Origin of the sequence: Nocardioides carbamazepini, assembly GCF_024614185.1 — a bacterium.
In the GTDB taxonomy this organism is placed as follows: Bacteria; Actinomycetota; Actinomycetes; order Propionibacteriales; family Nocardioidaceae; genus Nocardioides; species Nocardioides carbamazepini.
This window is the reverse complement of the sequence record NZ_JAHTLF010000018.1, coordinates 56,558-114,228: the sequence shown is the minus strand read 5'-3', so window position 1 is coordinate 114,228 and position 57,671 is coordinate 56,558. Positions and strand designations below refer to the sequence as shown.

Here is a 57,671-nt window from a genome sequence, read left to right as displayed (position 1 = left end):
CCCGGCGCCTGACCGCCCCGTGGGGGCTGCGGTTCACCTACCGAATTCGTCATCGAGGCCGGTCGGTCGACGAATCCGGTAGGTGCACCGCTCAGATGCTGAAGTCTCCGGGCAGCCTTCCGGAGGTCCGGGCGTAGCGGACCGCCCACTCCGCGCCGTCGTGGGGACGGTGCGCGATCGTCGCGCGGCGCTCGTCGGCCCGGCCCTTGCGCAGCGCGGCCATCGCCGCCTCGCAGCCGGCCTCGGCGTCGACCACGCGGGCGTACAGGTTGACCACCAGCCTGCCGTCGCCGCCGCGCTTGCCACGGTCGTAGCCGTCGACGTAGCCCAGCCCGCGCTCGTCGAGCACCGCCGCCAGCCACTCCGTCGCGTGGTCGACCAGTCGCTCGTCGTACCTCTTGTCGCGGGTGGGGAACTGGACCACCACCCACGCGCGGAGGTCGTCGTCGACCTCCACGAACCCGTCGGCGAGGTAGGGCGCCGCGAGCTCTGCGGCGCTCGACGCGCCGGCTCCGAGACCGAGCTCGGTGACCCGGCCGGCCCGGCCGACGGTCCCGTCGCGGCGGACCCACTCCCCGGTCCCCTCACTCACCCAGATCTGGACGAACCGGTCCGGTTCGCCGTGCCTGACCAGCTGCACGACCTGCCCCCTCCCACTGCTTCCCGTGATCGCGCAACCGACGCTAGCGGGCGACCCGATGGCGGGTCCGAGCGATCCCGGTCACACCCCGAGCGAGCCCGCCCGATCCGTTCGGCCCGTCTTCGCCCGAATTCCTTGACAAAACCGGGGTCAATGTATGCAACATGTTGTTGCGCTAACAGCGTGCATGCCCCGCTTTCGATGAAGAGAACGGACCGAGGACCGATGACTGCGACTGCCGACGCCCCGATCGACACCACCCACGACACCGCGGCCCCCAGCGACCTGGCCGGCCTGAGCTACCAGGACACGCTGCGCGTGCTCTCCGAGGCGTCGGTCCACCAGCACTTCGACGCCTTCCTCGACATCGCCTGGGACAGCCCGGAGCTCGAGGTCGTCCCGGACGACCCGCGCTGGATCCTCCCCGAGGTCGACTCGCTCGGCGGCACCGACTGGTACCGGTCGCTGCCGAGGGAGCGCCAGATCGAGGTCGGCATGTACCGGATGGCCAATATCGCCAAGGTCGGCCTCCAGTTCGAGCAGCTCCTCATCGGCGGCGTCATGAACCACCTGATGACGATGCCCAACAACCGCGCGGAGTTCCGCTACTCCACCCACGAGGTCACCGAGGAGTGCCACCACACCCAGATGTTCCAGGAGGCGGTGAACCGGATCGGCGTCGACGTCCAGGGCGGCCCGACCTGGTTCCTCAAGATCGCCCCGTTCCTCGCCCTCGCCGGCCGCCCGATGCCCAACATCTTCTTCTTCGGGATCCTCGCCGGCGAGGAGCCGATCGACTACCTGCAGAAGTCGGTGCTCCGCTCGGGCCACGACATGCACCCGATCATCACCCGGGTCATGCAGATCCACGTGGCCGAGGAGGCCCGCCACATCGGCTTCGCGCACTCCTACCTGGTCGAGCGCTCGAAGGACTACGGCACGATCCAGCGCTTCGGTCTGTCGCTCGCGTTCCCGGTGATCATGCGGGTGCTGTGCGACGTGATCATGAAGCCCAGCAAGCAGATGCAGCAGGACCTCGGCATCCCCAAGAGCGTCATGCGCGAGGTCTACTGGAAGTCGGAGAGGTCCGAGAAGCTCCTGCGCGACACCTTCGGCGACGTCCGGATGCTCGCCGACGAGCTCGGCCTGATGAACCGGGTCTCGCGCCGCGTGTGGCGCGTCCTCGGGATCGACGGCCGCCCCTCGCGCTTCCGCAGCGAGCCCAAGTCCGCCGCCGTCTGAGCCAGACGCTGACATGGCCTATGTCGTCACGCAGTCGTGCTGCGCCGACGCCTCATGCGTCGTCGCCTGCCCGGTCAACTGCATCCATCCCGCACCCGGCGAGCCGGGCTTCGGCACCACCGAGATGGTGTACGTCGACCCGACCTCCTGCGTCGGCTGCGGCGCCTGCGCCACGGCCTGCCCGGTCGGCGCGATGGTTCCCGACGCGGCGCTGACGACGAAGCAGCTGCCCTTCCTCGACCTCAACGCGTCCTACTACGACGCCTTCCCCCACGCCGACCGGACGCCGGTCGCGCTGGTCCCCCAGCAGCGGCGGCTCACCCGCACCGGTCCGTTCCGGGTCGCTGTCGTCGGCGCCGGCCCGGCCGGTCTCTACACGGCCGACGAGCTGCTCAAGCACCCCGAGATCGGTGGCGTCGACGTCTACGACCGACTGCGCACGCCGTACGGACTGGTCCGGCACGGCGTGGCCCCCGACCACGCCTCGACCAAGCTGGTCACCCGGCTCTTCGAGGCGATCGAGCGGCAGCCGCGGTTCCGCTACTTCCTCGACGTCGAGATCGGCGCCCCCGACCACGCCGGTGCGGTGACGCTGGCCGACCTGCGCGCCCACTACGACGCCGTGGTCTACGCCGTCGGCGCCTCCGCCGACCGCGGTCTCGACATCCCGGGCGAGGAGCTCGCCGGCTCGGTCCCCGCGACCGCGCTGGTGGGCTGGTACAACGGCCATCCCGACCAGCAGGCGCTCGACGTACCGCTGGCCGCCGGGTCCAACCCTTCGGGGCGGGCGGTCGTCGTCGGCAACGGCAACGTCGCACTCGACGTCGCGCGCATCCTGGCCCGCCCGCTCGACGTCCTCGAGCGCACGGACCTGGCGCCCGGCCCGCTGGACCAACTGCGTGCCAGCGGGGTCCGCGAGGTCGTCGTCCTCGGCCGGCGCGGCCCGGCGCAGGCGGCGTTCACGATCCCCGAGCTGATCGGTCTCGCGGCGCTCGACGACGTCGACGTGGTCGTCGACGCCGATCCGGCGCTGCTCACCGGTGACGACCAGCGCAGCGTCCTGCTCCGCGAGCTCGCCGAGCGTCCGGGCCCGACCGACACCACCCGGCGCCGGATCGTGCTCAGCTTCGCGATCTCCCCGGTCGAGGTGCTCGGCGAGGACGGCCGCGTCACCGGCGTCCGGGTCGCACGGAACAAGCTGGTCGAGGACACCGATCCCCTCACCGGGACCACCAGCGTCCGCGCCGTCGCCACCGACGACGTCCGCACGATCGAGGCCGGCCTGGTGGTCCGCTCCGTCGGCCACCGCGGCACCCCGGTCGCCGGTCTGCCGTTCGACGAGCGGACCGCCACGGTGCCGCACCACCAGGGACGCGTGGAGCCCGGCCTCTACGTCGTCGGCTGGATCAAGCGCGGCCCGGTCGGCTTCATCGGCACCAACAAGACCGATGCCCAGGAGACCGTCGAGACGATCCTCGACGACCTCGACGCCGGCCTCCCGGCACCGAGCGGCACCGCCGCCTCGATCGCCGCGCTGGTCGCCACCCGCCACCCCCAGTCCGCCGACCTCGCCGCATGGCAGCGCCTCGACGCCGCCGAGCGCGAGCGAGGGGCGCGAGCGGGCCGCCCCCGGGCCAAGATCACCGACCTCTCCGAGCAGCGCTCGGTGTCGGCCGCCCCGGTCGTGACCCGGCGCCGCGGACTGCTTCGTCGTACGGTGTCGCTGACATCGTGACGCTACGAGGAGGTGTCGCCATGGGGACGGCGAAACGGGACCAGACCGACGGTCGCAAACGGCGCTGGCAGCAGCACAACGCCGACCGCCGGCAGGCCGTGATCGAGGCCGCCGTCACCGTGCTCGCGCGCGACCTCGAGCCCGGCGCCGAGCTGAGCGTGCAGCAGATCGCCGACGAGGCGTCCGTGCACCGCACCGTCCTCTACCGCTACTTCGAGGACCGCACCGACCTCGACGTGGCCATCCAGCAGGAGATCTGCAACCGCGCCGGCGAGCTGCTGCTCGCCGCGGTCACCCTGGAGGGCACGCCCCGCGACATCGTGCACCGGATCATCGCCGCGTACGTCGGGTGGGGCGCCGAGAACGTCGCGTTGATGCGGTTCGCCGAGCGCGACATCGCCGGCGCCGCCACCAAGCCGCTCGACGTCGCGATCGGCCAGATCGCCGAGCAGATCGAGCTCGTCATCGGCGGCTTCCTCGCCGTCCTCGACGCCGACGTCGAGGAGGACGACCGCGACGCGCTGACGCCGTGGGTCTTCCTGCTCGTCGGCGGCGTGATCGCCGCGGTGCGCAACTGGAGCTCTCGCGAGGAGCTGCGCCCGCCGGCACCACAGTTCACCCGGCTGCTCGCCGACGTGACCTGGCTGCAGATCGAAGGTCTCGCAGCCTCCCGCAGGATCGAGGTGCCCGACCTCCCGATCGAGCAGCTCCTCAACCTCAAGGAAGCCTGAATGAGCGACACCACTGACGCGACCACGGACCTCGACGTGCTGATCATCGGCGCCGGGCTGTCCGGCATCGACGCGGCCTACCACGTGAGCAAGGCGTTCCCCGGCAGGTCCTACGCCCTCCTCGAGATGCGCGACTCGCTCGGCGGCACGTGGGACCTGTTCCGCTACCCGGGCATCCGCTCCGACTCCGACATGCACACCCTCGGCTTCGGCTGGAAGCCGTGGAAGGGCAGCAAGGCGATCGTCGACGGCCCGGACATCCTCGCCTACCTCGAGGAGGCGGCGGCCGAGAACGGCATCGACCGGCACATCCGCTACCACCACAAGCTGGTGCACGCGGAGTTCTCCACCGAGGACGCCCGCTGGACGGTCACCGTCGAGCGCACCGACACCGGCGAGACCATCGAGCTCACGTCCAGCTTCCTGTGGTCGACGTCGGGCTACTACCGCTACGACGAGGGCTTCACCCCGGACTTCGCCGGCGTCGAGGAGTTCGCCGGCCAGGTCGTCCACCCCCAGCACTGGCCGGAGGACCTCGACTACCAGGGCAAGCGCGTCGTCGTCATCGGCTCCGGGGCCACCGCCGTGACGCTGATCCCCGCGCTGGCCGACTCCGGCGCCGGCCACGTCACGATGCTGCAGCGCACGCCGACGTACATCATCAGCCAGCCGACGTACGACAAGGTGTCGGCGCAGATGTACCGCACGCTGCCCGACAAGCTGGCGCAGAAGCTGGTGCGCACCCGCTACCTCACCAGCCGGATCGCGTTCTACGAGTTCTGCCAGGCGCGGCCGAAGGAGTCGCGCGCGCTGCTGCGCAAGCTGCTCGAGCGCCAGCTGCCCGAGGACGTCAGCTTCGACGAGCACTTCAAGCCGCCGTACGACCCGTGGGACCAGCGCCTGTGCGCCGTGCCCGGCGGGGACCTCTTCAAGGCGCTGCGCCACCACACCGTCGACATCGTGACGGACCGCATCGACCGGTTCACGCCGAACGGGATCCTGCTCGAGTCCGGCAAGGAGCTCGAGGCGGACATCGTCGTCACCGCCACCGGCCTGAACCTGCAGATCTTCGGCGGCGCGACCCTCGGCATCGACGGCACCAAGATCGCCCCCGCGGAGACCATGGCCTACAAGGGCCTGATGCTCAGCGAGATCCCGAACTTCGCCTTCATCATCGGCTACACCAACGCGTCCTGGACGCTCAAGGCCGACCTGGTGTGCGAGTACGTCGTCAAGGTGCTGCAGCACATGGACCGGACCGGCACCCGGATGGTCGTGCCGCGCCGCGACCCGGCGGTGGCCGAGGAGCCCTTCCTCGACTTCGAGGCGGGCTACGTCATGCGCTCCATCGAGTCGCTGCCGAAGCAGGGCGCGGTGTTCCCCTGGCGGCTGAAGATGAACTACTTCAAGGACGTGCTCGTCTTCCGCAAGCCGGTGGCGGACGAGACGCTGGAGTTCACCGCCTGACGAGACAGTGCTTCCGCATCCCGCACCGGTTGCATATCATTGATATAACAACGCGGCGCGAGAGGAGCAAGCATGTCGGACCTCGATACCGGGCCGAGCGTGGCCGAGGTGCGCCGACGAGCGGGACTGACCCAGCAGCAGCTGGCGGACCTGTCGGGCGTCGCCCAGCCCAACATCGCGGCCTACGAGAAGGGCACCCGTCGGCCGTCGGTGAAGATGATGCGACGCCTGGAGACGGCGGCTCGCCCTCGACCGTCCCTGGTGATCGCGCGGAACAGGGCGAAGATCGCCGAGATCGCCCAGCGTCACCAGGCACGCAGCGTGAAGGTGTTCGGATCGGTGGCGCGCGGCGAGGACCAGCCCGGCAGCGACATCGACCTGCTGATCGCCTTCGAGCCCGGGACATCGCTGTTCGAGCTCGTCGAGCTGGAGCAGGAGCTCGAGGAGCTGCTCGGTGTCGGCGTCGATGTCGTCAGCGAAGGTGGTCTGCGACCCGGACACGAGCAGATCCTGCGCGAGGCTCGGCCGCTGTGACTCACCGGTCCGGCGACGGATCCGGCGAGCTCGACCGCACCGCGACGACGCTGGCCGACTTCCTCGAGTTCGCCGCGCTCGGCGCTCGTCTCGTTGACCGCGGCAAGGATGCCTACGACAGCGACGAGATGTTGCGACTCGCGTCCGAGGCACTGCTCCACAAGATCGGCGAGGCCGTGATCCGGTTGGAGCGGGTCGATCCCGATCTGGTCGCCGCCCATCCCGAGGTCAGGTGGCGAGCCATGAAGGGGACGCGCAACCGCGTGGCTCACGACTACGGCGCGGTCGACTACGAGATCATCTGGGCGGCCCTCGCCGACCGTCTGCCCGAGGAGGCTGATCACGTGCGCCGGATCCTCGACGAGGGGTAGCCGAGCCCGATAGCCGAGTCTGATAGCGGTGTCGGAACGTCCTGCCTGGGAGGCGCTTCCTGCGGCAAGCCCAAGAGCAACCCGGTGGACTACGACACCGACCGGGGCGGCGCCAAGGACGGCCACGAGGTCGCCAAGCGGACCGACCCGACGCGCTACTGGTCCGGACCCAATAAGCCTTGACCCGGCGCAGATTGAACTGCCCCACCCGCCGACCCGTCGCAGATTGAACGCACGTCGATTCAATCTGCGCCGGGTCGGCGCATTCTCCGACTTGATCTGCGCCGGGTCGGTGCGACTCAGAGTTCAATCTGCGCCGGGTCGGTGGGTCACCAGGCGAGGTCGTGGACGAACTCGCTGAGCTGGGTGAGGTTGCGGCACTCGATCATCCGCACGATCTCGCCGTACGTCGGCGCGGCGGAGTCCCCCGTGCCCCAGTTGCGCTCGTGCTCGGGATTGAGCCAGAACGCCCGCTTCACCGAGCCGGTCAGCCGGCGCAGGGTGTCCTCGTGCAGGTCGCTGTAGTTGGAGCGGGCATCGCCCAGGATGAGCAGCGTGGTCTTCGGGGTGAGCGCGTCGAGGTGGGACTCCTCGAACTTCGTGAACGCCCGGCCGTAGTTGGTCCGCCCCCACAGCGCCGCGTGGCTGGCGCTCGCCGACAGGTCCGCCAGCACGTCCACCGGGTCGGCACCGGGGCGGAAGTGCCCGGTGACCTCGTGGACGTGGTCGATGAAGGTGAACGCCCGCATGCTCTGGAAGACCTCGCGCAGCGCGAACACGAAGAGCAGCGTGAACTGGGCGAAGTTCGCCACCGATCCGCTGACGTCGCAGAGCACGACCAGGTCGGTCCGGTGCGGGCGCTTGGGACGGTGGTGGGTGGTGATCGGGACCCCGCCGGTGGCGATGGAGGCCCGGACGGTACGACGGAAGTCCAGCGGAGCCGTGCGCGCGTGGCGGGAGTGCTGCTCCTTGGCGAGCCGGGTCGCGAGCCGGCGGGCGAGCGGGAAGATCTCCTTGCGCATCTCCTCGAGATCGGTGCGCCGGGCCGCCATGAACGCGAGCTTGTCGATGCTGGGGCGGATCGCGACGTCGGCGACGTGGTCGGGTCCCTTCTCCTCCGCGATCCGGCGGCGGGCGTCCTCCTCGACCATCGCCGTGAACGAGCCGATCCGGCGGTTGGCCCGGCGGCGGGCGTCCTCCTCGTCGGCGCCCTCGCCCATCAGTCCCGCGACCAGGCGGTCGACCAGCTCCTGCGGTGCGACCCGCTGGAGCGCGGTGTAGGCCGACCACGACGACAGGCCCGGTCCTCGTCCGGGCATCGCGCCGAAGACGCCGACCATCTCGGCCGCCATCCGGCGCAGCTCCGCCTCGTCGGGCTGCTGCGTCTCGAGGGCCTCGGCGAGGCGGTCGCGGAAGTCGACGAGTGCGGCCGCGTTGTCGCGGACCGCCCCGTCACCGGCGTCGCCGGGCCCGCCGGCACCATCGCCCTCGCCCGCGGCGGCGGCACCGTCCCCCACCATCGCCGGGAAGTAGACGTCGAAGAGCGCGTCGAAGGTCGTGCGCTGGGCCTGCTTCTTGACCATCGTCGCCGCGAAGACGTCGCGGACCGTCGCCCGGTCGCCCCAGCCCGGATCCTGCCGACGCAGGGCGCCGAGCGCGGCCAGCGAGTCGATGTCCTCGGCGAGCGACACGGACAGACCGGCCCCCCGCAGCGCCTCGACGAACGCCAGGTGGCGGTCGAGGAGCCCGGAGTCGTCCGGCCTCTCGGCGGTCACGGTCAGGACCTCGCCAGCTTGAGCTCCTTGACCGCGCGCTCGTGGTCGGACTGGTGCTTGAGCACGGCGCCGAGGGTGTCGGCGATCGCCTTCGCGTCGAGGTCCCGGATCTCCAGCGCGATCAGGGTCCGTGCCCAGTCGACGGACTCCGCGATCGACGGCGCCTTCTTGAGCTCCAGCTCGCGCAGCCGGGCCACGGTGGCCACGAGCTGCTCGGCGATCCGGTCGTCGAGCCCGGGCACCTGCTGCTGCAGGATCTGCCGCTCGCGCGCCGCGTCGGGATAGCCGATGTGCAGGTAGAGGCAGCGCCTCTTGACCGCCTCGGACAGCTCGCGGCTGGCGTTCGAGGTGAGGACGACGAACGGCCGGCGGGTCGCGGCGACGGTCCCGAGCTCGGGGATGGTCACCTGGAAGTCGCTGAGCACCTCCAGCAGCAGCCCCTCGACCTCGATGTCGGTCTTGTCGACCTCGTCGATGAGCAGCACGGTCGGCTGCTCGCGGCGGATCGCCGTGAGCAGCGGCCGCGTCAGCAGGAACTCCTCGGAGAAGATGTCGTCGTGGGTCGCGTCCCAGTCGACACCCCCGTCCGCGCCGGCGTTGGCGGCCTGGATGCGGAGCAGCTGCTTCTTGTAGTTCCACTCGTACAGCGCCCGCGCCTCGTCGAGGCCCTCGTAGCACTGCAGCCGGACCAGGTCCGCACCCGTCGCCCGGGACACGGCCTTGGCCAGCTCGGTCTTGCCGACACCGGCGGGCCCCTCCAGCAGCAGCGGCTTCTCGAGCGCGCCGGCCAGGTAGGTGGTGGTCGCGGTGGCGGCGTCCGCGAGGTAGCCCGCCGTCTCCAGCCGGGCGGCCGCGTCGGCCGGTGCGTCGAACCAGGTCATGCGGGGTCCCTGCGACGTTGTTCGGGGGAGCGAAGCGGAGGAGAAGAACGTCGTGGGGTGCTCATGCAGGCCATCCTGCCGTGCGGGGGTGTCTGCCACGTCACGCGGTCGTGACCCGGACGGCCCGCCGTCGTTGTGATCGGCAGTGGGGAAGGCCCGGCGACGGGCGGTCGACGAGCAGGCAAGGGGACATCGTGAGCGACTCCGTCACGTCCCTCGGCTGGGCCCGGGTGGCGGTCCACTCGGTGCGTACGGCGATCACGGTCGCCGCCCTCACGCTGCTCGTCGCCTTCGGGGCGATCAGCCCCTCGGCATCGCCCCGGCCCACCGGTCCGGCGCGGCACCTCGACATGTCGTCGGGCCCGCTCGACGCGATGATGCAGGCCAACCGCTGCTCGGTCACCGGCTTCGACCGCAGCGTGATCCCGAGCAAGGCGATCGTCCGCACGCCCGACGGCACCACGGAGCTGGTCTCCTTCGACCGCGGCTGGGCCGTCTTCAGCGGGGAGGTCGCCGGCGAGCTGGTCGCGGTCTGCCTGGGGCCGAACGCCGCAGGGTGACCTGGATCCACCTCCTGCCCGGTCGATCCGACGGGTTCCCACCGGGATGCGCGGGCGCCTCGGCGGCCCCCGTACGATGCCGCTGTGTCGGTCGGCTCTCACCCGTCGCGCTGGGCCGCTCGCACCGTCGATGACGCGATCAGGATCGGATGCCTGCGAGGCCTAGCCGCCTGCCAGCTGGCCTTGGCCTCGCTCGTCGGGTTCGTCGACACCTCCCTGCCTGGTCTCCTCCTCGTGGCCGGCCACGCCGCCGCCGGGCTGGGCACGATGGTGATCCTGAGGCGCGGTGGGGACGTCCAGGTGGCGTTGCTGGCCCTGTACCTCCTGCTCCTGGTCGACTGCGTCGCCTCGACCGGCCCCACCGACCCCTTGGCCGTGGGCACCGTGTGGCTCGCGGTGGTCACCACCGGCACACCGGCATTGCTCCTTCGCGGGCCTCCCGCCGTCCTCCTGCCCGGTGGCGCGACGGCCGCGATGGCGGCGGCCGTGAGCGTGTTGCGTCCCGAGTGGGGTCCCGGCCTGCCGCTCGCGCTCGTCCTCGGGACCTCGGCGACCTGGCCGGCGGCCCTGGTGTTCCGTCGCGCCCTCGACGCGCTGGTGGCGAGGACCGACGACCAGGAGGTCGCCGCCGAGAGGGAGCTCCGCCGGCTCGTGATCGCGCGCACGGCGGGACGGGAGCTGGCTGAGGACGCGCGGGTGCTGCACGACTCGGTCATCAACACCATGGCGGCCATCGCTTCCGGCGGCTCATGGGCGGAGGACGCCGAGCTCGTTCGCCGCCGCTGTCGCGGAGACGTGCAGACCATGGAGGGCCTGCTCGCCGGTCGGCAGAGTCCCGCGACGGGGTTGGAGAGCGTCCACGACACTGAACTCCGGATCCGGCGCACCGGGTTGGACGACGACGAGTTCGAGCGTCACGCAGCGTCGCTGAGCACCGAGGCGAGGCGCGCATTGTCGGGCGCGGTCGGCGAGCTGGTCCGCAACGCCGCCAAGCACGCGCAGGCGGCCGAGGTCGTCATCGACCGGCAGCGTCGAGCCGGGCGGTTGGTCGTGACGGTCTCGGACGACGGGGTCGGCTTCGACGGTGCGCTGATCCCCGGCCGCGGCCTCGCCGAGTCCGTGGTGAGCCGGATCGAGTCGGTGGGTGGTCGGGTCGAGATCGACAGCCGTCCCGGTCACGGGGCGACCATCACGATGTCCTGTCCGGTCGACCACCATCGAGAGACAGCCGATGGTGCCGACGATGGTGCCGACGAGGCCGAGCACGAGGTGGAGCGGATCAGGCGGACGGCCTGCTGGTCCTGGGCAGCTGTGGTCACCGGTGCAGGCGTCCTGATCGAGGTCGGCAACCGACCGGGGCGGTACACCTGGTCCTGGGCCGCTCTCGTCCTGGTCGCCGCCCTGTGCCTGGCAGCCTGGCGCGTCAGCCGCGGCGGGCGTGACCTCCCCGGCGTAGGGGCCGTCCTCGTCGTCGCGGGGCTGCCGGCCGGCTATCTCCTGGGGTTCGCGGGGATCGGATCCGGTCAGGACGAGCCGTACCTGTGGCATCCGATCGGTCTGACACCGCTGTTGGTCGTACTGCTCGTCCTGGGACGGTCCCGGGTCCCCCTGGCCGCTGGAGTGACGGCGATGGCGCTCACCGCCGCCGCCGTCGCGGTGTGGCTGTGGCCCGACGACCGCCAGACCGGCGTCATCGCCGCGACCCTGGCCCTGATCCAGCTGTGTCAGCTGACTGCCTGGCAGGTCTTCCACGAGAGTGTCGGCCGGCTCGGCCTCCGGCTCGTCTCCGACCAGCGGCAAGCGGCCGCGAGCCGGAGGGAGGCGGCCGCCCTCGAGGCGGTGGCGAGGGCGCGCGAACGGTGGATGGCCGCGGGGGTCCGGGCCTCGGTCGAGCTTCTCGCATCGATCGCCGCCGGCGACGTCGATCCCACCGACCCGGCCGTTCGGGCGCGTTGCGACGAGGAGGAGCGATATCTCCGACAGCTCTCCCTGGTCAGTCCTGACCTGGTGCACCTGAGCGGCTGGTTCGCGCGGGCCCTGGCCGAGGCACGGGCCCGCGCGGTCCGGCTGACCCTCTGGTCCGGTGACATCGATGTGGAGGACGGCCGAGCCGCCGATCAGCTCGGTCGGCTGATCCTCGCCGTCGTTGCGTCGGCCCCGCGGGAGGCCGACCTCACGGTCGGCCTGTTCTCCGACCACGGCGCGCCACGCCTCCACCTCGTAGGGCCCGTCGACTTCGCCGACGTCGACCGACTTCGCACCGCCCTGCCCGACGGGTGGGCCATCGACCACAGCGACCTCGACGCACAGACGCTGGTCGTGATCCGGCCAGCCCGAGCGGGCACACGCGACCTGGACGCGCTCTCGGGTTCCGTAGGCTGACCAGGGCGAGGTCCACTCACCCCCGCTGACCGTCGATCCGGCGGGTCCCGGCAATTCGGATCCTGATGCTGACTACCGTGGGTGTGCAGGTCGGCGCCGACATACGAAGGAGCAGTGGTTGTCCGTGTCCCGAGGTCGGCTGACCGCGACCCTGCTCGCGCTCCTCCTGGCCGGCGCCGCGCTCGCCGGGTGCTCCTCCGATCCTTCCTCCGGAGGACCCGAGAAGGAGCGCCCCGACACCCCGCGCTCGGAGGTCGTGCGAGTCCCCCAGGACGCGCCGACGCTCGGCGAGGCGCTGGAGTCGGTCGCCGAGGGCGGCCTGGTCCTCGTCGATCCCGGCACCTACCCGGAGCAGGTGCTGGTCGAGGTGCCGGGCGTGACGATCCGGGGCACCGACCGCAACGACGTGGTGATCACCGGCGAGGGGCGGCGCACCTCCGGGATCGTGGTGATCGCCGACGGCGTCACCGTCGAGAACCTCACCGTCACCAGTACGACGCTCTACGGCGTGCTGTTCACCGGCGTGCACGAGGGCCGGGAGGTGCTGACGCCGGGCCAGGACGGCTACGAGTCGTTCGACCCGGAGCGCTTCCCGCCGCTGGAGCGGTTCCGCATCGATCACGTGACGGCCACCAACAACGGGCTCTACGGCATCTACGCGTTCAACACCCGGCACGGCGTGATCGTCGACTCCTGGGCGTCCGGGTCCGCCGACAGCGGGATCTACGTCGGCCAGTGCCGGGAGTGCGACACCGTGGTCTCCGGCAACGTCACCACCCGCAACGCGGTGGGCTTCGAGAACGCCAATGCGTCGGACTCCCTGTCGATCGTCGGCAACCGGTTCAGCGGCAACCGGGTCGGGATGACGCTGACCTCCAACTACCAGGAGGCGTTCGTCCCCCAGCGCGGCAACCTCGTGGCGGGCAACGTGGTCAGCGACAACAGCGAGCCGCAGTCGCCTTCCCAGGCCGACGGCGGCTGGGGCGTGGGCATCGGCATCGGCGGCGGCCAGGACAACCGGCTGGTGCGCAACCTGGTGGCGGGCAACCTGCGCGCCGGCGTGCTCCTCGACAGCGTCGAGGACGTGCCGAGCACCGGCAACGCCCTGGAGGGCAACGCCTTCCGGGGCAATGGCGTCGACGTCGCCAACGCCTCCAGCGAGCTCACCCCGGCAGCCGGCAACTGTGCCGTCGACGCGGCCGGCCTGTCGGTCCTCCCGGCCGACCTCCTCGACCGCTGTACGGCGCCCGCCCAGCCCGCCGTGTCCGGCACGGACCTGCCCGGAGGCCAGGCACCGGAGGGGATGAGCTTCCTGGAGGTGCCGCTGCCGGGCGACCTGCCGTCGCTCGACGCCACGGACGACGTACCGGTCCCGCTGCCCGCCACGATCATCCACCCGGACCTGGGCCAGATCACCGTCCCGGCGGCGTCACTGCTCGCCGACCTCGGACGAGGCTAGGCCTCGGTGGGCGAGGAGCGGCGTCCGGCGACGAGCCGGCGTCGGCTGTTGGCCGGATCCGCCGCCGGTCTGGCTGTCGGCGGCGCGGGCGGCTTCTGGGCCGGGACCCGGCCGACCGACGAACCACGTACGACGCCCGGCGCGCCCGCAGCCGCAGCGGGTGTGGAGACGGCGGACGGGCGCGGCCTTCCCGTCCCGGCCGCCGGTCCCCGCCAGGCCGGGGTGGACCGGCCCGCCACTCCCCCGCGCCAGCTGTCGTTCGTCGTGCTCGGCGAGCGCGCGGGGACTCCGCTGGACCGGGCCGGCATCGCGGCCCTGCTCGCCGGCCTCGGCGACGAGATCCGCACCCTGACCGCGAGCGAGGCACCCGACCCGAGGATGCCCGACGGCCCCGGGAACCTGACCGTCCAGGTCGGCATCGGCGCCGCGTGGGCGGACCTCGCCGAGACCGGTCTCGGCGACCGGGTCCGGCTGCCCACCTTCCGCGGCAGCGACGCGCTGCCCGGTGACCTGCGAGACGGCGACCTGGTGCTGGCGGTCGCCGCCGACGATCCCGCACTTCCCGACCATGTCGTCGACCTGCTCCTGACCGGCATGACCGGACCGACGGCGCCCGCCGGGCTGCGGGTGCTGTGGGCCCAGCGGGCCTTCCGCTCACCCGGGTCGGGCGCGGTCGTCCGCAACCCGCTCGGCTTCCGCGACGGCATCATCCAGCCGGCGGACGCGGCCGCCATGGACGACAGCGTGTGGATCGCGGAAGGCCCGGCCGCGGGCGGCACGATCGGCGTGGTCCGCCGCTTCTCCCTGGACGCCGCGGCCTTCGGCACGCTCGACGCGGAGGAGCAGGCGGCCGTGATCGGGCGACGTCCCGACGGCACCCCCCTGAGTGGCGGGGACCCCGACGGCGACGTCGACCTGACCGCGAAGACCCCGCACGGGGAGTACCTGGTGCCGGCCGACTCCCACGCGCGGGCGGCCCACCCGTCGTTCACCGGTTCCCCGCTGATGGCCCGCCGCAGCTATGCCATCCGCGTCGACGGCGACGGCACGGCTCCGCGGCCGGGCCTGCTCTTCTGGAGCTTCCAGAACGACGTGGGCGTCTTCGCCCGCACCCAGCAGCGGATGGATCGCGTCGATCGGCTGATGGACTTCGCGGCGCCGACCGCCGAGCTGGGCTACCTGGTGCTGCCGGGATTCACTGCGGACCGGCCGCTCGGCGCGGGCCTCTTCGGCACCTGATCCGCGCCGGTCACCCGCCGGTGCGGGACTTCAGCACCTCCGTGGCGCGGGCGCGCAGGGCATCGTCGCCGGCGGCCGTGGCGGGGCCGGCACCCTCGCGGACCACGTCGATGCGAGCGAACTCGCCCTCCGCCTGTCCGAGATAGGCCTCGAAGCGGAGCAGTGCGCCGTCCTTGTCGATCCAGTACCTGGTCCGGCCGGAGTCGGCCGGCTCGCCACCCGGCGATGCCGTCGCGGAGGCCTGCTGGGGACCTTCGAGCACCGAGACCCTCGTCCCGTCCACCTCGTCGGAGCGGAGGTAGCGGGCCGTGCTCTGCCGCAGCAGTGCGGGGTTCTCCGGTCGGTCGCTGCCCAGGTTGAGGGCGAGCGCCAGGAAGATGTCGTGGGGGTACTGCGTCGACATGGCGCGCTGGGTCCAGGCGGCCAGCTCCGGAGGCGGGTCGCCGTCGGCGCCGGGTGCCGTGGCCACCGTCGCCAGGTCCCACGCCGCGACGCCGCTGTCCGTCTCGCCGTCCTCGCGGGTCTCGAAGGTGCCGTAGGCCAGGTGCTCGCGCAGGTCGAGGGTGATCGCGTAGGAGATCTCGGGCGAGCCCGGCCACGCCATGGCCACCCGGACCGGAGAGGCGGAGTAGAGCTGGAAGCGGACCAGCGCCAGCAGCTCGGCCTCCTCGCTCGTCAGCGGCCGCGGTTCCTCGGCCGCCGGCGCCGTGTCGTCCGACCCGCAGCCGGCCGCCACCGCGGTCAGCCCGAGCGCGCCGAGCGCGCCGCCGAGCAGGGTCCTGCGCTGCACTCGCACCGTCATCTGCCGCTTCCTTCCTCGCCTGCCCCGGAGCCATGGTCCCCGACCACCCGGACGAACCTCACCCCGGGTCCCGCTGACGCGGGAAGCCCGGGGTGAGGTTCGTCCGTACTGCTGAGCCCCCCAGCTCAGCCCACGGGGACCAGGGTCACCACCAGGTTCTTGCGGTAGTGGAACCGGCCGTTGCCGTAGGTCACCTTGTCGGTGCAGGTGACCAGCTGGACCCGCGCCTTGCCGGTCATCGTGAACAGCTTCTTGGGCAACGGCTTGGACCGCAGGAAGGTCTTGGACTTCTTGACCTTGTAGGTCCGCACCGTTCCGGTCGTGTCCGTCAGCTCCACGAGCTGGCCCTTCTTGGCCTTCTTCAGGTCGAAGAAGGCGCCGGGCCGGTCGTGGTTGTCGGAGACGTGGCCGACGATGACCGCCGTGCCGATGACGTCACCCAGCTCGGCCGAGGTCCGCAGCCAGCCGGTGAGGTTCCGGTTGCTCGGGACGTTGGCCTTCTTGCCGGTCACACCGATCGGCTTGACCTTGGCGTCGATGCCGAGCTTGGCGAAGCCGAGCTTGGCGGGCCGGGTCTTGCGGGCCGGCCCGGAGCCGGCGGAGCCGGAGCCCTCGAAGCCGGTGTCGATCACCCGGACCGGGTTGACCCCCCGGCTGACCAGGCTGGTCTCCTCCTTCAGCCCACAGGCATGGCTCGCCGCCTTGTTGAGGTCGTCTGCCGTGGTGCTGGCGATCCAGGTGTAGTAGCCCGGTGCGTTCACCGTGATCGACGGTGTCCGCACCGTGCCGTTGGCCGGGGTGAACGCCACCGTGCCGACCGCGGTCGCGGGCGTGCAGGTCGCGGCGCCCGGGCTGCTGAACGGGCCGTACAGCGTGGCCGAACCGGTCGACGTACCGCCGGGGCGGAAGCCGCTGATGGTGACGACGTCCGACAGTGCGACCCCGACCTTGGCGGTGGCGTGCGACGTCTGGGTCGTCAACGTCACGTCGTTGGGCAGCAGGACGAACCCGAAGTCCAGACCCAGGTCCTTGTCACCGTCCTCGAAGAGGCTCTTCGACTCGGCGCTCCAGGTCGAGGAGTCCGCTTCCCGGTCGCCACCGGCGCCGGCCTTCGTCGGCCCGTACGGCGCCAGCGCCGTCTTGGTCGACGCCGCGTCGCGGTCGATGGAGACCGTGTACGTCTGGCCGGCGGGGAGCAGCGGCAGGCCGTCGAAGAGGTACGTGCCGTTGGCGTCGGTGGTCACCGGGCCCACGGGGTTGCCGTAGACGTCGGTCACCGGGTTGCCGTCCGGCCCGGTCAGGACCAGGACGACACCGGGGATACCGGGCTCGCCCGCATCCTGGACGCCGTCGCGGTCCGCGTCGACCCACACCAGGTCGCCGACCGACACCGCCGGCCGCACGAACCCGAAGTCGAGCGTCGGGTCGCGGTCGCCGTTGCCGGTCAGGTCGCCCGACTCCGCCTCCCAGGTCGACGAGTCCGTGCCCGGCGTTCCCTGCCCGGTCTGGGTCGGGATGTAGTCGGACAACGCGGCGACCGTCGACGGGTTGTTCCGGTCGATCTTGACCGTGTAGTGCTGGCCGGCCGGCAGCACCGGCAGGTCGTCGAAGGAGTAGTTGCCGTCGGAGTCCGTGGTCACCGGACCCACGGGGTTGCCGTGGATGTCGGTCACCGGGTCGCCGTTCGGGCCCTCGATCGTGAGCACCACGCCCTCGATGCCGGGCTCGCCGCCATCCTGGACGCCGTCACGGTCCGTGTCCGCCCACACCAGGTCACCGACCGACACCTTCGCCGGCACGAAGCCGAAGTCCAGCGTCATGTCGCGGTCCTGGGCCTGCGTGAGCGGCCCGGAGGTGGCGCTGCCGGTCGACGAGTCGTTCGCGGGATCGCCGCCCTGACCGGCCTGGGTCGGCACGTAGGGTGCCAACGCCGGCTGGCTGTTGTCGATCCGGACGGTGTAGCGATCGGCCGGGTCCGTGAGGACCGGGAGATCGGTGAAGCTGTAGAAGCCGTTCGCGTCCGTGACGACCGGACCGACGCCCGGAACCGGGTTGCCGTCGGGGCCGACCAACGTGAGCGTGACGCCGGGGATCCCGGGCTCGCCCGGGTCCTGGACGCCGTCGCCGTCGCTGTCGACCCACACGAAGTCACCGACCGCGACCGGCTTCGGGGTGAACCCGAAGTCCAGGGTCAGGTCCTTCGCGCCCGCGGTGGTCAGGTCCGTGGAGTCCGCCGTCCACAGGGACGAGTCGAGCGCGGGGTCGCCGCCCTGACCGGCCTGGGTCGGGAGGAACGGCGCGAGCGCGGTCTGCGTCGACGCCGCCGTCTGGTCGATGGTGACCGTGTAGTGCTCACCGGCCGGAAGGACGGGGAGCTTGTCGAACAGGTACTGACCGTTCGCGTCGGTGGTCACCGGTCCGACCGGGTCACCGTTCACGTCGACGACCGGGTCGCCGTTCGAGTCCGTCAGCTTCAGCACGACGCCCTCGATGCCGGACTCGCCCGGGTCCTGGATGCCGTCGCCGTCGCTGTCGATCCACACGTAGTTGCCGACCGACACCGACGCCGGGCTGAACCCGAAGTCGATGGTGTGGTCGTTCTCGCCGCGGTTGCCCGTCGTGATCGACGCCTGCGGATAGTTGGCGACGATCGTGCCGTCGGAGTCGAGACGGTCCTGCTCCGCACCGGTGCCCTGGTCCGCGTCGCTGAGAGTGACGCCGGCCAGCTTGCCGCTGCCGGTGTAGTCCTCGGGCTTGTCGAGCCGGATCACGTAGTCGGTGTTGAACCCGACGCCGTCGGTGACGGAGTCGAAGTAGTACTCACCGCGCGAGTTGGTGACCTTGGTGGCGACCAGGTTGCCCTGGTCGTCGTACAGGTTCACGGTGACGCCGGCGATGCCTGCCTCACCCGGGTCCTGGATGCCGTCGCCGTTCGCGTCGTCCCAGACCCGGTTTCCGATCTGGATCGGCGCGAAGTCGCAGAGCACCTCCATGTCGGCCATGCCCTGGCCCTTGCCGAAGCCGTCGGCCCCGGTCAGCCGGTTGCCGGTGTTGCCGGCGCCGCCGGTGTCGACCTCGTCCGGGTCGCTCGTGGCGCCGCTGCCCACGGTCTGCAGGGCGTTGCCCGTCCCGCGCGAGATCGAGGCGTAGCCCTGCGTGAAGAAGCCCGCCGGGTCCATGATGTTGCTGGCGATGCCGCGCTCGCCGCGGCTCAGGGCCATGCCGCCGAAGGTCGCCTCGGCATGGACAGTGCCGTCACCCTTGAAGTACTCACCGGAGAACTGACCGGCCGCGACAGGTGCGACCCCGCAGGCACCGTTCATGTCCAGGGTGAAGGTGGTGTCACCGGGCTCGATGCAGGCCTTGTTGATGTCACCGCTGACGTTGTAGTTGACCAGGCCGATCGTCGAGCCACCGGTGCCCGTGGTGTCGGCGAAGTAGGTCGAGTTGACGCCGAGCATCTGGTCGCCCGTACGGTCACGGAAGCCGACGACCAGGTCGCCGTTGTTCTCGATGAGGATGTCGGTCATCCAGGCCTGCGGGTCCGGGATCTGCCCGGACTTGTTGCCGCAGGCGATGCCCTCGTCGTTCCACGGCCGGTAGGTCGTGTTGTCCCGTCCCCAGCAACCCGAGCCGCCGTTGAGCTCACGCCGGGTGGTCAGGGTCTGGTCCATGACCTTCCCGATCGGCGCGTAGGTGTCGGCGTCGTAGGTCAGCACGATCGCCTTCATGTCGGCGGGTGCCTGGCTGGACTCGGCCGAGCAGACGCCGCCGACGTAGAGCACGCCCTCGCGCTCGCCGAGAGCGGCCGGACGCCAGTCGGACGCGGCAGCACAGCCCGGGTTGGCCGAGAGGTCGACGACCTGGGTCGGCGCGCCCATCGTGGCCGCCGAGGCGTCGTACACGTAGAGCTTGCGCTCGAACAGGTTGATCACCTGGAGGTCGTCGCCGTCCTCACTGACGTCGAGGTCGCCGAGCGACTCCTTGCCGACGGCAGGCGCGAAGTTCCAGTCCAGGCGGCCGCCCGGCAGCGTGTCGTTGGTGTGGGCGCGGGTGCCGACGTTCGGCACGTTGCCCCACAGCGTGGCGGGGCCGCCACTGGCGTCGGTCACGTAGATCGCGCCGGCTCCACCCGGGCCGTAGGCGCTGCCGCGCTTGGCGAAGGCGCCCGCGAAGACCCTCTTGTCCTGCTTGCGGTAGCCGATGCCGTAGAGGGCTCCGGTCGCGGCCTTGGTGGACAGCGTCGTCTTGCCGACGTCGGCACCCTCCGCCCGGTAGGGCGCGGTGACCAGGGTGTCACCCGTCTCGTTGTTGGCCAGTCCACCACCGCTGTTGAACATCGGCGGCTGGCAGGCCGTCACGATGAGCGGGTTCGACTGGCAGTAGTCGCTGGAGTCCCAGAAGGCCGTCGTCAGCTCGACGGTCTGGTTGGCGCTGACGGTGACGAACTCCTCGTTCGGGGAGAGCCACTTCTTCGCCGGGGTCTCGGCAGTCCCCGTCTTCTCGTGCGCCGGAGCCGGCTCGAGGGTGGCGGGGTCGGGGTTGATCGCCACGATCCGGTAGGAGCCCGGCGCGTCCACGATCTCCACCATGCCGTCGGCGTCGGTGACGAGGTCCTGCGTGGCGCCGGCCTCGTCGGTGACCCGGACCGTCACGCCGGCCAGGCCCGGCTCGATGAACGGGTCGTCCCACCCGCCGTCGCCGTTGTAGTCCTGGACCACGCGGACCTTGATGGTGCCGTCACCCGGCGCCGCCAGGGCCGGAGCCGCCATCTGCGTGCCGCCCAGCACCGCCATCCCCGACACCGCCACGGCCAGGGCCGTCAGCCGTCGGGCCGAGTATGCCGGTAGGGACGAGCCCACCTGCTCGAGCCAGCGTTTCATCAGGTTGTCTCTCCTCGTTCGGCGCATGTCTGGGACCTGCGCGCGATGGTATTTCCGGTGCGGAGGCGCCCGGAACGCTTCGTAAAAAGGGATGAATCGGGGCGATGAGCGCTCACCCGCGAGCTGTCGCCTGGTGCCGCCAGGCGGTACGGATGGGGGACCCGGGCCATGTCACGTCCCCGACCAGTCGGGTACGTCGTAGGTCCAGTCGGGCGGCATCAGGGCCACCTTCTGCAGGACCTCGCCGCGGCTCGCGACCCCGAGCTTGGCGTACAGACTGCGGATCTGGGTCTTGACCGTGTTGATCGAGACACCCAGCCGCTCGGCCATCCCGGCACGCGCCACTCCTTCGAGCAGCAATCGCAGGACGAGGCGCTCACGTGGCGACAGTGGTGCCGAGAGTGCGGGACCGGGCACCCAGACTCCTGCCGCGTCCCGGGCCGCCTCGGCAAGCTCGGCCGGCAACCGGCCCTCCCGGAGCGCGAAGGCCACCAGCGGGCGGGGCAGGCACGAGACGAAGGAGCGCCAGCCCTGCCGTCGCGCCAGGTCGACGACGACGTCCAGCAGCCGCCGCGCGCTGTCCTCGTCACCGCCGGCGACGCAGGCCGCCGCCTCGAGGCCACGGAGCCGGACCGACTCGCGCAGGCTCAGGTCGTGGGCCGCCCGGGCCACCCGGGCGGCGTACCGGACCGTCTCGAACTCGCCGCTGACGTAGAGCACCGTCGCCTCGGCGACCGCCGACCACGGCGACCGCGAGCTCCCCGGCTCGACGGCGACCCATGCCTCGCGCACGTTGCCCAGGGCCAGGTTGAGGTCCGCCCGCGCCGCCCGCATGACCTCCCCCGCGATGCCCTCGCCGACGTCGGAGGGCGCGGCGACCTCGGCCTGGGACAGCAGGCGCAGGCCCACCTCGTAGCGTCCGGTGAGCAGGAGGAACTGCGCGTGCACCCAGAGCGCGAGCGGCCACAGGATGCCGTACGACGCGGGGGTGCGGGCCTGCACCATCCGGCCGGCCGCGGGGAGCGCCCGGTGGTCGACGAACAGGATCAGCCGGGTCAGCCGCAGCGCGTCGGCGGTCGCCGTCACCAGCCGACCGAGGCCCGACGCGAGCGCCTCCGCCCGGGCGAGGTGCTCCTCGGCCGCGACCAGCTCGCCGGCGACGGCGCACACCAGCGCGAGATGCGCCCCGACGTGGGCCCGGCCGGCCGGCGAGCCGTGCAGCCCCTCGGCGTCGTACGCCGTCTGGAGCAGGTTCCGGGCACCCACGACGTCGCCACCCAGCAGTGCGGTGAGGCCGTACTGCAACCGGGAGAACGCGAGGAGCGCCGGATCCACGTCGCTGTCGGGCGCGACGGCGAGCCGAGTGGCGACGGGCCGGGCGCCGTCCAGCAGCAGGCGGGCCTGCAGGAACTGCCCGGTCGCTCGATGCTGATAGCTGGAGAGGAGGTAGGCGAGCAGGATCTCCTCATCGGTGCGGTGCCCGCGGCGGATCTGGGCCATCGCCTCGTCGACCAGCGCCCAGGCGCCGGACCCCGTCGTCAGGCCGCTGGCCACGGCGACGAACCGCAGTGCGGGGCTCCGGGCGAGCCTCTCGGAGGGCACCCCGGCGAGGAAGGAGCGCAGCGCAGCGGGCTCGGTGGTGTACCAGAGGTCCACCCAGCCGGACTCGAACGTGTCGATCGCCTCGTGCATCCGTCCCCCGGCAACCAATGCTCCGAGAGCGCCGACGGAGTTGACCGTGGACATCGGGGGTGAGGTCTCCTTGCCGAGAATCGAACCGGGCGGCCGCCGGGACGGGCGCTGTGGTGCCGCATGCAGCGTGGCGCAGCGCGGGCGCCGGAGACCCCGCTGTCCCCCGATGAGGGCCGAATTGCCCCCCGATCGGGGGACGCGTCATCACCCGCGGTCGAGATCGACCGGCCGTCTAGGGCCGACCAGGTCCCGACGGTCGGTTCCGTCTCATCCGGTCACCGCGCCGCCGGAGACGGGCGTCGCGTACCAGATCGTGCGGTGCGTCCAGCGCCCCGGGCCGAGCCGCTTGCCCGAGCACACCACGATCACCAGCTGTTCGGGCCCCCACCAGCGGAAGGCCTTCTTGCGGGGGACCCTGGTGGCGCCGTACTTCTTGCGTTTGGTGACCTGGTAGCAGGCAGTCGCGGAGCCGTTGCCGTTGGCGAGCACGAGCCGGTCACCCACGGCCAGCCGGCGCAGCAGCGCGTTGCCGAGCGCAGAGTTGTCGGGCCAGGTGTGCGCCGCCATGATCACGGTGCCCTTGCCCTCACCCGGCCGGATCTGCGGGTCCAGGCCCATCAGCCACTTGCCGCGCTGGGTGACCGGCGGCGTGCCGACGGCGCCCGAGGGAGTGCGGCGCACGCGGGTGACGCTGACGGACCGGCCGATAGCCGGGATGGTGGTCGTCGCCGGGGAGAACGGGCCGGCCGGCGTGGTGCAGGCAGCGGCGGCGCGCACCCGCTCGACCGGGACCGCGTCCGCGCCGGGGACGGCGACACCCCCGAGCGCGGCGGCGACGGCCAGCGCCGCGGCCACGACTGCGCGCGCGGCGCCGCGCCTGCGGGTGACCCGCGTCTGCTCGACCCGCTGCAGTCCGGGTTGTACGGGGGGAATGGGTGCCTCCAGGAAGTTGATGCCTGACGTCCGTCGAGATCCTCGCTCCCCTATCGGGGGCGACGACGACCTGCGATCCCACGCGTCGCCACGGACGCTAGCGGCGCGATCGAGGCCCACCCGGGCGTCCGCAGATCTGGTCGGGAAATGTCCCCCGAAGAGAGGACAGAGCCAGGTGATGAACGCCGACGCCTCCTGCACCCGACACCCGGGGGGTGAAGGGAATTCGGTTCATCCGCGGTCGTTCTCGACGGGCGACGGAGTCATCAGGCCGTCGCGGATCGCCTCCCGGTTGAGGTCGATCTTGGTCCGTACGGGACGCCCCACGTCGGCGTACTTGGCCTTCACCCGCTCGAGGTACTTCTTGGCGGTGTCGCGCCTCACGCCGAGGGCGATCGCTACCGCGTCGAGGGTCAGGCCCGACGCGTAGAGAACCAGGGCGCGCTCCTCCTGGTCGCTGAGCCGGGGCCGCTGAGTGTCGCCCGCCATCACGCTCGCCAGCTCCGGGGTGATCCACTGGCGGCGCCGAAGCACCGTCCAGACCGCGGCGACGATGTCCTCCTCGGTGTCCCGCTTGCCCACGAAGCCGGAGACTCCGGCGCGGACCATGGCGCGCACGAGCGGCACCGAGGCCATCGCGGAGAGCACCAGGACGCGCAGCCCGGAACGGACCAGCCGCTCGACAACGGCCGGGTCCGCGTCGCGACCACGGTCGACGACGAGGTCGAGGATCACGACGTGCGGCAGCGACTGCGGCGTGCCACCCGCCATCCAGGCCGCCAGCTCGTCGAGAGTCTCGCAGGAGCGCACGACCCGCAGGCCGGGCTGCCGACCGACCAGCTCCTCGGTACGCAGCCGCTGCAACCGGTGGTCCTCGACGATCGCGACGCGCCAGTACGCGGGCCCGTCCTTCTCCACCTCGGTCACGGGCTGCACCTCTGTCACGGGTGAGAGCCTTCCTGAATCTCGCGCCGTCTCACCACCTGCGTCACCCGACGTCTGCCGACGTCTCAAGCACAGCTGAGCCCCTCACCGACCGCATGCGCTGTGGGGCTCCCCCGTCTTCGGCTCCATGGCCTCTCGCCTGAGCCTGGTCCTACGTCGGACGCTCCGTCCTGTCGCCCGTTCGGGGGGCATTTGAGCCGAGTTACCCAATTTTGGGGAGCCTGCGCACTGGAAGGCCGCTACAAAACTGGACATGTCCGCATTGAAGACCCCCTCCCGTCGTCGTGTGAGGCTCGCCGGCATCGCCGCGCTGGCCACCGCGACCGCCACGATCAGCATCTTCGGAAGCGTGCCGAGCTCGCACGCCGACCCCGCCCCCGAGCCCGAGCCCGAGGTGCTCGCCCTCGGTCCGTTCGAGGTGACTCCCGCACCCGGCTCCTGCGCCGCAGTCGTCACCCTCGAGGGCGCCAACGGCGGCACCGCTGTCTCCGACGGCGACGACGACCCGGAGACGGAGGACCCGGACAACCCGCCGCAGGACGGCGGCGGCCAGGGCGCCCGGGTCCAGTTCCGGATCCCGATCGCGCCCACCGACGTGCTCACCGGCGTCGTCGGCACCGGTGGCACCGGTGGCGGCATCGGCGGCGCGTCCGGTGACCACACGGGCGGCAACGGCGGCCCGGGCGGTCACCCCGGTGGTGGCGGCGGTGGCTACACCAGCTTCATCGTGAACGGCGCGATGGTCGCCCTCGCCGGTGGTGGCGGCGGCTCCGGCGGCGGCCACAACCCCGACGAGGGCGGCGGCGGTCACGCCGGCGTGATCGAGGGCGCAGGCGCCTGGGCCGGTCAGGAGGGCGCTGACGGCAACGACGCCACCGTCGACACGCCCGGCGCGCCCGGCGGCGGCGCCGGCGGCGGGACCAGCGCGCCCGGTGCGGGTGGCGTCCACGCCACCGTCAGTGACAACAACGGCGTGGCCGGCAGCGGCCGCAACGGCGGCGACGGCGGCGGCCCCGACGGCCTCGACCAGGGCGGCGGCGGCGGCGCCGGCTACTTCGGCGGTGGCGGCGGCGCCACCACCGTGGGCAACGTGAACGGCGCGAACGGCCTGATCATCGGCGGCGGTGGCGGCGGTGGCTCCAGCTTCTTCGACACCGCCCAGGGCGCGGTCTTCATCCCCCAGGCCGAGGGCGAGACGCTGACCGAGGACGAGCCGAGCCGCAACGGCACCGGCGAGATCGCCTGGGAGCCCTGCAACTACGACCTGTCCGTCACCAAGACGGCCGCGGCCGAGGTGTTCGAGTCCGGCACGCCGGTGACCTACACCCTGGTGGTGACCAACAACGGTTCCGACCTGATGGGCATCGACGACACGGTCACCGTCACCGACGACAAGGCCGGCGGCGGCACCCTGGTGTCGGTCCAGGCCAGCGGCAGCGGCACGCCGTTCACGTGTGACACCGCGGTCGGGTCGGCGATCCCCGCCGACGGCGAGCTCGACTGCTCGCGTCCGGTGGGTGACGACGTCCGCGGTCTCGACAACGGCGAGAAGCTGACCCTCGTCTACAGCAAGGTCCTCACCGGCTCCGCGCCGGTGCTGAACAACGTGAGCGTCACCGACCGCGGCAACCCGGCCAACAACACCGCGGCGGCCACCGTGCAGCCGGCGGCTCCGAGCGTCGCGCTGGTCAAGAAGGCGAAGCCCAAGAAGGTCGCCAAGCTCGGCCAGAAGATCAAGTACACCTTCACGGTGACCAACACCGGCAACATCGCGCTGAAGACCATCGCGATCGCCGAGCAGGAGTTCAGCGGCAAGGGCAGCCTGACCCCGAAGTGCCCGGCTCTCGCGGCCACCGGCCTCGCCCCGGGCGCCTCGATCACCTGCACGGCCACCTACAAGGTCCACAAGCGTGACCTGGTCGCCGGCAAGGTCGTCAACGTCGCCACAGCCACCGGCACCACCCCCGCCGGCAACCCGGTCCAGTCGCTGCCGTCGAAGGCCAAGGTCAAGACGCCCAAGGTGAAGAAGACCAAGAAGCTGGCGGGTACGCCCGCCACCGGCGCCCGGGGCCTCTCCGGACGCTGATCCAGACAGACATCTCCCTGGGGGGAGGATGTCCAAGGCGAAGGGGCCGCACCCGACCGGGTACGGCCCCTTCGTCATGCGTGGACCGGGCCTGGGTGGCGCGCGGGTCCATCGTCACCCGCGCTCGACGTACCCGTCGTCGAGGGCGATCCGGCTGAGATCCACCTTCGAGCGCACCGGCCGGCCCGCGGCGGCGTACTTCGCCTTCACCCGGGCGATGTAGGTCTTGGCCGACTCCGACTTGACGCCCAGCGCCTCGGCGACCGCGCCGAGGGTCAGTCCGGAGGCGTAGAGGACGAGAGCCCGCTCCTCCTGGTCGCTGAGCTGCGGGCGGTCGACGTCGGCCGCGATGACGGCCGCCAGGTCGGGCGTCATCCACTCACCTTGACGCAGCACCGTCCACACGGCGTCGATGACGTCCTGCTCGGAGTCGCGCTTGCCGACGATGCCGGCCACGCCGGCCTTGATCACCGAGCGGACCAGGCCGGGCGACGCGAGCGCGGAGAGGACCAGCACGCGCAGACCGGCATCGATCAATCGGGCGACGACATCCGGGTCCACGCTCGGTCCGCGGTCGACGCTGAGGTCGAGGACGAGCAGGTGGGGACGGCCGGGCACCGGGGTTCGCTGGGCCCAGGCCAGGAACTCCGGGAGCGTGCTGCAGCTCGCGACGATGGTCAGTCCCGACTCACGTCCCAGGATCTCCTCGGTACGGCGACGCTGCAGCAGGTGATCCTCCACCAACGCCACGCGCCAGACCTCGGTCTTCGCCTCCCCCGCGCCCACGGAACGCATTCTGGCAGGTCCGGCATCCGACTGTGTACAGGTGAGTCGAACTCACCCCCGCTCCCGGGCATCGGAGGACGTCGCGGCCGGATCGGCGCGAAGGTGCCGACTGCCGCCACGACCGGGCGGCCGGTGCGGCAGGGTGGTCGGGTGCAGATCGTCCGAGTGCCCGGTCGTGGGCAGCGCCGGGACCTGGTCCACCGCCTGGTCCGAGACCTGCTCCGGCGGACGTCGCCCTTCGTCCCGGACCTCAGCGGCTGGGCGACCCGCAGCCTGACCGACGCGCTGACCCGTGCCTTCCTGGTGGGGACCGCCGGCTGGCAGGTCGTCATGCTGCTCGCCGTCGTCGCGTCGCCCGGCCCGGTGTCCGCTCTGCTCCCCCTGCTGGCGGCTCATGCCGCGGCGCTGGTCGCGACCCTCGCCACGCGGGCCGGCCGACTGCCGACCTGGGTGCCGGTGCTGGCGGTCTACGCGCTCTTCCTCGCCGACTGGGCGGCGGCCGACTCGATGGACGACCCGCTGCTGTTCGCGGCCTGCTGGATGATGAACCTCGGTGGCGTCACGCCGGCGTTCGTCCTGCGCGGGCGTACGGCGCTGGTGCTCCCAGCACTCTCGTCGGTGCTGGTGCCCGCCGCCATGCTGGCGCTGCGGCCCGATCTGCCGACGACCCTGCCTGTTGCGGTCGTCGTCACCGTGTGGGCCATCGTGCTCGCCACGCGGGTCGGGCAGTCGTATCTCTTCGACTTCGCGACCCGGGCCGACGCCGAGGCTACGGCGGCGCACCGCGACCAGGCGGCCGTGGCGTCCCAGGCGGCCGCCAGCCGCGCGGCGGCCGAGGACACCCGGGTGCTGCACGACACGGTGATCAACACCCTGGCCGCGATCGCCAGCGGCGGCGGCGCGGTCCGCGATGCCGAGGCGGTCCGCCAACGCTGCGCCCGCGACATCGCGACCGTCACCGCGCTGCAGGCCGGTGCCGAGCCGATCGGCGACGACGACGGCATCCGCGCGACGTCGTACGACACCCGGATCCGGGTCCGCCATCTGGGGCTGGATGACGCCGCGCTCACGGCGATCGAAGGCACCCTGGCGCCCGTGCGCCTGCGCGCCCTGCGGCGCGCGACCACCGAGCTGGTCCAGAACGCGGCCAAGCACGCCGGCATCGACGAGGTGCGGGTGCACGCGGAGACCCACGACGGCGATCTCGTCGTCACGGTGGCCGACGACGGTGTCGGCTTCGACCACCGGGCCGCTGGCGCCGGGCGGGTCGGTGGGCTGGCCACGTCGGTGTTCGACCGGGCGCGCGAGGCCGGTATCGACGTCGATCTCGACACGGCCCCGGGTGCAGGGACGCGGGTCCGACTCACCGTTCCCGGCGGATCCGCCCCCACGGCGCGCCCCCACCGCCGTGGTGACATCACCCGCATCGTGCGGGTCCTGCGGCGGCGGGCCTGCCTCGTCTACGCCGCCGGCGTGTCCGCTGTCGGCTTCGTGCTCGCGGTCGGCAACCATCCCGGCGAGCTGACGTCGGAGTACCTCATGGCGACCATCGCCACCCTCGGCACCGCACTGGCCTGGTGGTGCACCCGGAACCGGCGGACGCTGCCGGCCTGGGCGGCCCTCGGCCTCGCGGGCGCGTGTGGCGTGGCCTTCGTGCTCTCCGCGGCCGCCGTCGACTACGGCCGTGACGATCCGGTGCTGTGGCAGGCCGTCGGGGCCACCGGGCTCCTCGTCCTCCTCGCCGAGCTGGGCCCCCGCCCGACCACCATCGTGTGGGCGGTCCTCGGATACACCGTCGTGGTGCTCACGGTCGCCGTCGATGTCGGAGAGTCCTCCTCGGGCGCCCGGACCATCGTGCTGATAGGCGGTGCCGCGGCGCTCGGACTGATCGGGGCGTGGCGGAGTTTCCAGCACGCGATCGGCGCGATCGGCGTCCGCGCCGCCGCCGATCAGCGCGCCGCCTGGGCCGCGCGCACCCGGCTGGTCGAGCGCGAGGCCGCCGACCGCGCCCGGGCCCGCTGGCGCACGGCCGGGCTGAACCGCTCCCTCGGGCTGCTGGAGACAGCGCGCACGGCCGCCGATCCCGGGGATCCGGCACTGCGGGCACAGTGCGCGGTCGAGGAGGCCTACCTGCGTCAGCTCACCCTGCTCCATCCGGATCTGGTGCACATGGGCGAGTGGTTCGCCCGGGCCCTGAGCGACGCCCACGACCAGGGTGTGCGCCTGGTCGTGCGCGCCGGCGGCGAGGACCTGCCCGGAGACGTCTCGGCGGAGCTGGGAAACCTGCTGCTCTCCGTGGTGGCCGACACGCCGCCCGGCCAGGAGCTGACGGTGACCCTCTTCCCCGTACCGACCGGCGCGCGGATGACGCTCGTCGGCGCCCATCCGCACCTCGGCGCCGGCGTCCGCGCGACCGCGGGGCCGCTCGCCGCCGGCGCCCGGGTGCTGGCCGTCGCCGACCAGGAGGTCGCGGAGATCGTCGTCGGCATCAGCGCCTGACTCGATCAGACGTTGTCCGTCGGCGGACGGAGCGGAAGGAGGCGCACCGAGACCTGCTCGTCCACGGGCAGCGAGCCGTTGGCGCGCGTCTCCAGCTCGGCCGCACTCGCAGCGGCCAGCGCGCTCGGGAAGGGGCCGAGATACTCCGTCAGCCACGTGCTGCGGACCATGACCGCGTAGGGCTGGTCCATCCGGGCGACCAGCTCCTGTGCCCAGAGCTCGACGATCCGGTCGAGCCTGCGGGTGGACTCTCCGGGGTCGTCGCCTGGGGCGCCTTCACGAGGTGGGATCACACCTGGTGGACACGCGGCCCGACGATTGATGATGCGCATGTCGTCAGTTGCCCTGACGCGTGGGCTCGGGATCGCCGGCCGGGTTCAGCCGGCCGCGCCGGAGCGGCGGGTCCGGGGGGCGACGGTGACGACCGCGGTCCCGTCGTCCACGCTGTCCACCTCGACCCGCCAACCGTGGCCCGACCAGGGGTCCTCGCCGGCCTGCAGCAGGTCGGTGTACGGCGGGGCGCTCCGCTGCGCGATGTGCCGGCGCCGGAGCGGGTCGCACGGCGTGCCACACGCCGCTGCCGACGCGTCGACCCAGGTGATCGCGATGCCCGACTCGGGGAGATGGCGGTCGAGACCGTCCGCGGTCAGCAGCTCGACGGTGAGGAACCGGTCCGCGGTCAGCGGCAGCTCGAGCAGGCGCAATCCGGCCGGGCCGGCCGAGCGGCTGATCCGGTACGTCGAGGCGGTGCCTTCCCGAGGTACCCGGACCACGTCGCTCGCCGGGATCCATCCGGCGTCCGCCAGGTTGACGCCGAGCGTGCCGCCGGCGTGGTGCTCGTCCGGGAACGCGGCGCGCGGTGCGGTGCTGTCGCTCATCATGTCCAGCGCGCTGTCGTACTCCCCCGCGGGGCTTCCGGAGTGCGGCCAGCCCAGGGTGTGCCCCAGCTCGTGCTCGACCAGGTCGAAGGCCGGGAGCGGGCCCCAGGCGGGGTGGAAGTCGCTGGCGCCGACGTACGCCCCACGCCGGGAGACGCTCGCCGGACAGGGCGCGTCTGCCTGCGCGCAGCGCGCGCCGGGGTTGCCGAGACCGCCGTGGGCGTCGGCGCGGTGCTCGGCGTTCGCGACGGCCAGGACGGCGTCCGCCGTACGGCGCGACCGGTCCTGGGCTCGCGCCATGCACTCCTCCCCACCGTCGTCGGCACTCAGGGACAGGACCCCGCCGGCGACGAAGCGCGGGGCGTACCGGCCGTGGGACAGGGTCGCGAAGTAGCGCCGCACGTGCTCGTCGAGCTGGTCCGCGACAGTGGCCGGGTCGAGATCGAGCCGCAGCGGCGACGGCTGGTAGACCGGAGCCCGGGTGTCGAGCGGGACCGCGCAGACCCAGACCTCGATGGTGTCCTGGTTCCCGGCCGGGGGCGGCCGGCCGGCGGTCCCCGGGAGTGGTCCCGGGAGCGCCAGCAGGCCGACCGCCGCCAGCGCCACCAGGAACCACCGTCCCCGATGTCTCGTGACCACCTTCACCTCAGCGGCGGCCCGACCATCCAGCCCACCAGTGAGTAGCGGACGCCCGACGTCACCGGCGTGACCTGGTGGCCGACCGTCGACGGGAAGACGACGACCGAGCCCTGGTCCCGCAGCTGGGGCTGGGCCAGCAGCTGTCCGACGCCGTTCATGAACTCGAGATCGCCGCCCTCGTAGCCACTCGGGTCCGAGAGGTTGACGGTCACGCTGACCTTGCGCTCGAGCCCGGTGCCGAGCTGGCCGTAGTCGGTGCTGTCATAGCTCAGCGCGTCGACGTGCCAGGTGAACTGGTCGCCGACGTCGTAGCGCAGGATGCTCAGCGTGCCGAGACCGGTCACGTCGAACTTCCACAGCAGGTTCGCCAGGTTGGCGAAGTGCGACACCAAGGCTCCGGCCCAGTGGCCCGGCTCGATGAAGGTGTGCCTCGTCTTGCGGGACTCGGAGATGATCTCCACCGGGCGGTCGGCGAGCTGCACCGTGGCGGCGTACAGCTCCTCGTCGGCGAACGAGCTGATCACCGCCTGGCACACCTCGGGCGGGATCACGCCGTTCCAGAGCCGGTAGACGATGCTCCGTGGAGACGGGGGCGCCGCGGCGTCCCCCGTCTCCACGAGGCTCTCACTCATGGGCGGCCGGTGTGCGGGAACGCCGGACCACGACCACGCCGGCCGCAGTCATGGCGGTGCCGAGCGCGAGCATGCCGAGCGTGGTACCGGCCGCACCGGTCGCCGGCAGCCCACCGGTGCCGTTGCCGGCCGCGGCGCCTTCGACCGCCCCGTCGTCGTCCTTCTTCCCGCCGTTCTTCCCGCCGTTCTTGCCGCCGACATCGCCCGCGCAGATCTCCGGGAAGGTCCGCACGGTGCCGTCGGTCGCGGCGACCGCGTGCACGACGCGGGTGCCGCCGGCTCCGGGCGGTCCCGGAGGTCCGGGCGGTCCCGGCGGTCCCGGAGGCCCTTCCGGGCCGGCATTGCCGTCCTCGCCGGCCGGGCCCTGCGGGCCGACGGGGCCCTGCGGGCCCGCCGCTCCGTCTTGGCCGTCGAGGCCCGGCTCGCCGGCGGCGCCGCTGGGTCCCTTCGGTCCGGGGGCGCCGGCCGGGCCGGGCGCGCCGGTGACGGTCGCGACGCAGGCGGGGTCGAAGGCGGAGCAGTCGGTCGCGACGACGGCGTGGACGACCCGCGCCGATCCGGCACCCGGAGGTCCGGGCGGTCCAACAGCTCCGGGTGCGCCGGGGGGACCCATCGGCCCGTCGGCGCCCGGCTCGCCGATCGGACCGGTCGGCCCTGGCATGCCGGCGGGACCGTCCGACCCGTCCGCCCCGTCCAGACCCGCCGGGCCATCGTCGCCCCGAGGACCGGTCACGCCAGGAGCGCCGTCGGGACCGGGGATCACGACGACGCAGACGCCGGGTACGGCGCTGCAGTCGACCGGACCGGGTGCGGCATGGACCAACCGCCCCGCGCCTGCCCCCGGCGGACCAGGCGGACCAGGCGGACCGGCCTCACCCACCTCGCCGGCCGGCCCCTCCGCGCCCTGGGGTCCCCCCGGCCCCTGCGCGCCGGGCGGACCTGTCGGTCCCTGCGCGCCGTCGGCACCGTCGGCGCCGGCCGGCCCCGCGGCGCCCGCCGGCCCCGAGGCCCCGTCGGCACCGGCCTTGCCGTCCGGTGCGCTCGGCAGCAGGCAGGTCACGCCCTCCTGTGCCGCGGCGGTCGGCTCGGCCTGGGCGGGGGAGCCGACGGCCAGAACGCTCAACGTCATGACACCCGAGACAGTGGCCAGATATCCCAACTCCGGACGTGGTGGCATGGTTCGTTCCTCTTCTCTCCTTGCGGAGTGATTAGTCCAGTGGATGTGTCCGGCGGCGGTGGCGGACAAGCACCACCACCGCCGCCGGAGTCTTCGGAGCTCAGCCCAGCGGAACCGCGGTGACCACGACGTTCTGGCGGTAGTGGAACCCGCCACCCGAGGTCGTCACCTTGCCGGCGCAGCTGATCAGCACCAGCTTGTGCTCACCCGTGGTCGAGAAGAACCGGTCGGGCAGCTTCGAGGCCCGCGAGAACCTCTCGATCGAGGTGACCCGGTAACGCAGCTTCTTGCCGCCCTGCCAGACCGTCACGACCTTGCCCTTGCGGATCTTGGTGAGCTTCCAGAACGCACCCGGCCGGTCGTGCCGGTCGGAGACGTGGCCGGCGATGACCGTCGTACCGATCAGGTCACCGGCCGCAGCGGACTGGCCGAGCTGACCGGTGCGGGTCACATTGCCCGGCACCTGCATCTTGCCGCGCTTGATGCCGACCAGCGACGTGCCGGCGTTGACCCCCAGCGACGGGATGCGGATCCGCTCGACACTACGACGGCCGGCGACATCCCTTCCCCCGGCGCTGAAGCCCGTGCTGACGACCGGCGCCGAGTAGGCCGGCTTGCGCACCAGCGTCGTCTCCGACACCAGACCACAGGCGTGCGACGCGGCGGTGTTGCGACTGTCCGCCGTGGTCGACGCCACCCAGGTGTAGTAGCCGGTCTGGTTCACCTGGACCGTCGGCGTCTGAACGAGGCCGTTGCCCGGCGTGAAGCTCACCGTTCCGACAGCCTTGGCAGTCGTGCAGGTGATCTCGTCGCGTGAGGCGAACGGTCCGTACAGGGTGGCCGAGCCGATCGCGCCGTGCCCGGGGACGAAGCCGGTGATGGTGACCTTGTCGGAGACGTAGGCACCGGGCTTGACCTGGTCGTGCGAGGTCTCCGTGGTCAGCGAGACCTTGGACTGACCGCCCGCGCCGGTGTCCGGCTGCTGCACCGTGGTGGTCTCGGCCGCCAGACCGCACGCGTGGGTGGCCGCCTCGTTGCGGTCGTCCGCGCTGAGGTTGACCTGCCAGGTGTAGAGGCCGGGCTGGGTGACCGTGACGGTCGGCGTCGTGATCGTGCCATTGGCCGGGGTGAAGGTGACCGTGCCGACCACGTTCGCCTCGGTGCAGACGGTGCCGTTCACCGTGGTCACCGGACCGTAGAGGGTCGCGGTGCCCATCGCGTTGCCGCCCGGGACGAACCCGGTGATGGTGACCACGTCGTGCAGGGCCGCACCGACCTCGACCGTGGCCGCGGAGGCCTGGGTGTTCACGGTCGGCGCACCCTTGGAGACACTCACCGTCTGCGCGGCGTCGTTGATGTCCTTGTGCTCAGCGACCACCGCCGCCTGACCCGTGACCTTCAGCTCCTCGAAGGCCACCAGCTGCTGACCCGCATAGCCGGCCGGAACCGTGAACTCGACCTCGACGGTGCCGTTGGCCGTGACCGGAGTGAACGTCGCCGTACCGGTGATCCCGGTCGCCGAACCATCCGACTTGCGCCGCAGCTCACCACTCACCGTGTACGACGTGCCCGGCGTCAGGTTCTGATACGCGATCGTGTCCACCACGATGCCGCCACCGGCAGGAATCGTGTGGTCGTCATCAGCCTTGTCGACCAGCGTGGTCCCGATGGACGGGTTGGGCGCCACCGAGACGGTCTGCGCAGCATCGTTGATGTCCTTGTGCTCAGCGACCACCGCCGCCTGACCCGTGACCTTCAACTCCTCGAACGCCACCAGCTGCTGACCCGCATACCCGGCCGGAACCGTGAACTCCACCTCGACCGTGCCATTGGCAGTAGCCGGAGTGAACGTCGCCGTACCGGTGATCCCGGTCGCCGAACCATCCGACTTGCGCCGCAGCTCACCACTCACCGTGTACGACGTACCCGGCGTCAGGTTCTGATACGCGATCGTGTCCACCACGATGCCGCCACCGGCAGGAATCGTGTGGTCGTCATCAGCCTTGTCGACCAACGTCGTACCGATCGACGGAGCCGGCGACGAGACACTCACCGTCTGCGCGGCGTCGTTGATGTCCTTGTGCTCAGCGACCACCGCCGCCTGACCCGTGACCTTCAACTCCTCGAACGCCACCAGCTGCTGACCCGCGTACCCGGCCGGAACCGTGAACTCGACCTCGACGGTGCCATTGGCAGTAGCCGGAGTGAACGTCGCCGTACCGGTGATCCCGGTCGCCGAACCATCCGACTTGCGCCGCAGCTCACCACTCACCGTGTACGACGTACCCGGCGTCAGGTTCTGATACGCGANNNNTCGTGTCCACCACCGTGCCGCCCGCAGCAGGGATGGTGTGATCGTCATCAGCCTTGTCGACCAACGTGGTCCTGATCGAGGGAACCGGCGAAGAGACACTCACCGTCTGCGCCGCATCGTTGATGTCCTTGTGCTCAGCGACCACCGCCGCCTGACCCGTGACCTTCAACTCCTCAAAGGCCACCAGCTGCTGGCCCGCATAACCAGCCGGAACCGTGAACTCCACCGTGACCGTGCCATTGGCAGTAGTCGGCGTGAACGTCCTGGTACCAGTGATCCCGGTCGCCGAACCATCCGACTTGCGCCGCAGCTCACCACTCACCGTGTACGACGTACCCGGCGTCAGGTTCTGATACGCGATCGTGTCGACCACCATGCCGCCGGCGGCGGGAATGGTGTGGTCGTCATCGGCCTTGTCGACCAACGTCGTACCGATCGACGGAGCCGGGGCGGCGGTCCAGTTGACGGCGGCCGAGCCGGTGGTCGTGGCGGTGTTGCCCGCGACCAGGATCAGCGACTGCGCGTGGCTGCCGGCCGTGGGCGTACCACCGGAGGTGGTCGGCACCGAGATGGTCATGCCGGTGCCGCCCGCGCCCTGCGCGGTCACGGTGACGGTGGCGGAGCCGGCGGTGGTCGAGCCGCGCAGGTCGAGGTAGATCTGCTGGCCGTCGGTGACGGCCGAGGTGTTGATCAGCGTGCCCGCCGCGTCGGTCACGGCGACGCCCGGAGCGACGGTCACGCCGACGGTCGGCTGGTTGGTGGTGACCGTGAACGGGCCGACCAGGGTGCCCGCCTGCTGAGTGCCGGCCGGAGCGGTGACACTCGCCGTGACCGAAGCCGAGCCGGGCGTCAGGGTGTTGCCGGCGTTGATCTTGCCGATGAGGTACCAGTACGCCGCCTCGGCGTTGGCCACCGAGTCGGAGCCCGTCCAGTTCCAGTTCGAGTCGAAGGTCAGGTCCGTGTAGCGCCAGATGGCGTACTGGATGGCCTCGATCGCGTCGTTCTGCGAGAGACCGGGCACGCCCGCCGCCGTGGCAAAGGCCGACAGACTGATCGCCGGGTAGCTGTTGGCGACAATCCACATCACCTTGCCGGGGACCGTGGGGTCGGTGTCGTAGTAGTTGGTGCCCAAGAAGGCCGACACGTTACCGACGACGCCGGTCGTGCCGGTCTCCGCCGACACGTTGTGCTCGATGCAGTAGGCCCAGTAGTCCGGGGTTCCCGGGTTGCCGGTGTCCGCCGGCACGGGCGAGTACACGCTGTGCAGCTGCGCACCCGAGTGTCCCTGCACCAGCGTGCCGATCCAGACGGTGTCGCCGGCTCCCGGCTGAGTCGCCGCCGATGCCGACGACGCCAGCGACGGCATCACGACTGCCCCCAGGGCGAGGGCGAGGCCCACCACCCAGATCCGCCACGCGCGGTGGCCCCAACTCGACTTGCTCACTGATCTGTCCCCTTCATCTCAACGTCGCGTTGTGCGCGACGAGTAGGTCGTTCGACATGGATCTGCACGTCTCCGGCCCGAGCCCGGGATCCCACCCCGGGCACCGGGATCCCGTATGAACCGAAACGAGCCATGGCGGCAAGAGCGCCGGTGCCACGGCCGAATGTCCCCCGTTCGGGGGACAGGTCCGGGTCTCTCATTTACGTTCCCCCGGCTGCTCCACCGGGTGGCGGCAGAACGGCGGTAGCAGCGCTGCTCCGGTCAGCCGGTCGTCGGCCCGATCGGGTGACGGATCGTCCGACCAACGGTTCGTGGTGACGGCTCCCATGCCTGGGTGACGCCCGTCCGAGGTGGATATGACGCGGTCCGGAAGAAAAAGTTCGGGCGCCCCGAGTGCGCGGCCTACCCCGGCGGGAGGTCCGCGTCGTCGCGCCCCGGTGGCGGCACCGAGATCGACCGTCCGTTGTTGCCGAGGTCGGCGTCGCGCCCCTCGACCCCGAAGATGCCGAAAGCGAGGTACGTCGTCTGCGCAGCCTTGACGTCGACGGTCAGCTGCGTGACCCCGGAACCGGCGAGGACCGTGCCGGCCCACAGACCGTGCTGGGGTAGGGAGGTGCAGGCGTTCGCGCCCGCGTCTTCGACGGCCAGGCAGTACTGGGTAGCGCCGACGCCACTGAGTGCGACCTGGACGGGCCGCCCGTCTCCGTCCACCTGGATCGTGACCCGCCGCCACGCAGGGCCGGAGGGCGACGTACTCCAGGCCGGAACGGCGAGGCGAGGGTCGTCCGTCACAGGGGACGGGGTGTCCGTCGGGGTGCCCGTCGGGGTGCCCGTCGGCGACGGCAGCACGGTGCTCGGAGCGACCACGGGTCCCTCGGTCCGCGGCGGCAAGGGCGTCGCCTCCGCGGCCACCGAGCCGTTGCGACGCTCCAGCTCGTCCACGGACCGGCTGCGGGCCGACGGCGTGACCGGCCGGGGATCCGGCCGCGGGTCAGGGCGGGCCGTGGCCGGCGACGGCGTGGTGCCCGTTCGGGGGTGCAGGGAGGAGCCGGGAGCCGCCGGCGCTTCCGACGCCGCGCCGGCCCGCGGCTGCGCCGCCGGGGTCGGCACGTCGGCCACGTCCGGGGCAGCCACGCGGATCGCCGCCAGCGCGACACCGGCCACCACGCCGGCGACAGCCGTCGAGGAAAGGACAGCTGTCAGCGTCTTGCCCGGCGAACCGCCGACGAGGGCCCCGATACCGCCGACCGCCGTCGTCCCCGCCGCACCCGACGCAGCAACCGACAGCGCCAGCGGAGCGAGCAGCGCGCTGACGTCGCGGCGTGCCTCGCCGAGCTCGAGGATCGCGACGGGACAGGACCCGCACGCCCGCAGATGCCTGTCCACCGCCTCCCGACGCATCCGGGTGAGGTGGCCGTTGACGTAGCCGGGTAGGTAGGTGACGACCTTCTTGCACTCGCTCGAGTCAGAGGCCTGGGCGTACTGCGCAAGATAGGCGTCCGCGAGCCCGCGCCTGGCCCGCAGTGCCAGAGCCGCGACGGCGTTGGCCTTGATGCCGAGGAGCTCTCCGACCTCCTCGTGCGGAACCCGGTCGACCTCGCAGAGCCACAGGACCTGCTGCCAGCGGGCGGGCAGTGTCGTGAACGCGTCCCGCACCACCCGGCTGGTGAGGTGCTGGCCGGAGGCGTCGTCCTCGACCAGCAGCGGGATCAGGTCGTTCGGCTCGGTGGTCAGCTCGCGGCTGTGCTTCCGCAGCCGGTTGACGGCGACATTGTGGACCGTGACGCTGAGGTACGGCCGGAACGTCGTCGCCGGACCTCCGCCGTTCTTGAGGATGGCGAAGATCCGCGCGAAGGCCTCGGCGACCGCGTCCTCCGCGTCTCCTCGACCGACGACGCGTCGAGCCACGCCGAGCGCATACGCGCGGTGACGGACGAACAGGACGCCGAACGCAGGCTCGTCTCCCTGACGAACCCGCTCCAACAGCTCTTCCTCGGAATGAAGCTCCATGTCCCCCCCGAGCCCGGCACGCGGCCGCGACGCGGCGCCCCGCCGGGCCACCCGTCGGCCTGTGGCCGAACACCTGTCCCTGCCTCAGGCTAGGTCGGAGGTCCCGCTTGCGGGCGCGGATGCCGGCCCCGGGCCGCATTTGTCCCCTGAAAGGGGGGCAAGCGCGGGACCTGACACCTCGCCCCCTTCCCGCCCGCCGCGTCGCGCACCCAGGTCAGCCGAGTGGCTTCTCCAGCAGGGTGAACTCGAGATCGTCGCGCTGCGGCAGCCCGAACCTCTCGTCGCCGTACGGGAACGGCGTGCGCCGCTCGGTGTCGACGTACCCGCGCCGCAGGTAGTACGCGATGAGGTCGGTGCGCTGCCGGATCACCGTCATCTCCAGGTGGGTGCTCCCCCACGTCGCCCGGGCGACCTCCTCGGCGCGCGCCAGCATCTTCTTGCCGAGACCGTCGCCCTGTCGGGTCGGGTCGACGGCGAACAGTCCGAAGTAGGCGCGGTCCCCCCGTCGCTCCACATGGCAGCAGGCCGCGACCCGGCCGTCCTCCTCGGCGTCGAGGGCCACCAGCACCACGCTGTCGGGCGCCCCGACCACCCGCCGGACCTCCTCGGCATCGGTGCGCTGGCCCTGCAGCAGATCCGCCTCGGTCGTCCAGCCCTGGCGCGACACGTCCCCGCGGTATGCCGACTCGACCAGGGCGACCAGCGCGGGAACGTCGTCAGGCGTGGCGGTGCGGAACTCATAGCCGGTGCGCATGGGTCCATCCTCTCCCCCAAGCCCCGATCCGGGCCCACACCCGCTCTGCGGAGGCCCCTTCTCCGGATCGTGACGCCCCGGGCTCGTCGTCCGTCAGGTACGCAGTGCCTACCTGGCGGCTACGCAGGCAAGCCGCTCAGAACGGTCCTGGCGTGCTTGCGCAGAGCCGGGACCGTCCGCTCGCCCACCTCGCCGGCCCCTGGCACATCGTCGGACATCGTTGCGATCGCCGCCTCGAACGCATCAGGGAAGGAGCTCGCCAGAGCGGCCACGCGCTGGAGTAGAGAGTCCTCGGGTAGGCCCACGACCGCGGCTGCCTTCGCCCATTGCGCCTGGCGGATGCGAGACACGAGACGCTCCCCGCCGATCGATACCGCGACGCTGCGGTCGACCTTCTTGGAATCGTAGGTCGTGCCGGTCGCGAGGTCGTAGAGCGGCGCGATGCCGACGTACCCGGGCGCCCGCAGCAAGGCGATGTTCTTGGAATGCCCGTCCGGCGCGCCGGCAACCAGGTTGATGGCCACGAAGTCGGCAAGCGCGAGCTTGTCGTCGAGCTCGTTGGTGGACTCCCTCGTGACGACCTGCATCATGTCCCGCAGCGTTGGCCCCCGCCGTGATTCGTATTTGTCCTGGGGCATGCGACCGCATGCCTGGGCGAAGTCCTCCTGGTGAATTCGAACGATCTCACCATCGACGCGTGCTCTGTCGAAACGCTCCACGACGATGGCCCACTGGTCCTCGAACCGTTCGAACGCGCTTGAAGCGACGACGACGCCGAGCGACCCGGCAGCAGCCATCGTGGCGTGCTCCACGAGAGCCTGGTGATGGAGCTTGGCGATGCCCGGCTTGAAGATGTGGGTGGTCGCCGCACTGCCGTGCGCCGCGCACCATTGGTCAGCCGTCCACGTCAGGGCGAACTTCTCCTGCTGGCCGCCCAGCGACCAGTGCTCACCCGGCATCGTCCAGGAAGGTTCTCCACCGGCCAGAGCGCGAATGCGGTCCGCGATGGCTGCCTCGTCCAGCGGTTCGAACTCGGTCGCCCGCGCAGCTAGATCGTCCAGCTGATCCTCGCGGCAGAACTGGACGGCGCCAGGACAGTCGCGGCCCATCGCTGCGAGCATGGAGAAGGCGTCGTCTGCGTCGACATCTTCCCATTCCGCTGCCCACGCTTCTCGAGCCTCCTTGCTCTCGGGAAGCAGGCCAGCCAGGTACGGCATGACGTTCTTGGCCGGGTAGGCGTCGACCCGCAACGGCAAGCGCGCCGACAGGGCAACCTCGCCGACCCGGACGTAGGCAGGATCGTAGGCGAACTCAGGCTCGTCGCCCGCTGACTCGCGCGAGAGGCGGCCGACCACAACGCCACCCAGGAGAACCGCGAGGCGTTCAGTCACGCTGTGCCTCACGCGGCGCCGGCAGTCCCCAAGCAGCGCGACGTCCTGCGCTGGCGTTCTTCAAGGCCGCGCCGGCGGAGCCCGGAACCGCCTCGAAGGACTTGAGTGTTGGCGGCTTCTTCGCAGGCGCCGTTCGCGGTCGCGACGCCGACTTCTCCGGCACTGGAGGAACCTCGGCGGGGGTGCTCTGCAGCGTGGCCCGGTCCGGCTGCTCGGGCCGGGCCGACGACAACGTCAAGGTGAGCTCGAGCGCGCGCAGGAGCCGTAGCAGCGGTTCGAGCTCGGCTCCGCGGTGCCCTGCCTCGACTCGTGCGAGCCAGGAGCGCGCCACGCCCGCGCGCTGGGCCAGGTCGGCTTGCGTGAGGGCACGCGCCTTCCGCGCATCGCGGATCAGGCCGCCGAGCTTGGTCCAGCTCGTGATCGCATAGTCATTCGCGGTCACCGCGCGCCTCCCATCTCGTCCTTGAACAAGGACATACTAGTCACGTCCTCGTACGAGGACAAACCGTCGATGTCCTTGAACAAGGACGATAGCGATTCGTCCGCGTTCAAGGACATCGACGCAAGAGGCGTCACCGGCCAGCGCTGCCACATCGGGATCGGACGAACCCACGCCGGAACCCACGTCCGGCTCCTGATCCAAGACCTCAACGTCCAAGTCATCCACGCCACGACCGGCGAGATCCTCCGCGAGCTCGAGATCGACCTCAACCGCGACTACCAACCCACCGGCCGCCCGCCCGGACCCACCAAAAAGCAATGAGCCCGAACCCACTTCCGTGGGTTCGGGCTATGCCGATGTCCTGAGACATCACATGGCGGTGGCGGAGGGATTTGAACCCTCGGTGGACTTGCGCCCACAAACGCTTTCGAGGCGTTCTCCTTAGGCCGCTCGGACACGCCACCGCCGGAGACCTTACCGGAGCCGTGAGGTGCGCCCGAAATCGCCCGCGACCGGCCGATGCAACCTGAATGCAACCTCTGTGCGGGATCGTCGACGTCAGAGACGATCGTCACATGGGAGAGACGCCGTGCCCGGACTCATGACACCCGACGCCGGACCGCGCGGAAGCCGCGGGATGCGCGCCGAGGTCGCCGCGTCCTGGGAGCGCTCGGCGGCGGCAGGTGTCGACGTCACCCAGAGGGAGGCGCCGATCGCCCTGGAGACGCCGGACCTGCGCGGGCAGCGCGAGGCGCACCCGCTGGCACGGGTGCTCCCGCTGCTCGACGACGTGCTCGGGCGCGAGGTGCGCGCCTGCGGCGCGGTGATGGCGCTGGCCGACGCGGAGGGAACCCTGCTGTGGGTCTGCGGTACGCCGGAGCGACTGCGCGAGGCGGAGCGGATCGGGTTCGTCGAGGGGAGCAACTGGGACGAGCGGCTGGCCGGCACCAACGCGCCGGGGCTGGCGCTCGCGACGGGACGCGAGGCGCTCATCACCCGCGACGAGCACTTCCGCTCCTCGGTGCGCTCCTGGAGCTGTGCGGCGACGCCCATCCACGATCCCGGGACCAGCCGGCTGCTGGGAGTACTCGACGTGACCGGCGGGGACGCGATCGTCGTACCGCAGACGATGGCGATGCTGCGCGCCGCCGCGCGCCTGGCCGAGGCCGAGCTCGCCCGACAGGCGCCACCACCGGTGCCCACCGAACGCGACACCGGCCTGCGGCTGGTGCTGGAGCTGCTCGGCCACGACGCGGCGCTGGTGACCGTCGACGACGGGCGCGGCCGGCTCAGCCGACTGCGTCTCTCCCGCCGCCACAGCGAGATCGTCGCGCTCCTCGCCGCCTCCCCCACCGGGCTGACCGGCGACGAGCTGGGCGTGCTCCTCTACGAGGAGGACGGCGGTACGTCGACCCTGCGCGCCGAGCTGAACCGGCTGCGCAGCCTGCTCGGTGACGAGCTGCTCGCCTCGCGCCCCTACCGCCTCGCCGCCCCGGTGAGCGGCGACTGGCTCGCGGTCGAGGCGCAGCTCGCGGCGGGTGACCTGCGTGGCGCGATGCGTGGATACGCCGGCCCGGTCCTCCCGCGATCCACCGCGCCCGGCGTGGTCCGGCTGCGCGAGGGCCTGGCGGCGTCGCTGCGCCAGGCGCTGCTCCGGTCGCGGGCGCCCGACCTGATGTCGACCTGGACCCGGTCCGGCTGGGGACGCGACGACTACGAGATGTGGCTGGCCCAGCGCGCCGTCGTACCGGCGTCCTCGCCGATGCGCGCCCTCGTCGACGGGCAGGTCGCCCGGCTCGACGCCGAACTCGCCTGAGCGATCGCAACGAGCCTGCAACGTCGCACTCCCTAGCGTCGTGAGCACCGTCACACCGACGGTCCGACACCTCAAGGGAGCAGACATGACCGTCTACGCCGCGCCCGGACAGCCCGACTCGCTCGTCTCCGTCCAGAGCCGCTACGGCCACTTCATCGGCGGCCAGTGGGTCGACCCGATCAAGGGCGACTACTTCGAGAACGTCTCGCCGGTGAACGGGAAGGCCTTCACCGAGATCGCCCGGGGCACCGCGGAGGACGTCGAGGCCGCGCTCGACGCCGCCCACGCCGCCGCACCGGCGTGGGGAAGGACGTCGCCGGCCGAGCGCGCCACCGTCCTCAACCGGATCGCCGACCGGATCGAGGAGAACCTCACCGCCCTCGCCGTCGCCGAGACCTGGGACAACGGCAAGGCGGTCCGCGAGACCCTCAACGCCGACCTGCCACTGGCGGTCGACCACTTCCGCTACTTCGCCGGCTGCATCCGCGCCCAGGAGGGCGGGATCTCGGAGATCGACGAGAGCACCTACGCGTACCACTTCCACGAGCCGCTCGGCGTCGTCGGCCAGATCATCCCGTGGAACTTCCCGATCCTGATGGCGGTCTGGAAGCTCGCGCCCGCGCTGGCGGCCGGCAACGCCGTCGTGCTCAAGCCGGCCGAGCAGACCCCGTGGTCGATCCTCAAGCTGATGGAGATCATCGGCGACCTGCTGCCCGCCGGCGTCATCAACGTGGTCAACGGCTTCGGCGTGGAGGCCGGCAAGCCGCTCGCGTCGAGCTCCCGGATCGCGAAGATCGCGTTCACCGGCGAGACCACGACCGGCCGGCTGATCATGCAGTACGCGAGCCAGAACATCATCCCGGTGACCCTGGAGCTCGGCGGCAAGAGCCCCAACATCTTCTTCGACTCCGTCTCGGCCGAGCGGGACGCCTTCTACGACAAGGCGCTCGAGGGCTTCACGATGTTCGCGCTCAACCAGGGCGAGGTCTGCACCTGCCCGTCGCGGGCGCTGGTGCAGCGCACCATCTACGACCGGTTCGTGCCCGACGCGATCGAGCGGGTGAAGGCGATCAAGCAGGGCAACCCGCTCGACGACACCACGATGATGGGCGCCCAGGCGTCCAACGACCAGCTCGAGAAGATCCTCAGCTACCTGGAGATCGGCAGGCAGGAGGGCGCCCGGGTGCTCACCGGCGGCGACCGGCTCGTGCTCGACGGCGACCTCGCCGAGGGGTACTACGTGCAGCCGACCGTCTTCGAGGGCGACAACTCGATGCGCATCTTCCAGGAGGAGATCTTCGGCCCGGTCGTCTCGCTGACCAGCTTCGACGACGAGGCCGACGCACTGAAGATCGCCAACGACACGCTCTACGGCCTCGGCGCCGGGGTGTGGTCGCGCGACGGGTCGCAGGCCTTCCGCGCGGGCCGCGAGATCCAGGCCGGCCGGGTCTGGACGAACAACTACCACGCCTACCCGGCGCACGCCGCGTTCGGTGGCTACAAGCAGTCGGGCATTGGCCGCGAGAACCACAAGATGATGCTCGACCACTACCAGCAGACGAAGAACCTGCTCGTGTCGTACAGCCCGGACGCGCTCGGCTTCTTCTGATGGACCGCGTGGCTGTGACCGGTGAGGCGGCGGAGCTGCTCCGCCGCCTCACCGAGGCCAACGGGCCGGTGATCTTCCACCAGTCCGGCGGCTGCTGCGACGGGTCGGCGCCGATGTGCTACCCGGACGGCGACCTCCTGCTCGGGGACGCCGACGTCCACCTCGGCGACCTCGACATCGGCCTGGACCGTGCGGTGCCGGTCTGGATGTCGAAGGCCCAGTTCGCGTACTGGTCGCACACCCACCTGACCATCGACGTGGTGACCGGGCGCGGCGCGGGCTTCTCCCTCGAGGCGCCGTACGGCGTGCGCTTCCTCATCCGGTCGCGGCTGCTGACGGACGCCGACAGGGCCGGGCCGGATGTCGGTGCCGCGGTCTAGCGTCCCTGCCATGGCACTGACCCTGGGCATGATCACCACCGACTCCGCCGATCCCGTCCCGCTCGCCACCTGGTGGGCCGGGCAGTTCGACGCCGAGGTCGCCGACCCCTACGGCGGGGAGTTCCTCCTCGTGCGCGGCGGCACGCTGCCGATCGCGCTGGCCTTCCAGAAGGTCGACGACCCGACGCCGGGCAAGAACCGGCTCCACCTCGATCTGGGCGCTCCCGACCTCGACGCCGAGGTGGAGCGGCTGGTCGCGGGCGGCGCCACGGTCGTCGCGCGGCGCGGCGACGAGAGCTTCGCCTGGGTCACCCTCACCGACCCCGCCGGCAACGAGTTCTGCGTCGCCGGCGCCGACGAGGCCGCTGCCGAGCTCTGACCCGCTCGCGGTCTCAGGCGCGGCGTCCGAGCAGCGCGAGCAGCCGCACCAGTGCCGGGGCACCTGCCGGGACCGGCAGCACCTCACCGAAGGCGTCGCCGCGGAAGGGCGCGGCCTCCGGCGTCGAGAACGGCTCGGCGAAGGCGAGGCACGCGGCGACGTCCTCCTCCCGCACGGTGAACGGCACGCCCAGCGCGGTCGCGAGGTCCCAGCCGTGCACGACCACCTCGTTGAGCGCGACCGACGCGGCCTCCGCGCCGGACATCTCCACCGGGCCGGCGACGGTGTCGCCGTCGAACGCCGCCGGGTCGCGCCAGGCCTCGGCGAGGTCCGCCAGGTTCCGGTCGACCCCTTCGCGCCAGTCCGGCCCGAGCCGGGAGGCATCGCCGCTGCCGCCCTGCTCGGCGCCGGGGACGCGCTCCTTGCGGGCGGCTCCCGCGAACGCGAGGGCGAGACCGCCGATGTGGTCGACCAGGTCGCCGACGGCGTACTGCGTGCAGGGCGTCGGCAGGGTGAGCTGGTCGTCGCCCACCGATGCCACCAGGTCACGCAGCGTGGAGGTGGCAGGTCCGAGCTCGAGAGTCGTCATGTCGGGTACGGACCGGCGCGCCGGCCCGGAATCATCGGCGCTGGGTGGCGAAGAACCGGTCCAGCAGCGCGGCGGACTCGTCGGCGAGCACGCCGGCGACCACCTCGGGCCGGTGGTTGAGCCGACGGTCCCGTACGACGTCCCACAGCGAGCCCACCGCCCCGGCCTTGTCGTCGTAGGCACCGAAGACGACGCGGTCGAGGCGGGAGAGGACGGCCGCGCCCGCGCACATGGTGCAGGGCTCGAGGGTGACGACGAGGGTGCAGCCGGTCAGCCGCCACTCGCCGCGGGATGCGGCGGCCTGACGCAGCGCGACCACCTCGGCGTGGCCGGTCGGGTCGGCGTCGCGCTCGCGGACGTTGTGCCCGGTCCCGACGACGGCTCCGGAGGCGTCCACGACCACGGCACCGATCGGGACGTCGCCCGTGGCCGACGCGGCGGCGGCCTCTGCGAGCGCGGCCCGCATCGGCTCCTCCCAGCGCGCGACCGGGACCGGCGCCGTCACGCGGAGGTGAGGCCGACGGCGTCGTCGAAGAGGTCACCGAAGCCGAGGCCGCGGGCGATCTCGGACAGCATCTCGTCGGGGTAGAGCTCGTCGTCGTCGAGGATCGCGGCGAGGTCCATGGCGTTGACGCCGAGGTCGCTCAGCAGCTCGAGGTCGCCGGCGGGCTCGGGATCGTCCTCGTCGTCGACCGTCGGCAGCCCGAGGTGCTCGACCACGATCGCGGCCAGCTCCCACTCGGTCGCCGCGGTGACGTCGGAGAGCATCACCCGGGTGCGCGGTCCGGCGACGCGGACCACGACGAAGAAGTCCTCCTCGACCGCCACCAGGCCGACGGCACCGCCGTCGCCGGGGAACCGGCGCAGCGCACCGGCCAGGGTCTCGACGTCGACGGCGTGGTCGGGCGCCAGCTCGGCGACCCGCCACACGCCTTCCTCGCGGTAGGCGGCAAGGGCGAAGTCGACCGACTCGATGGCCGTGCCGCTAGCGGTCATGGGATCAAGCGTGACACGGTCCGGGGCGCAGGGCCAGAGTATTTCCCGGCGCGGCCGGCCCGGGGGCGCGCCGCGGCGGTGACCGTCCACGGGTCCTCGGCGCGCATCGGCCCGACCCGGACCAGCACCTGCTCGCCGTACCGCCGGATCTCGGGCTCGAGCTCGGGGTCCCAGTCGCGCTCGCGGGCGAGGTCGACGACCCGGGGGTCGTCGGCGACCAGCCGGAACTGCAGGCCCTCGCCCTCCTCGAAGAGGGAGACGATCACGGTGGCTCCCGGCGCGACTGCGGAGGTCGCCTCGACGAGGTAGATCCCCAGTGTCTCGGCGTCCGCGGCGGCGACGTCCCGGGTGCCGGCCCGGACCTGGAGGTCCACCCCTCGCTCACGGGCGGCCAGCAGCGCCTGGCAGAACCAGGCGCCGACATGGACCAGGTCGGGGGCGAGCAGGACCACCTGTCGCAGGTAGGTCTCCTCGCGCCCACTGCGCCGCTGCGCCTCCGCCGAGGCGGGATCCATCGACCCGCCGAGCTCTCGCAGCAGGTCGGTGGCGCTCGCGATCCCGGCCAGGCGCCAGCGCGCCCGGATCAGGGCGGCCGCCGCCTGGACCTCGGCCGCCTCGTCGGCGCGGACCGCCATCTCGTGCTCGCGGGCGCCCCGGGACGCGATCCGACGGAGCTGGTGGTTGAACAGGCACCAGCCCGCCAGCCAGACCAGCCCGGTGAGCAGGACGACCGATGTCGTGGCTCTGGCCGTCGGCGTGTCCGCGAGAACCAGCGCCGCCGTCACGCCCACCGCGACATAGGTCAGCACGCCGAACGCCACGGTCCGGATCGAGCGGGCGCCGGCCACGAGGATGAACAGCGGGCCGACCGGTGCCACCGCCTGCCACGCGAGGTTGTAGCCCATGCCGAAGTCGACACTGACTCCCGAGGCCAGGAAGGCGATCGGAGCGACCACCACCAGCGCGGCCGTGGCGGCACGGGTGAGACGCTCGCGTCGACGCCAGCTGCGCCACACCAGCCCCGTGCTGGCGACCACGAGAGCTGCCAGCAGGTAGTCCGGCGTGAGCTCGCCGGGATGGTTCGACGCACCGAGGACGACCCCGCCCGCCGCGACCAGCGAGGACATCAGGAGCGCGCCGATCATGCGGATCCGGTTGACGTCGCCGCGGATCTCGGCGGGCTCGTCCCCTCGTCCGGCTCCGGGGCGCCACACCATCTCCGCACGGACCCCCTCCCCGGGCGCCGCCTGGAGATCGAGGCTGATCCCCTCCTCGGCCAGCCGCGCCCGGACGGAGGTCGCGAGCCCTCGTTCCGGGGTGCGCGTCGGCGCGAAGCCGCGGCCGTGGTCACGGACGACGATCCGGATGCCGTCGCCCTCGTCGCGGATGTCGACGGCCGCCTCGCCCACGCCCGCGTGCTTCTCGGTGTTGGTGACCAGCTCGCCGATCGCACCGCCCAGCGCCGACCGTACGCCGACGGGGAGCTCCGTCCAGCGCGCGGCGAGTGCCGCTCCCGCGAGGCCGGGAAGCGAGACGTCGATCGACCGTCGCGCGAGCGGCTCCTCGGGCGACGCGGAGGCGGACGCCTCGCGTGCGGAGGCGCTGATCAGCCGCTCCAGGACGAGGGTGTCGGCGCGGCACCGGACCCGGACCGCCTCGACGTCCGCGACCGCCGAGCCCCCGCGGGCGACGGCCGCCAGGGTGTTGATCGCGGTGTCGTGGACCTGGCGCTGCTCCTCGGCCGCCCGGCGCAGGGTCGCCGTCTGGGTGTCGAGCCGCACCAGCGCGCGCACCGACGCATCGTGGTTCGCGTCGACCGACCGCGCGAAGCGCAGCAGCGGCTCCAGGCCGGGGCGACCGACGACGATGGCCAACGGTCCGGTCACCGCGGCCGAGATCGAGACCCGGACGCCGTAGTCCGGTGTCGCGACGCCCAGAACGACCGCCGCGAGAAGGCAGCACAGGATCGAGAGCACGAGGTCGGAACGGCGCCGCAGCAACAGCCCCTGGGCCACGGCGGCGAAGATGAAGATCTGGTAGGACGCCACCGCGAACGGGGTCGAGGGGCCGGCCGTCTGCGCCCAGTCGAAGACGAACACGGCGCACTGGAGCACGAAGACCACGCGGGCCGGGATCCGTCGGAGCACGGCGGCAGCGGCGGCGACGACGAGAAGGGCGACGTTCACGACGACCATGAGCGTGGGGTCCTGGTGGCGCTCGGGGCCCGCGAAGTACGCCGCGATCACCACCGGCGTCCACACCACGATGCCGCAGAGGAACGCCCGGCGGACCGCCTGCTGGAAGCTGGCGGTCGCCCACCCCCGAGCGACCACTCCCGCCTCCCCTCACCCGAACCTGTCGACCCGGGCGCCCGGAGGACCGGCCGTCGGCGGGGCATCAGCACGGTACCGGACATCGCGGCTGCGCTGATGCCCGCCCGTCAGCCGGTGACCGGCGACGGCACCAGAGTGGTGCGCCGGCCCGGCGGCGGCCCGAGTCAAGGCGCATCCCGTGAGGACCACGGCGACCAGGGTGACGACACCGACGAGTGCGAGGCAGGTACGGCGTACCCGGTCCGCGGGGATGGGACGGCCGCGCCGGCGACGGCACTAGGCTCCCGTGCATGCGCACCCTCGTCGTGGACCACCCCCTCGTCGCCCACAAGCTGACCGTGCTCCGCGACAAGGAGACCGACTCGCCCACCTTCCGCGCCCTGGCCGACGAGCTGGTGACCCTGCTCGCCTACGAGGCCACCCGCGACGTACGCGTCGAGCCGACCCGGATCGAGACGCCGGTCGCCCCGACGACGGGGACCCGGCTCGCGGCGCCGCGGCCGCTCGTCGTGCCCATCCTGCGGGCGGGCCTCGGCATGCTCGACGGCATGGTCCGGCTGCTGCCGACGGCCGAGGTCGGCTTCCTCGGGATGGTCCGCAACGAGGAGACGCTCGAGGCGACGACGTACGCCGAGCGGCTCCCCGACGACCTGTCCGGCCGCCAGTGCTACGTGGTCGACCCGATGCTCGCCACCGGTGGCACGCTGGCCGCGGCGATCCGGTTCCTGGTGGACCGCGGCGCGGACCACATCACCGCCGTCTGCCTGCTCGCGGCCCCCGAGGGCTGCGACCGGCTCGCGAAGGAGCTGGACGACCTGGACATCCCCGTGACGATCGTGACGGCGGCCATGGACGAGCGGCTCAACGAGAAGGGCTACATCGTTCCGGGCCTCGGCGACGCGGGCGACCGGATGTACGGGATCGCCGCCGGCTGACCGTCTGGCGCACGCCGGCGAGGCGCCCGGGTGAGGCACCTCGGCCCGGCCGGGCGCAAGCGGCATCCCCTAGACGTACGTCACACGTAAGACGCCCCCCGTAAGGGGGTGCGCCCTGTGTAGGTTGACTCGCGTTTATCCACAGAAGGGCTGGAGGCTCGATGCTGATCGGCATCCCGCGCGAGTCGAAACAGGGCGAAACCCTGGTAGCGGCGACCGCAAAGACCGTAACCCAACTGACCAACCTCGGCTACGACGTGATCGTCGAGTCGGGCGCCGGCGACCACGCCGACCAGCCCGACACCGCGTTCGCGGAGGCTGGGGTGCGGGTCGGGACGACCCAGGAGGTGTGGGCCGCTGACGTCGTCGTCAAGGTCAACGCCCCCACCGACGAGGAGATCGGCCGGCTCCGCAAGGGCGCCACGGTCATCTCGATGATGGCGCCGGGCCGCAGCCCCGAGCTGATCGAGAGGCTCCAGGCGCAGGGCGTGACGGCGCTGGCCATGGACGCCGTGCCGCGGATCTCGCGCGCGCAGTCGATGGACGTGCTGTCCTCGATGGCGAACGTCGCGGGCTACCGCGCCGTCGTCGAGTCGGCCCACGAGTTCGGCCGGATGTTCACCGGCCAGGTGACCGCGGCGGGCAAGATCCCGCCCGCCCGCGTGTTCGTCGTGGGTGCCGGCGTGGCCGGTCTCGCCGCGATCGGTGCCGCGTCCGCGATGGGCGCCGTGGTGCGTGCGTTCGACGTGCGTCCCGAGGTCGCCGAGCAGGTCGAGTCGATGGGCGCGCAGTTCGTCCACGTCGAGATGGAGCAGGAGGTCTCCTCCGACGGCTACGCCAAGGAGATGACCGAGGCCCAGGTCGCCGCGACCGCCGCGATGTACGACGAGGAGGCGCGTGCCGCCGACATCGTCATCACCACCGCGCTGATCCCCGGGCGCCCGGCTCCCAGCCTGCTCACCGCCGAGACGGTCGCGGGCATGAGGAACGGCTCGGTCATCGTCGACATGGCCGCGGCCAACGGCGGCAACGCCGCGGGCACCGTGGCCGACCAGCGGGTCGTCACCGCGAACGGCGTGACGATCCTGGGCTACACCGACCTCGCCGGCCGCCTGGCCGCACAGACGTCGCAGCTGTACGGCACGAACATCGTCAACCTGCTCAAGCTGCTGACCCCGGAGAAGGACGGCAACCTCGGCCTCGACTTCGAGGACGTCGTACAGCGCGGGATCACGGTCGTGCGCGACGGCCAGTCGACCTGGCCGCCGCCGGCCGTGCAGGTCTCGGCCGCTCCCGCCGCTCCCGTCGCCGCCGCTCCGGCCAAGGAGCCCAAGGCCCCGATGTCGGCCGGCGCGAAGGTCGGCTGGGTGCTCGGCGCGATCGGCGTGTTCTGGCTGGTCAACGCGCTCGCCCCGACCGACGAGCTGCGTCGCCACTTCACCGTGCTGATGCTGTCGATCGTGATCGGCTACTACGTCATCGGCAAGGTCGCCCACGCGCTGCACACGCCGCTGATGTCGGTGACCAACGCCATCTCCGGCGTCGTGGTCGTGGGTGCCCTCGTCCAGATCGCCACCGACGACACGCTGGTCCTGGTGCTGTCGGCCGTCGCGATCCTGTTGGCGTCGATCAACGTCTTCGGTGGGTTCGCGGTCACACGCCGCATGCTCGCGATGTTCAGCAAGGGAGCCTGATCCATGGACATCACCTCCATCACCGGTGCGGCCTATATCGTCGCGGCGCTGCTGTTCATCCTGTCGCTGGCGGGTCTGTCGAAGCACGAGTCGGCCCGCAACGGCCTGACCTTCGGCATCGTCGGCATGGCCGTCGCCCTCGTCGCCACCGTGGCCGCCGTCATCGACGTCAGCGAGTTCCTCGACGACCGCGCCGTGGTCATCGTCCTGATGCTCGTCGCCATCGCCGTCGGCGGCGCGATCGGACTGTGGCGCGCGAAGCTCGTCGAGATGACGGGGATGCCCGAGCTCATCGCGCTCCTGCACTCCTTCGTGGGTCTCGCGGCCGTCGCCATCGGCTGGAACGGCCACATCCTCGGCTCCCACGAGTCGATGGACAGCCTGGTCAACATCCACGAGGCCGAGGTCGCGATCGGCATCTTCATCGGTGCGGTCACCTTCACCGGCTCGATCGTCGCCAACCTGAAGCTGTCGGCGAAGATGAAGTCCGCCCCGCTCATGCTGCCGGGCAAGAACTTCATCAACATCGGCTCGCTCGTCGTGTTCGTGATCCTGACCGCGATCTACGTCTCGCTCGACACCCACGACAACACGTCGGCCGACATCCTGCTCGGCGTCCTGACCCTGCTCGCGCTGGCGCTCGGCTGGCACCTGGTCGCCTCCATCGGTGGCGGCGACATGCCGGTCGTGGTCTCGATGCTCAACTCGTACTCCGGTTGGGCCGCGGCCGCCTCGGGCTTCCTGCTCGGCAACGACCTGCTCATCGTCACCGGTGCGCTGGTCGGCTCCTCGGGTGCGTACCTGTCCTACATCATGTGCAAGGCGATGAACCGCTCGTTCATCTCCGTCATCGCGGGCGGCTTCGGCATCGAGGCCCCCGCGGGCGCCGACAAGGACTACGGCGAGCACCGCGAGATCCAGGCCGATGCCGTCGCCGAGCTCCTCGCCGGCGCCTCGTCGGTGGTCATCACGCCGGGCTACGGCATGGCCGTGGCACAGGCGCAGTACCCCGTCGCCGACCTGACCGCGAAGCTGCGGGCCAAGGGCATCGACGTCCGCTTCGGCATCCACCCCGTCGCGGGCCGCCTCCCGGGCCACATGAACGTGCTGCTCGCCGAGGCCAAGCTGCCCTACGACATCGTGCTCGAGATGGACGAGATCAACGACGACTTCCCGGACACGGACGTCGTGCTGGTCATCGGCGCCAACGACACGGTCAACCCGGCCGCGTCCGAGGACCCGACCTCCCCGATCGCGGGGATGCCGGTCCTCGAGGTCTGGAACGCGCGCGATGTGATCGTGTTCAAGCGCTCGATGGCCGCCGGCTACGCCGGTGTGCAGAACCCGCTGTTCTTCCGCGACAACAGCCAGATGCTGTTCGGCGACGCGAAGGACAAGGTCGAGGAGATCGTGCACCACCTCAACTGACCCCGGTCGTACGTCGAGGGCCCGGTTCCGCCAGCGCGGACCGGGCCCTCGGCGTGTCACGCGCCGCGGGGGTGCCGACAGCGGTCAGGTGGACGCGTGGGCGGCGTGGGGCAACAGCGGGCTAGAGCACGATCTCGGCGAGTGGCTCGTAGCGCGGCGTGCGGCGCGGCCCCTCGCCGAGGTGGGACGCGAGCACCTGGACGGACGCGAGCGGCCAGGCCGGCCCCGCGTAGGTCTCGAGCAGCCGGACCCAGCTGGTCAGCTCGGTCGACCGGCCGCCGGTGCGGGCGACGGTGACGTGGGGGCGGAACCGCTGGCCGTCGACCTCGATCCCGCAGGCCACCGCTGCGTTGCGGGCTCGGAGCGACGCCGTGGCGAGGTCGTCGGTGTCGCCGGTGACCCCGGTGGCGAGCACACGGCCCTCCGCGACGTTCGGGAAGGCGACGGCACCGGCCAGGGACAGCACCGCGGGCGGGAGATCGTCGAGAGCGTCGGCCAGCCGGTCGACGTACTCGTCGACCCGACGCTCCTCGGCGTCGGCCATGAAGGCGAGCGTGACGTGCAGCTGCTCGGGGCGGGTCCAGCGGAACGGCGCGGCCGCACGGCGGGGCTCGAGGAAGCCGTCGAGGTGCTCGACGGCCTCGACCGGGGGGACGACGGCGGTGAAGATCCGGGCCATCAGACCTGGGTGCCGACCAGCTGGCCGATGCCGTGGGTGACCGCCATGGCGAGCAGCCCGCCGATGACGTTGCGCAGCACCGCGCGGCCGGGCGAGCCGTAGCCGAACCGGGCGCTGAGCCAGCCGGTCAGGACGAGCGCCGCGACGACGGCGACGACGGTGACCGGGACCCGCGCGTCCGCCGTGACCAGGACGATGGTCAGCAGCGGCAGCAGGGCACCGACGGTGAAGGACAGCATCGAGGCGAAGGCGGCCCGCCACGGACTGGTGAGGTCGTCGGGGTCGATGCCGAGCTCGACCTCGGCGTGGGCCGCGAGCGCATCCTTGGCGGTGAGCTGCTGCGCCACCTGGAGCGCCAGGTCGGGATCGAGACCCTTGTCGACGTACAGGCCGGCGAGCTCGGCGAGCTCGTCGTCGGGGTCCTCCCGCAGCTCACGGCGCTCCTTGGCCAGCAACGCCTCCTCGGAGTCGCGCTGGGTGCTGACGGAGACGTACTCGCCGGCCGCCATGCTCATCGCGCCGGCGGCCAGACCCGCGATGCCCGCGACCAGGATGGCCGAGCGCTCGCTGGTGGCGCCGGCGACACCCAGCACGATGCCGGCCGTCGACACGATGCCGTCGTTGGCCCCGAGCACGCTCGCCCGCAGCCAGTTGAGCCGGTCGTTGAAGCCCTGCTCGTGGGGTTCGTCCTCGTGGGGCCCGATCCCCTGCCCTGTCACGTCCGCATCGACCACGCCCTCATGATCCCCCACGACGCGGCCCCGGCGCGATCGAGATCCCGCGACCCGGCGCAAACTGAACAAGCAGGGACGCCGACCCGGCGCAGATTGAAGTTCAATCTGCGCCGGGTCGCGCCATCTCGAGGTTCAATCTGCGCCGGGTCGCGCCATCTCGAGGTTCAATCTGCGCCGGGTGGCGCTGTCTCAGAGTTCAATCTGCGCCGGGTCGGGTCAGACCGGGAGCTCGAGCTTCTCCAGGAGGTCGGCGCGAGGCGGCACGAAGTAGTCGATGTTGACGCAGGGCCCCTCGGTCGGCTCGACATAGTGCTCGGCGCCCCGCGGGACGAGGAGGAACGACCCCGGACCCATCTCGTGCGGAGTCCCGGCCACGTGGTAGCGACAGCGTCCGGAGGCGATGAAGACCAGCTGGTCGAAGTCCTCGTGCGCGTGGGGGTTGAGGGTCATCCCCACCTGGAGCTCGTGGTGGGCGATGAGCACCTCGTCGGTGGCGAAGATCCGGCGCCGGACGCCGGGACGGATCTCCCGTTGGGGGATGTCGTCCCAGTTGACGACCTTGCCGAACAGCGACGGGTTGAGTGCGGTCACGCTTCCTCCTCAGGTACGACGGCCCGCAGGCCGTGGGCGAGCAGCTGCAGGTCCGAGCCGACGAGCACGTACGACGCCTCGGCCAGGCCCAGCCGGTCGACGTCGGCGAGGGCGCCGGCCCAGCCGCCGAAGGCCACGCCCGTCGCGACCGCCGCGGAGCGCACGGCGCCGACGGCGGCCGCGAGCTCGCCCGGCGCGGGCAGGCCGAGGCTCACGGCGAGGTCGGTGGTGCCGACGAAGGCGACGTCGAGGTCGCGGACCACGTCGGCCAGCGGCTCCTCGACGCGGGTCTCGATCTGCCCGACCAGGAGCGGCGGGTCGGCGGACTCGATGTGCAGGAAGTCCGCGAGCGGGACCGATCCGAAGCCCGCCGCGCGGTTGGCGAGGCTGACCGACCGGGTGCCCGCCGGCGCGAACCGGCAGGCGTCCCGCAGCCGGGCGGCCTCGGCCGCCGACCGCAGGGTGGAGAGCTGCAAGCCGGCGGCGCCGTTCTCCAGGAGACGCGCGACAAGCGGCGCGTCGACCACCGGCAGCCGCACCAGTGCGGGGATCCCGCACAGGGCGGCGTGCCGGACCAGGCCGATCGCGTCGTGCTCGGTGAGCGTCGAGTGCTCCAGGTCGACCACCACGAGGTCGAGTCCGGCGCGCCCGGCCAGCTCGACGACGTCCGGCGAGGCGAGCTTGACGAAGGTGCCGACCTGCCGGCGACCGCTCGTCAGCCCCTCGCGGACCTGTCGCCGCAGCTGGTGGACCGTCCTCACGCCGACACGCCACCTCGCCACGGCGTGCTCTCGACGAGCGCACCGTCGTGGACGACGGTCGTCGGCTCGAGGCGCGGTGCGACGATGGTGTTGCCGGCGGCGTCGGGCAGCGTGACCTCGCTGGTCTCGGTGAGCACCGTGACGTTCGCGCGGCCGCCGACCTCGAGTCGCCCGTAGCCCTCGGACTCGAGGCCCAGGACGTGCGCCGGTACGACGGTCGCGCGGCGGATGCACTCGTCGAGCGGGGCGCCCAGCGCGCGCAGCTTGGAGATGCTGGTGACCAGGTCGAAGACCGGGCCGCGCCAGTTGCGGGCGCTCGTGTCGGAGCTGAGGATGTCGGGCAGGAAGCCGTCGGCGATCGCGCGGCGCGCCACCTCGAAGGACAGGTTGCTCTTGCCGTGCGCGGAGTCGAAGAGGACGCCGCGCTCGCGGGCCGCCATCACCCCGGGCAGGACGGTGCCGTCCTCGGCGAGGATGCCGTGCGGCTTGCCCGTGTAGCAGTGGGCGACGATGTCGCCGGCGCGCAGGTAGTCGAGGACGGCGGGGACCGGCTCCTCGGTCTCACCGATGTGCACCATCAGCGGGAGACCGGCCTGCTCGGCGAGGCTGACCGACTTCTTGAGCAGCGCCTGCCAGTGGTGGCCGACGACGTCCTCGGAGAGGCGGATCTTGAAGCCGCGGACGATGCCCGGGTGGTTGGCGGCCGCCTCCAGCGCGTCCTCGACGACGAGGGTGTCGGGGTTGAGCAGCTCGCCGAAGCGGAAGTCGATGAGGCCCAGCACCGAGACGTTGAGGAAGTTCACGACGCGGATCTTGTTGGCGTCGACGACGACCTTGCGGAAGGCGTCGAACGTCGAGGCGCCCGCGGTGCCGGCGTCGGCGACCGCGACGACACCGCGGCGCAGGTGGGCCTCGTCGGCGGGGGCGCCGACCTTCGAGACGTCCTGGAAGATGTGGCTGTGGCCCTCGACCAGTCCGGGGACGACGGTCGAGCCGCTGCAGTCGATGACCTGGGCGCCGTCGGCGGCGAGATCCGGGCCGATCGCGGCGATCGTGGTGCCGCTGACCGCGACGTCGGCGCGCTCATTGCGCCCCGAGGCGGGGTCGAGGACGGTGCCGCCCTTGAGAACGAGGTCGTACCCCTGCTTGTCGGACATTCTGCTGGCTCCTTGTGAGGTCGTGGCTGGGCCGGAGGGAACGGGCGGATCCGGGTCGGATCCCCCGAGGGTTGGGCGATTCGGCTCAGCCGGTCGACGCGCCCACGGTGGTGACGAGCGGCAGCACCGGGCCGACCTCGATCCGGATGCGGTCACCCGGTGCGAGGAAGAGGTCGAGGTCCTGGCCGGTCCCGGCCGGCGTGCCCGTCAGGACGACGTCGCCCGGCTCGAGCGCGGCGTACCAGGAGATCCGGGAGACCAGGTCGG

50 protein-coding genes and 1 tRNA gene (2 of these 51 running past the window's edge) are annotated in these 57,671 nt (G+C 71.8%); 21 read left to right on the top strand and 30 right to left on the bottom strand.

Going from position 1 to position 57,671, the window contains the following annotated elements:
- Positions 1 to 12: the end of a hypothetical protein gene (locus tag KVF89_RS19275; RefSeq protein WP_257427795.1), read on the top strand. 1,347 nt of this gene lie to the left of the window's left edge; only the last 12 of its 1,359 coding nucleotides appear in the window; the start codon falls outside the window, past its left edge; the stop codon is at positions 10 to 12.
- Between the two features lie 79 nt (positions 13 to 91).
- Here KVF89_RS19275 and KVF89_RS19270 read toward each other — a convergent pair whose 3' ends face one another.
- On the bottom strand, positions 92 to 640 hold the full coding sequence (locus KVF89_RS19270) for a hypothetical protein (protein WP_257427794.1): 549 nt from the start codon (positions 638 to 640) through the stop codon (positions 92 to 94).
- Between the two features lie 225 nt (positions 641 to 865).
- Between KVF89_RS19270 and KVF89_RS19265 the strand changes: the two genes are divergently transcribed.
- The 6 genes from KVF89_RS19265 (at position 866) to KVF89_RS19240 (ending at position 6,720) form a co-directional block, all read left to right on the top strand.
- Positions 866 to 1,882, top strand: a complete 1,017-nt coding sequence (locus KVF89_RS19265) for an AurF N-oxygenase family protein (protein WP_257427793.1) — start codon at positions 866 to 868, stop codon at positions 1,880 to 1,882.
- Positions 1,883 to 1,895: 13 nt separating this feature from the next.
- Positions 1,896 to 3,617 carry an FAD-dependent oxidoreductase gene (locus KVF89_RS19260; RefSeq protein ID WP_257427792.1) on the top strand — a complete coding sequence of 574 codons (1,722 nt, stop codon included), beginning with the start codon at positions 1,896 to 1,898 and terminating at the stop codon, positions 3,615 to 3,617.
- Positions 3,618 to 3,637: 20 nt separating this feature from the next.
- On the top strand, positions 3,638 to 4,348 hold the full coding sequence (locus tag KVF89_RS19255) for a TetR/AcrR family transcriptional regulator (protein ID WP_257427791.1): 711 nt from the start codon (positions 3,638 to 3,640) through the stop codon (positions 4,346 to 4,348).
- Complete coding sequence (locus tag KVF89_RS19250) at positions 4,349 to 5,815, top strand: flavin-containing monooxygenase (RefSeq protein WP_257427790.1); 1,467 nt, start codon at positions 4,349 to 4,351, stop codon at positions 5,813 to 5,815. It abuts the gene before it with no gap.
- 72 nt (positions 5,816 to 5,887) lie between these two features.
- On the top strand, positions 5,888 to 6,349 hold the full coding sequence (locus KVF89_RS19245; protein WP_257427788.1) for a nucleotidyltransferase domain-containing protein: 462 nt from the start codon (positions 5,888 to 5,890) through the stop codon (positions 6,347 to 6,349).
- Positions 6,346 to 6,720, top strand: coding sequence for a HepT-like ribonuclease domain-containing protein (locus KVF89_RS19240; RefSeq protein ID WP_257427786.1), 375 nt, complete (start codon positions 6,346 to 6,348; stop codon positions 6,718 to 6,720). Before KVF89_RS19245 ends, KVF89_RS19240 begins: the two co-directional genes overlap by 4 nt.
- 329 nt (positions 6,721 to 7,049) lie before the next feature.
- Here KVF89_RS19240 and KVF89_RS19235 read toward each other — a convergent pair whose 3' ends face one another.
- Both KVF89_RS19235 and KVF89_RS19230 read right to left on the bottom strand, forming a co-directional pair.
- The gene (locus KVF89_RS19235; protein WP_257427784.1) at positions 7,050 to 8,495 is read right to left on the bottom strand and encodes a VWA domain-containing protein; all 1,446 of its coding nucleotides are present in this window, start codon (positions 8,493 to 8,495) and stop codon (positions 7,050 to 7,052) included.
- A 2-nt stretch (positions 8,496 to 8,497) separates the two neighbouring features.
- The gene (locus KVF89_RS19230) at positions 8,498 to 9,376 is read right to left on the bottom strand and encodes an AAA family ATPase (protein ID WP_257427782.1); all 879 of its coding nucleotides are present in this window, start codon (positions 9,374 to 9,376) and stop codon (positions 8,498 to 8,500) included.
- Between the two features lie 194 nt (positions 9,377 to 9,570).
- Between KVF89_RS19230 and KVF89_RS19225 the strand changes: the two genes are divergently transcribed.
- The 4 genes from KVF89_RS19225 to KVF89_RS19210 all read left to right on the top strand — a co-directional run bounded on the left by KVF89_RS19225 (position 9,571) and on the right by KVF89_RS19210 (position 15,016).
- Positions 9,571 to 9,936: a hypothetical protein gene (locus tag KVF89_RS19225; RefSeq protein WP_257427781.1), complete on the top strand. Its 366-nt coding sequence runs from the start codon at positions 9,571 to 9,573 to the stop codon at positions 9,934 to 9,936.
- A gap of 84 nt (positions 9,937 to 10,020) precedes the next feature.
- Positions 10,021 to 12,318, top strand: a complete 2,298-nt coding sequence (locus KVF89_RS19220) for a sensor histidine kinase (RefSeq protein ID WP_257427780.1) — start codon at positions 10,021 to 10,023, stop codon at positions 12,316 to 12,318.
- A 124-nt stretch (positions 12,319 to 12,442) separates the two neighbouring features.
- On the top strand, positions 12,443 to 13,777 hold the full coding sequence (locus tag KVF89_RS19215; RefSeq protein ID WP_257429153.1) for a right-handed parallel beta-helix repeat-containing protein: 1,335 nt from the start codon (positions 12,443 to 12,445) through the stop codon (positions 13,775 to 13,777).
- 6 nt (positions 13,778 to 13,783) lie between these two features.
- Positions 13,784 to 15,016, top strand: a complete 1,233-nt coding sequence (locus tag KVF89_RS19210; protein WP_257427778.1) for a Dyp-type peroxidase — start codon at positions 13,784 to 13,786, stop codon at positions 15,014 to 15,016.
- A 10-nt stretch (positions 15,017 to 15,026) separates the two neighbouring features.
- On the opposite strand, the gene KVF89_RS19205 is transcribed toward KVF89_RS19210, so the two are convergent.
- The 5 genes from KVF89_RS19205 to KVF89_RS19185 form a co-directional block, all read right to left on the bottom strand.
- Positions 15,027 to 15,818 (bottom strand): hypothetical protein, encoded by a 792-nt coding sequence (locus tag KVF89_RS19205; RefSeq protein WP_257427777.1) that lies wholly within the window; start codon positions 15,816 to 15,818, stop codon positions 15,027 to 15,029.
- Between the two features lie 125 nt (positions 15,819 to 15,943).
- Positions 15,944 to 20,701: an SdrD B-like domain-containing protein gene (locus tag KVF89_RS19200; protein WP_257427776.1), complete on the bottom strand. Its 4,758-nt coding sequence runs from the start codon at positions 20,699 to 20,701 to the stop codon at positions 15,944 to 15,946.
- 171 nt (positions 20,702 to 20,872) lie between these two features.
- Positions 20,873 to 22,447, bottom strand: coding sequence for a LuxR C-terminal-related transcriptional regulator (locus KVF89_RS19195; protein ID WP_257427775.1), 1,575 nt, complete (start codon positions 22,445 to 22,447; stop codon positions 20,873 to 20,875).
- A gap of 213 nt (positions 22,448 to 22,660) precedes the next feature.
- Positions 22,661 to 23,248 carry a class F sortase gene (locus tag KVF89_RS19190; RefSeq protein ID WP_257427774.1) on the bottom strand — a complete coding sequence of 196 codons (588 nt, stop codon included), beginning with the start codon at positions 23,246 to 23,248 and terminating at the stop codon, positions 22,661 to 22,663.
- Between the two features lie 309 nt (positions 23,249 to 23,557).
- On the bottom strand, positions 23,558 to 24,271 hold the full coding sequence (locus KVF89_RS19185; protein WP_257427772.1) for a response regulator: 714 nt from the start codon (positions 24,269 to 24,271) through the stop codon (positions 23,558 to 23,560).
- Positions 24,272 to 24,524: 253 nt separating this feature from the next.
- Here KVF89_RS19185 and KVF89_RS30140 point away from each other — a divergent pair, with 253 nt between their 5' ends.
- Entirely contained in the window at positions 24,525 to 26,357 is a 1,833-nt protein-coding gene (locus tag KVF89_RS30140) for a CLIPPER-2 domain-containing protein (protein WP_273475422.1), read from the top strand.
- A gap of 114 nt (positions 26,358 to 26,471) precedes the next feature.
- Here KVF89_RS30140 and KVF89_RS19175 read toward each other — a convergent pair whose 3' ends face one another.
- On the bottom strand, positions 26,472 to 27,143 hold the full coding sequence (locus KVF89_RS19175; RefSeq protein ID WP_257427771.1) for a hypothetical protein: 672 nt from the start codon (positions 27,141 to 27,143) through the stop codon (positions 26,472 to 26,474).
- Positions 27,144 to 27,293: 150 nt separating this feature from the next.
- Here KVF89_RS19175 and KVF89_RS19170 point away from each other — a divergent pair, with 150 nt between their 5' ends.
- Positions 27,294 to 29,642: an ATP-binding protein gene (locus KVF89_RS19170; protein WP_257427770.1), complete on the top strand. Its 2,349-nt coding sequence runs from the start codon at positions 27,294 to 27,296 to the stop codon at positions 29,640 to 29,642.
- Between the two features lie 5 nt (positions 29,643 to 29,647).
- On the opposite strand, the gene KVF89_RS19165 is transcribed toward KVF89_RS19170, so the two are convergent.
- From KVF89_RS19165 to KVF89_RS19120, 10 genes are all read right to left on the bottom strand, one after another.
- Positions 29,648 to 29,935, bottom strand: coding sequence for a hypothetical protein (locus KVF89_RS19165; protein WP_257427768.1), 288 nt, complete (start codon positions 29,933 to 29,935; stop codon positions 29,648 to 29,650).
- 84 nt (positions 29,936 to 30,019) lie between these two features.
- Positions 30,020 to 31,126: a metallopeptidase domain-containing protein gene (locus KVF89_RS19160; RefSeq protein WP_257427766.1), complete on the bottom strand. Its 1,107-nt coding sequence runs from the start codon at positions 31,124 to 31,126 to the stop codon at positions 30,020 to 30,022.
- A 35-nt stretch (positions 31,127 to 31,161) separates the two neighbouring features.
- Positions 31,162 to 31,791 (bottom strand): 2OG-Fe(II) oxygenase, encoded by a 630-nt coding sequence (locus KVF89_RS19155; RefSeq protein WP_257427765.1) that lies wholly within the window; start codon positions 31,789 to 31,791, stop codon positions 31,162 to 31,164.
- Entirely contained in the window at positions 31,784 to 32,920 is a 1,137-nt protein-coding gene (locus KVF89_RS19150; RefSeq protein ID WP_257429189.1) for an LPXTG cell wall anchor domain-containing protein, read from the bottom strand. The genes KVF89_RS19155 and KVF89_RS19150 overlap by 8 nt, the downstream gene beginning before the upstream one ends.
- 148 nt (positions 32,921 to 33,068) lie before the next feature.
- Positions 33,069 to 35,240, bottom strand: coding sequence for a VaFE repeat-containing surface-anchored protein (locus tag KVF89_RS19145; protein WP_257427763.1), 2,172 nt, complete (start codon positions 35,238 to 35,240; stop codon positions 33,069 to 33,071).
- Complete coding sequence (locus KVF89_RS19140) at positions 35,230 to 36,648, bottom strand: VaFE repeat-containing surface-anchored protein (RefSeq protein WP_306809840.1); 1,419 nt, start codon at positions 36,646 to 36,648, stop codon at positions 35,230 to 35,232. The genes KVF89_RS19145 and KVF89_RS19140 overlap by 11 nt, the downstream gene beginning before the upstream one ends.
- A gap of 480 nt (positions 36,649 to 37,128) precedes the next feature.
- Positions 37,129 to 38,736: a sigma-70 family RNA polymerase sigma factor gene (locus KVF89_RS19135; RefSeq protein WP_257427760.1), complete on the bottom strand. Its 1,608-nt coding sequence runs from the start codon at positions 38,734 to 38,736 to the stop codon at positions 37,129 to 37,131.
- A 214-nt stretch (positions 38,737 to 38,950) separates the two neighbouring features.
- On the bottom strand, positions 38,951 to 39,490 hold the full coding sequence (locus KVF89_RS19130; protein ID WP_257427759.1) for a GNAT family N-acetyltransferase: 540 nt from the start codon (positions 39,488 to 39,490) through the stop codon (positions 38,951 to 38,953).
- A gap of 119 nt (positions 39,491 to 39,609) precedes the next feature.
- Positions 39,610 to 40,881 carry a HipA domain-containing protein gene (locus KVF89_RS19125; RefSeq protein WP_257427758.1) on the bottom strand — a complete coding sequence of 424 codons (1,272 nt, stop codon included), beginning with the start codon at positions 40,879 to 40,881 and terminating at the stop codon, positions 39,610 to 39,612.
- Complete coding sequence (locus tag KVF89_RS19120) at positions 40,874 to 41,323, bottom strand: helix-turn-helix domain-containing protein (protein ID WP_257427757.1); 450 nt, start codon at positions 41,321 to 41,323, stop codon at positions 40,874 to 40,876. Before KVF89_RS19120 ends, KVF89_RS19125 begins: the two co-directional genes overlap by 8 nt.
- 69 nt (positions 41,324 to 41,392) lie before the next feature.
- Here KVF89_RS19120 and KVF89_RS19115 point away from each other — a divergent pair, with 69 nt between their 5' ends.
- A complete protein-coding gene (locus KVF89_RS19115; protein WP_257427755.1) occupies positions 41,393 to 41,644 on the top strand; it encodes a hypothetical protein in 252 nt (83 codons plus the stop codon).
- A 53-nt stretch (positions 41,645 to 41,697) separates the two neighbouring features.
- On the opposite strand, the gene KVF89_RS19110 is transcribed toward KVF89_RS19115, so the two are convergent.
- Positions 41,698 to 41,787, bottom strand: a tRNA-Ser gene (locus KVF89_RS19110).
- A 125-nt stretch (positions 41,788 to 41,912) separates the two neighbouring features.
- On the opposite strand from KVF89_RS19110, the gene KVF89_RS19105 reads away from it, so the two are divergent.
- The 4 genes from KVF89_RS19105 to KVF89_RS19090 all read left to right on the top strand — a co-directional run bounded on the left by KVF89_RS19105 (position 41,913) and on the right by KVF89_RS19090 (position 45,507).
- On the top strand, positions 41,913 to 43,139 hold the full coding sequence (locus tag KVF89_RS19105) for a GAF domain-containing protein (protein WP_257427753.1): 1,227 nt from the start codon (positions 41,913 to 41,915) through the stop codon (positions 43,137 to 43,139).
- Positions 43,140 to 43,224: 85 nt separating this feature from the next.
- Complete coding sequence (gene exaC, locus KVF89_RS19100; protein WP_257427751.1) at positions 43,225 to 44,748, top strand: acetaldehyde dehydrogenase ExaC; 1,524 nt, start codon at positions 43,225 to 43,227, stop codon at positions 44,746 to 44,748.
- Complete coding sequence (locus KVF89_RS19095; protein WP_257427749.1) at positions 44,748 to 45,128, top strand: DUF779 domain-containing protein; 381 nt, start codon at positions 44,748 to 44,750, stop codon at positions 45,126 to 45,128. Before exaC ends, KVF89_RS19095 begins: the two co-directional genes overlap by 1 nt.
- 10 nt (positions 45,129 to 45,138) lie before the next feature.
- Positions 45,139 to 45,507, top strand: coding sequence for a VOC family protein (locus KVF89_RS19090; RefSeq protein ID WP_257427744.1), 369 nt, complete (start codon positions 45,139 to 45,141; stop codon positions 45,505 to 45,507).
- A 13-nt stretch (positions 45,508 to 45,520) separates the two neighbouring features.
- On the opposite strand, the gene KVF89_RS19085 is transcribed toward KVF89_RS19090, so the two are convergent.
- The 4 genes from KVF89_RS19085 to KVF89_RS19070 are packed head-to-tail and all read right to left on the bottom strand — an operon-like array spanning position 45,521 to position 49,425.
- Positions 45,521 to 46,096 (bottom strand): TIGR03086 family metal-binding protein, encoded by a 576-nt coding sequence (locus tag KVF89_RS19085; protein ID WP_257427742.1) that lies wholly within the window; start codon positions 46,094 to 46,096, stop codon positions 45,521 to 45,523.
- 31 nt (positions 46,097 to 46,127) lie between these two features.
- Entirely contained in the window at positions 46,128 to 46,562 is a 435-nt protein-coding gene (tadA, locus tag KVF89_RS19080) for a tRNA adenosine(34) deaminase TadA (RefSeq protein WP_257429149.1), read from the bottom strand.
- Positions 46,563 to 46,597: 35 nt separating this feature from the next.
- The gene (locus tag KVF89_RS19075; RefSeq protein WP_257427740.1) at positions 46,598 to 47,092 is read right to left on the bottom strand and encodes a tRNA adenosine deaminase-associated protein; all 495 of its coding nucleotides are present in this window, start codon (positions 47,090 to 47,092) and stop codon (positions 46,598 to 46,600) included.
- Positions 47,089 to 49,425: a sensor histidine kinase gene (locus tag KVF89_RS19070; protein ID WP_257427738.1), complete on the bottom strand. Its 2,337-nt coding sequence runs from the start codon at positions 49,423 to 49,425 to the stop codon at positions 47,089 to 47,091. The genes KVF89_RS19075 and KVF89_RS19070 overlap by 4 nt, the downstream gene beginning before the upstream one ends.
- A gap of 290 nt (positions 49,426 to 49,715) precedes the next feature.
- On the opposite strand from KVF89_RS19070, the gene upp reads away from it, so the two are divergent.
- From upp to pntB, 3 genes are all read left to right on the top strand, one after another.
- On the top strand, positions 49,716 to 50,360 hold the full coding sequence (gene upp / locus KVF89_RS19065; RefSeq protein ID WP_257427737.1) for a uracil phosphoribosyltransferase: 645 nt from the start codon (positions 49,716 to 49,718) through the stop codon (positions 50,358 to 50,360).
- A 161-nt stretch (positions 50,361 to 50,521) separates the two neighbouring features.
- On the top strand, positions 50,522 to 52,054 hold the full coding sequence (locus tag KVF89_RS19060) for a Re/Si-specific NAD(P)(+) transhydrogenase subunit alpha (protein ID WP_257427735.1): 1,533 nt from the start codon (positions 50,522 to 50,524) through the stop codon (positions 52,052 to 52,054).
- Between the two features lie 3 nt (positions 52,055 to 52,057).
- The gene (pntB, locus tag KVF89_RS19055) at positions 52,058 to 53,482 is read left to right on the top strand and encodes a Re/Si-specific NAD(P)(+) transhydrogenase subunit beta (RefSeq protein WP_257427734.1); all 1,425 of its coding nucleotides are present in this window, start codon (positions 52,058 to 52,060) and stop codon (positions 53,480 to 53,482) included.
- A 121-nt stretch (positions 53,483 to 53,603) separates the two neighbouring features.
- On the opposite strand, the gene thpR is transcribed toward pntB, so the two are convergent.
- The 6 genes from thpR to KVF89_RS19025 all read right to left on the bottom strand — a co-directional run.
- Positions 53,604 to 54,161, bottom strand: a complete 558-nt coding sequence (gene thpR / locus KVF89_RS19050; RefSeq protein ID WP_257427733.1) for an RNA 2',3'-cyclic phosphodiesterase — start codon at positions 54,159 to 54,161, stop codon at positions 53,604 to 53,606.
- Positions 54,161 to 54,895, bottom strand: coding sequence for a VIT1/CCC1 transporter family protein (locus tag KVF89_RS19045; protein ID WP_257427732.1), 735 nt, complete (start codon positions 54,893 to 54,895; stop codon positions 54,161 to 54,163). Before KVF89_RS19045 ends, thpR begins: the two co-directional genes overlap by 1 nt.
- 216 nt (positions 54,896 to 55,111) lie before the next feature.
- Positions 55,112 to 55,486 carry a cupin domain-containing protein gene (locus KVF89_RS19040; RefSeq protein ID WP_257427731.1) on the bottom strand — a complete coding sequence of 125 codons (375 nt, stop codon included), beginning with the start codon at positions 55,484 to 55,486 and terminating at the stop codon, positions 55,112 to 55,114.
- Positions 55,483 to 56,247, bottom strand: coding sequence for an HpcH/HpaI aldolase family protein (locus tag KVF89_RS19035; RefSeq protein WP_257427730.1), 765 nt, complete (start codon positions 56,245 to 56,247; stop codon positions 55,483 to 55,485). Before KVF89_RS19035 ends, KVF89_RS19040 begins: the two co-directional genes overlap by 4 nt.
- Positions 56,244 to 57,404 carry an amidohydrolase family protein gene (locus KVF89_RS19030; protein WP_257427729.1) on the bottom strand — a complete coding sequence of 387 codons (1,161 nt, stop codon included), beginning with the start codon at positions 57,402 to 57,404 and terminating at the stop codon, positions 56,244 to 56,246. Before KVF89_RS19030 ends, KVF89_RS19035 begins: the two co-directional genes overlap by 4 nt.
- Positions 57,405 to 57,489: 85 nt before the next feature.
- Positions 57,490 to 57,671, bottom strand: partial view of a fumarylacetoacetate hydrolase family protein gene (locus KVF89_RS19025; RefSeq protein WP_257427728.1) — the end only. 643 nt of this gene lie beyond the right edge of the window; only the last 182 of its 825 coding nucleotides appear in the window; its start codon lies off the right edge, out of view; the stop codon is at positions 57,490 to 57,492.

Coding starts and splice junctions, on each gene's coding strand:
- KVF89_RS19265 (WP_257427793.1), top strand. CDS start 866: ATGACTGCGACTGCCGACGCCCCGATCGACACCACCCACGACACCGCG.
- KVF89_RS19260 (WP_257427792.1), top strand. CDS start 1,896: ATGGCCTATGTCGTCACGCAGTCGTGCTGCGCCGACGCCTCATGCGTC.
- KVF89_RS19255 (WP_257427791.1), top strand. CDS start 3,638: ATGGGGACGGCGAAACGGGACCAGACCGACGGTCGCAAACGGCGCTGG.
- KVF89_RS19250 (WP_257427790.1), top strand. CDS start 4,349: ATGAGCGACACCACTGACGCGACCACGGACCTCGACGTGCTGATCATC.
- KVF89_RS19245 (WP_257427788.1), top strand. CDS start 5,888: ATGTCGGACCTCGATACCGGGCCGAGCGTGGCCGAGGTGCGCCGACGA.
- KVF89_RS19230 (WP_257427782.1), bottom strand. CDS start 9,376: ATGACCTGGTTCGACGCACCGGCCGACGCGGCCGCCCGGCTGGAGACG.
- KVF89_RS19205 (WP_257427777.1), bottom strand. CDS start 15,818: ATGACGGTGCGAGTGCAGCGCAGGACCCTGCTCGGCGGCGCGCTCGGC.
- KVF89_RS19200 (WP_257427776.1), bottom strand. CDS start 20,701: ATGAAACGCTGGCTCGAGCAGGTGGGCTCGTCCCTACCGGCATACTCG.
- KVF89_RS19195 (WP_257427775.1), bottom strand. CDS start 22,447: ATGTCCACGGTCAACTCCGTCGGCGCTCTCGGAGCATTGGTTGCCGGG.
- KVF89_RS30140 (WP_273475422.1), top strand. CDS start 24,525: ATGTCCGCATTGAAGACCCCCTCCCGTCGTCGTGTGAGGCTCGCCGGC.
- KVF89_RS19155 (WP_257427765.1), bottom strand. CDS start 31,791: ATGAGTGAGAGCCTCGTGGAGACGGGGGACGCCGCGGCGCCCCCGTCT.
- KVF89_RS19150 (WP_257429189.1), bottom strand. CDS start 32,920: ATGACGTTGAGCGTTCTGGCCGTCGGCTCCCCCGCCCAGGCCGAGCCG.
- KVF89_RS19135 (WP_257427760.1), bottom strand. CDS start 38,736: ATGGAGCTTCATTCCGAGGAAGAGCTGTTGGAGCGGGTTCGTCAGGGA.
- KVF89_RS19130 (WP_257427759.1), bottom strand. CDS start 39,490: ATGCGCACCGGCTATGAGTTCCGCACCGCCACGCCTGACGACGTTCCC.
- KVF89_RS19115 (WP_257427755.1), top strand. CDS start 41,393: ATGTCCTTGAACAAGGACGATAGCGATTCGTCCGCGTTCAAGGACATC.
- exaC (WP_257427751.1), top strand. CDS start 43,225: ATGACCGTCTACGCCGCGCCCGGACAGCCCGACTCGCTCGTCTCCGTC.
- KVF89_RS19095 (WP_257427749.1), top strand. CDS start 44,748: ATGGACCGCGTGGCTGTGACCGGTGAGGCGGCGGAGCTGCTCCGCCGC.
- KVF89_RS19090 (WP_257427744.1), top strand. CDS start 45,139: ATGGCACTGACCCTGGGCATGATCACCACCGACTCCGCCGATCCCGTC.
- KVF89_RS19085 (WP_257427742.1), bottom strand. CDS start 46,096: ATGACGACTCTCGAGCTCGGACCTGCCACCTCCACGCTGCGTGACCTG.
- tadA (WP_257429149.1), bottom strand. CDS start 46,562: ATGCGGGCCGCGCTCGCAGAGGCCGCCGCCGCGTCGGCCACGGGCGAC.
- KVF89_RS19075 (WP_257427740.1), bottom strand. CDS start 47,092: ATGACCGCTAGCGGCACGGCCATCGAGTCGGTCGACTTCGCCCTTGCC.
- upp (WP_257427737.1), top strand. CDS start 49,716: ATGCGCACCCTCGTCGTGGACCACCCCCTCGTCGCCCACAAGCTGACC.
- KVF89_RS19060 (WP_257427735.1), top strand. CDS start 50,522: ATGCTGATCGGCATCCCGCGCGAGTCGAAACAGGGCGAAACCCTGGTA.
- pntB (WP_257427734.1), top strand. CDS start 52,058: ATGGACATCACCTCCATCACCGGTGCGGCCTATATCGTCGCGGCGCTG.
- thpR (WP_257427733.1), bottom strand. CDS start 54,161: ATGGCCCGGATCTTCACCGCCGTCGTCCCCCCGGTCGAGGCCGTCGAG.
- KVF89_RS19030 (WP_257427729.1), bottom strand. CDS start 57,404: ATGTCCGACAAGCAGGGGTACGACCTCGTTCTCAAGGGCGGCACCGTC.